This window comes from Marinobacterium sedimentorum, assembly GCF_024267675.1.
GTDB lineage: Bacteria > Pseudomonadota > Gammaproteobacteria > Pseudomonadales > Balneatricaceae > Marinobacterium_A > Marinobacterium_A sedimentorum.
In genome coordinates this window covers 1-57,515 of record NZ_JALDYX010000012.1, presented here as the reverse complement: position 1 = coordinate 57,515, position 57,515 = coordinate 1, and the positions used below count along the sequence as shown (strand labels likewise).

Here is a 57,515-nt window from a genome sequence, read left to right as displayed (position 1 = left end):
CTGCGGGAGATTGATACGGACATCAGAGAAGATTATCAGAACCTGCTGCGTCATCTCACGGCGTAGTTATCGGATCGGAACAAGGTAGATCGCCATGAGATTCGTCATATCGCGCGAAGCGTTAATTAAACCCCTGCAGCTGGTCGCCGGTGTCGTTGAGCGTCGTCAGACCTTGCCGGTGCTGTCCAACATTCTGCTGGTTGCCGAGGGTGACCAGCTGTCCATGACCGGGACCGACCTTGAAGTCGAGCTCGTGGGCCGTGTGACCCTGGATGAACCCGCCGATGCGGGCTCCGTTACGGTGCCTGCGCGCAAGCTGATGGATATCTGCAAGTCGCTGCCGGACGACGCTCGCATCGAGCTGGCCCTCAGCGGCCAGAAGATGGTGATCAAGGCGGGGCGCAGCCGCTTCAGCCTGTCGACGCTGCCGGCGGCCGAGTTTCCCAATGTGGAAGACAGCCCCCAGGCGCTGGATCTGAACCTGACCCAGGGGCATCTGCGCCACCTGATCGATCAGACCGGCTTCTCCATGGCGCAGCAGGATGTACGCTACTACCTCAACGGCATGTTGCTGGAAGTCGCCAACGGCCAGCTGCGAGCCGTCTCCACCGATGGCCACCGTCTGGCGACCTGTGTTGCCGATGTCGTCGCTGATACCGACAGCAGCCATCAGATCATTGTGCCGCGCAAGGGTATCCTTGAGCTGGCGCGTTTGCTGCAAAACGGTGAAGACGGTGTACGCCTGCTGATCGGCGCCAACCACATCCGCGCCCAGGTGGGTGACTTTATCTTCACCTCCAAACTGGTTGACGGCAAATTTCCGGATTATCAGCGCGTTATTCCGCGCAATGGCAACAAGTACATGCTCGGTGACCGCCAGGTGCTGCGCCAGGTACTGAGCCGTATCGCCATTCTCTCCAACGAGAAGTACCGCGGTGTGCGTCTGTTGCTGACCAGCGGTTTCCTCCAGGTCATGGCCAATAACCCGGAGCAGGAAGAAGCCGAAGAAACCGTGGCGGTGGACTACGATGGCGAGTCGCTGGAGATCGGCTTCAACGTCAACTATCTGCTCGACAGCCTGTCGATCCTGAATTCGGAAACGGTGCGCTTTACCCTGTCCGATGCCAACAGCAGTGCGCTGATTGAGGGTGTCGACGAAGCGGACAGCCTCTATGTCGTGATGCCGATGCGCATGTGATCAGTCTTCACCGCAGGGCCGGGTTGATAGGCCTGGCCGTTCCTCTATGCCGATAAAAAGTCTTCATGTTCAGCACGTTCGCAACCTGTCGGATGTGCGAATCACGCCGTCGCCGCGGATCAATATTATCAGCGGCGACAATGGCAGTGGCAAAACCAGCCTGCTGGAAGCCCTGCACTTTCTGGGTATGACCCGCTCCTTTCGTACCAGCCAGTTCCGTCATCTGCTGCAAAGCGGCGCCGACAACTGCCTGGTATTCGCCCAGATTGATCCTGTCGGCAAGGGTGAACAGCATCCGCTTGGCGTGGAGCGGCGACCCGACGGTGACGTGCGTATTCGCCATGCCGGCCAGACGCTGGGGCTGTCGGAGCTCGCCCAGCTGTTGCCGCTGCAGGTCATCGACTCCGACACCTTTCAATTACTCGAGGGCAGCCCCGGTGTGCGGCGCCAGTATATCGACTGGGGCGTGTTTCATGCCGACCCGAGCTTTATCCAGCTGTGGCGCGGCTTCAGGCGCATATTGAAACAGCGAAACTCACTGCTTAAATGTGGTAAAATCGACCCTCGGCTGCGGCGTGTGTGGGACAGGGAATTTGTCACCTATGCCGAGCGGATGACGGCGCTGCGCGCGCGCTATATCGAACTGCTAAAACCCGATTTTGAAACCACTCTCAGTCGTTTGCTGGGGGGGGTACCGGTAGAGCTCAAATTCAGCCAGGGCTGGGATCGCAAAACCCCGCTCGATCAATTGCTGGAAGAAGGCCTGGCGCGGGATCTGAAGCAGGGCTTTACCGGCAGCGGCCCGCAGCGGGCCGATCTGCGGGTCCGTACGGATGGACAAAGTGCCGCTGAGCGACTGTCTCGCGGCCAGAAAAAACTGGTGGTCAGCGCGCTGAAGCTGGCCCAGGGTGCCCTGTTCTATCGCTTGAATAACCGCCCCTGTATTTATCTGATCGACGATTTGCCGTCGGAGCTGGACGAACAGCATTGCCGTTTGTTTTGCCAGTTCCTGGAGGAAACCTCCAATCAGTGTTTTATCACCTGCGTTGATCCCGGAGCCCTTGGCGGCTTCTGGTTGCCCCAGACGGATGTCAGCCGTTTTCGGGTTGAGGCAGGGACGCTGACACATATTGATTAAGCGCCCCGCCCGGCACCTTTTCTGGCGCCGGGCCGGGACTGTGATGCCCATAAGGCATCACCACGGGCCTTGGGCCCTGCGAACCCTTCACCGGGGAGCGCGCAATATTCCACCCGCTTTTGTGGGTGACGTTAGGCAGGTCGGGACGGTCTGCCTGATTGCCAGGTTAACAGGAGATAATTGATGAGCGACGAAAACCAGAGCTATAACTCCTCGAGCATCAAGGTCCTCAAGGGTCTTGATGCCGTGCGCAAGCGCCCTGGTATGTATATCGGCGATACCGACGACGGTACCGGTCTGCATCACATGGTGTTCGAGCTGGTCGACAACTCGATCGACGAAGCCCTTGCCGGTCACTGCTCCGAGATTCGAGTGGTTATTCATCCGGATGAAAGCGTCAGCGTTGGCGATAACGGTCGTGGCATCCCGACCGAGCTGCATGAAGAAGAAGGTGTATCGGCGGCCGAGGTCATCATGACCGTGCTGCACGCCGGCGGCAAGTTCGATGACAACAGCTACAAGGTATCCGGCGGCCTGCACGGCGTGGGTGTCTCGGTGGTGAATGCGCTGTCCAGCGATCTGAAGCTCACCATCCGCCGCGCCGGCGAAGTATTCGAGCAGACCTACCACGATGGCGTACCGGAAGAGCCACTCAAGGTTGTGGGTGAAACCAGCAGCACCGGCACCAGCGTGCGCTTCAAGCCCTCGCCCGCGACCTTCACCCATATCCTGTTCCAGTACGATATTCTGGCCAAGCGCCTGCGCGAGCTGTCGTTCCTGAACTCGGGTGTGCGCATCGTGCTGCGTGACGAGCGCAGCGCCCGTGAAGATATCTACGAATACGATGGCGGTCTTGGGGCCTTTGTTGCCTACCTGAACCAGAACAAGAGCGCGGTCAACAAGGTCTTCCACTTCAACTCCATGCACGAAAACGGCGTGGGCGTGGAAGTGGCACTGCAGTGGAACGATACCTTCCAGGAAAACATCTACTGCTTTACCAACAACATTCCCCAGCGCGACGGCGGCACCCATCTGTCGGGATTCCGTACTGCCCTGACCCGCTGTCTGAATACCTACATTGAAGCCGAAGGCCTCAACAAGGGCAGCAAGGTCGCCACCACCGGTGACGATAGCCGCGAAGGCCTGACAGCCATAGTGTCGGTGAAAGTGCCGGACCCCAAGTTTTCCTCCCAGACCAAGGACAAGCTGGTGTCCTCCGAGGTCAAGACTTCGGTTGAGCAGATGATGGGGCAGGAATTCAGCGCCTACCTGCAGGAAAGCCCGCAGGAAGCCAAACTGATAGTCGCCAAGATGATCGATGCGGCCCGCGCCCGTGAAGCGGCCCGCAAGGCCCGCGACATGACCCGCCGCAAGGGCGTACTGGATGTCGCCGGCCTGCCGGGCAAGCTGGCGGACTGCCAGCAGAAGGACCCTGCGCTGTCTGAACTCTACCTGGTGGAGGGTGATTCCGCCGGCGGTTCTGCCAAGCAGGGCCGCGATCGCCGCAACCAGGCGATTCTGCCCCTCAAGGGCAAGATCCTCAACGTTGAAAAGGCCCGTTTCGACAAGATGCTGTCGTCGGTTGAAGTCGGCACCCTGATCACGGCCCTGGGCTGTGGTATCGGCCGCGAGGAGTTCAATCCGGACAAGCTGCGCTACCACCACATCATCATCATGACCGACGCCGATGTCGACGGTTCGCACATCCGTACCCTGCTGCTGACCTTCTTCTTCCGGCAGATGCCGATCCTGTTCGAGCGCGGCCATATCTACATCGCCCAGCCGCCGCTGTACAAGATCAAGAAAGGCAAGCAGGAACAGTACCTCAAGGACGACGATGCGCTGGACAACTACCTGTTGCAGGGCGCGCTTGATGGCACCAGCTTCCATGTCAACGAAGACGCACCACCGCTGAGCGGCGCCTCGCTGGAAACCCTGGTCAACGAGTACCGCACCGTCGACAAGCTAATCAATCGTCTGGGCATGTTGTATCCGACCCAGCTGCTCAAGCAGATGCTCTATATGCCGAGCCTCGGCAAGGAGCAGCTGAAGGACCGGGAAGTCGTACTGCAGTGGACGCAACTGCTGTGTGACAAGCTGTCGGTACAGGCGGTGGGCAATGAACGCTTCCTGGCCGAGATCATTGAAGACCGCGAGCACAGCCAGTTCCTGCCTGAAGTGAATCACCTGCTGCACGGGGTGGAAAACTACTACCGCTTTGGCGACGACTTCTTTGGTTCCCGCGATTATCTGGCGATCACCACCCTGGGCGACAAGCTCGGCACCCTGCTGGAAGATGGCGCCTATATCAAGCGTGGCGAACGGGTACGCCCGGTGACCCACTTCGAGGAAGCCCTCAACTGGCTGCTCGATCAGTCGCGCCGCGGCCACTACATCCAGCGCTACAAGGGTCTGGGCGAGATGAACCCGAGCCAGCTGTGGGAAACCACCATGGATCCGGAGTCGCGCCGCATGCTGCAGGTGACCGTCGACGACGCCATCGCCGCCGATCAGCTCTTCACCACCCTAATGGGTGATGATGTCGAGCCGCGTCGCGCCTTTATCGAGGCCAACGCCCTGCGGGTGTCCAACCTCGACGTTTGATGCCAGCCGCTGGATCACACCAGGTGTGATCCAGCGACTTGTAAAAATGCTCTTGCGTCCCACTTCGGTGTGACGCAAGAGCATTTTTTTTTGCATCTCGATTGCGTCGAGTACGGCGACCCGTGTGCAAGGTTGGTCGTTTAAAGGTGCACCACTACGTATAGATGAACTGAATTAGCAGCCCATGTAGGTCGTAGGTTGGGATGAGGAACGAATCCCAACACGTCCGACTATAACTGGCGTCCTCATTATTCACCAAAACTGGTGCCCGAGTCGGCTGTAAAGTCACGCCCCCAGTCAGGCGACAGCGCACCTATGCGTACATATCGGTGGAAGCTTGAGTACAACCATTCATTACAGCTATCAACATATCCATGCTTCACCGGATTGAAATGAATGTAATCGAGATGATTCTGATAATCTATTTCATCCTGGATTAAATGTTCCCAATTCCGGCGCTGCCAAATACCGCGTTCCCTCTGCCTGTTACGGCTCGCGGAAATTCGTTCATTCTTTGGTAATCCACGGAAAAAATATGTTTTGATCAACCGCCAGCGCATTGGATAACCGGTATCGCCTTCCGGCAAAGCCCAAACTGCATGAATATGATCCGGCAACACAACAATGGCATCAATATGATAGGGATGTTGCCGTTTCACACGGCGAAAGGCAGCGCGCAGCTGTTCAATGTTCTCGGTCAGCAGGCTCTGCCGGCGATCTGCAAGATTAACTGTAAAGAAGAACGTACCACCTATATGGCGAGAGCGTCGATAGTACATATCATTTCCCTATGATGTGACTGTAATTTTACCGATCTATTTAATGTTGGGATTCGTTCCTCATCCCAACCTACGGGCTATCGCTCACCTTCCAGGCCATGCCATACCCGGAGAATAATAATGGCACTGGTATGAACCGAATATCGAACGACGTATTTTCCGTAAACCATATCGCGGACGGAATCGGGAACCGGAGCCATTTCAACCGGCGTGCCTATTTTTGGGAATTCAGGTAGCAGCTCGATTTTACTTACCAGTTCTGCGGCAATTCTGGCTGCCGCAGAAGGATTGTGGACCGCAATGAACGCCCTTAGGCGTTTCAAATCTTCAATGGCTGCATCCGTGTAAACCAATTTCACTTGGCTGACCCAGGCGCATCCTGTTCGTTTTCCGTTCCCCAACTTTTAAGCCAGTCATGAACCTCGCTGGCATCAACTACCTTGCCTTGTGCAGCAGACTCCATTGCCTCCAGCGTTTGCTTCCAGCGCTCTTGCTCAAGCTGCTGTTTTTCGATGTATTCCGACAATGCCTGGTTGATCACCCAACCCTTGCTCCGATGGAGCCTGCTGGCGATGGCTTCCAGATGCTGCTCAACGTCTGCCTGGAGACGAACTGTTGTGACACTCATGGCGGTACCTTCGAACTGGATGACTACAATGTATTACAGCATAGTCGACGGGGGTTCGCCAAAAAATTAGAGCCCGCCTAACCTGTCGAACTGAAGATGTTATTGGCCTGCAGCAGCTCGCGGACCGGGCGGATCTCGACGCTGCCGTAGCGGGCCGGGGGGATTTTTTCCGCCAGCCGGATCGCTTCGTTCAGGTCTCTGGCGTCCAGCATGTAAAAGCCGGCCAGCTGCTCCTTGGTTTCGGCGAAGGGGCCATCGGTGGTGACGGCCCTGCCGTCGCGTACGCGCAGGGTGGTGGCACTGTCGGTGGTCTGCAGCGGCGCGCCGTCGAGGAAGTGGCCGCTTGCGGTCAGATCCTCGACACAGGCGATGCATTCAAGGTTCAGGCTGTCCCACTCCGCCTGGGTCATGCTTTTCATGATCTGTTCGTTGTAATACACCAGGCACAGGTATTTCATGGTCCCACCTCCTCCTCGGCTTGCTTTCCCGTCATGGATTCCGTCAGTGCGGCCAGTTGGGCGGCGACCGCCGTCCAGCCTTCGGTAAAGCCCATCGCCTCGTGCTTTTCCAGGTCCTCCTGGCTCCAGTGCCGGGCGCTGGCCCTGTAGCGGGTGCCCTCACCTTCGGCCTCGATCTGGAATGTGCCCACCATAAAGGCATGCTGCGGATTCCAGTGGCTGTCAAAGGCGTCGGTGAAGACAAAGCGCCGGCCGGGCGTGACTTCAAGAAATACGCCTCGGCAGGGAATCTGCTCAGCGCCGACACTCTGGTGTTCTCGACTGGTTAAGCCAGACAGGTACGGCCTTGCGCCGTTGAACGAACTGAGGTCACCGGTTGCCGGCTGGGCTTTCGGCGCCTGTGCCATCCCGTCAGAAAGCCTTCGCCGCGCGGCGCGGCTCCTGCGGTTGCGACGAACCGACAGGTGGCTGCCGTGTGGGTAACAGCCCTCTGTATAACTTTTGTTATGCACAACCATTAAACTATGCACAGTATCTGTTGGCAGACCTGTGAACAAGCTTGTAGCAAGTACCTTGAAGTTGCGTACAGGCCCCGCAATTACTGGCTTTGTGAAAACTGCTCAATCGAGCAGCCTGCGTCGTTGAAAAGGGCTGCCGGTAACGCAAACGAGCGGGCGATATCGAAGCATCCCCAGCTTATGCACAGCGGTGTTCACACGCTAGAAGACCCGGCGCGAAGCGCTCGGGCCAAAACTTATTCACTGCGTAGCAACAGCACCTAGCGGGACGCAGCAAGCCGCCATCACTCTCCGCCCGGCTCCAGCACCGCCAGCAGGCGCGCCAGGCTCATTTCCAGGGCCGTCAGATCGGTGGGGTTTAGCGGCGCCAGTATCCGGTGTTCATTCTGTACATGGGCCTCTACAGCACGGTCGATCAGTTCCAGCCCGGCCGGGGTGAGCTTGACCAGCTTGCTGCGGGCATCCTCGGGATTGACCAGCCGTTCCACCCAGCCACTGGCCTCCAGGCGCTGCATGCGGTGGGTCATGGTGCCGGAGGTAACCATCAGGGTGGAGAACAGTGCTGTGGGGGCCAGGCAGTAGGGCGCGCCTGTGCGACGCAGGGTCGCCAGCATGTCGAACTCCCAGATGCTGAGGCCAAAGGCCGAGAAGGCTTCGTCCAGACGGCGCTGCATCAGGGCCGAACAGCGCGTGAGCCGGCCGATGGTGCCCATGGGGCTTGCGTCCAGATCCGGGCGCTCACGCCGCCATTGGGCCAGGATGGCATCCACTGCATCGGGCTGTCGTTCTGTATTCATGCTGCGCTTCCCCAAGTGCCATTTCCATAGTGCTACTTCCGTCACGGAAGTTGTCTTGATATCAAGATAAGTCTGTGCGAGACTCGCTTTTTATCTTGAATTGAAGATAATATCATGAGCAGCCGCACACAACATACCGTCTGGATCGATGTACTGATCACCGCCCTGGCGCCCGCCATCTGGGGCTCTACCTATATAGTTACCACCGAATTGCTGCCGCCGGACCGGCCCTTTACGGCGGCAGTGCTGCGCACGCTACCGGCCGGCATAGTGCTGGTTTTGCTTGGGCGGCACTTGTTGCGTCGGTCCCAGTGGGGACGCCTGGTCATATTGGCCGCGCTCAATATAGGCGTTTTTCAGGCGCTGCTGTTTGTCGCCGCCTACCGTTTGCCCGGTGGCCTGGCCGCCGTTGTGGGGGCCATTCAGCCGCTGCTGGTTATGGGTCTGGCCTGGTCTGTCGACAGCCGTCAGCCGGCCTGGCTGGCGGTGGTGGCAAGCCTGATCAGTGTGGCGGGCATGGCTGCGTTGCTGCTGGCGCCCGGTACGCACTGGGATCTTGTCGGTATCGCGGCGGCGCTGGTGGGGGCGGCCTGCATGGCCGGTGGCACCTTTCTGGCGCGGCGCTGGCGGCCCGATGTTCCCCTGCTGGCCTTTACCGGCTGGCAGCTGCTGGTGGGTGGTCTGATGCTGCTGCCGGTGGCCTGGTTTGCTGACCCGGCCCTGCCAGCGCTGAGTACCAGTGCAGTGCTGGGCTATGTCTATCTGTCGCTGTTTGGCGCCCTGCTGGCCTATGTGCTCTGGTTTCGCGGCATCGCCCGCTTGTCACCGGTGGCGGTGTCGTCCCTGGGGTTGCTCAGTCCGCTGACGGCCGTGGTGCTGGGCTGGGCGCTGCTCGGGCAAAGCATGACGGCTGTCGCCCTGCTGGGCTTTGTTGCCGTGCTCGGCAGTATTCTCGCGGTGCAGTGGGCCTCTGGTGCCCAGCGCCCTGCACTGTCGCCTGGCTCTGTTCGCTGATTTAGCCTGTGGGTGTCCATCGCAGATTAGAGGGAAGCCAAGGGGCCAAACCCGTATGCCAGCAGGTTTTCTGCAGCAGGGTCAGTGCCCTGCCTGGCCACAGCCTGAGGGTATATGCAGCAGGCGGTGGACATTCCTGGCCCAGTCGTCGGGCACGGCCTGGGTGCGGCAGTAGTCATCGAGCTGACGTTCCAGCACCCCGGCTTCCTGCCATTCGAGTGAAGCCTTGCGGCGCAACGAGGTTAGCAAAGGCGTGCGCAAATGTACCCAGTCGATCGAGGCCAGCCCGAGTGCGTTGATCGGTACCACCGGGATGGCGTCGCCCAGGCGTGGAACCATGGGTTGCCGGATAAACAGCAGCGGACCCTGCGGCGCAACCCGATCCAGCGCCAGGGCTTGGGTCAGTGCCGTACCCATGACCGGGCTGGTGGTCATCAGGCCCATGTGCAGTGAATAGGTGTGGTCCTCGACGAAGCAGTCACGCACTTCCTGGGGAAAACTGCCCTGTATATTGGCGAGCTCACCCTCGGTAATGGCGCCACGCGACCAGCGCCCGCCGCTGGCGATATGCTGCATGATGGCCCCCGCAATGGTGGCGCAGCGTTCCAGGGACTGCTCGTGAAATTCACTGGCGACCAGGAATCCGTCCCCGCATTGCAGTACGAATAGCTGGTCAGGGTGTTGCGGATAGCAGTAGCGCCCCATCCTGAAGATGGCTTGCATCAACTGATTAAGGCCTTCGAGTACCTTTTCTATGGGGTCGCCAAAGGTACTGTGCCCTTCAATGGCAAGGTAAAACGACCAACGCCCCGACACGGCTGTCTCTCCCGTATCTGCGGTTTATAACGGATTTCAACGGAACTCTTTCTTTGAGCCGTCTCTTACCTTTAGAGACAACAACAACGCGACAAAGTCCCTCCCGGCGGTTGGTCTGGCCAGCATTGCAGGTTGCGGGCAGCGAAATCGGAGCGCCGAAGCGCCAGCATCAGCATCAGCGGCATTAATGGGCGCGCAATTATTCGAATGCGCTCAAAACCAGTGCCAATCCGGCGGGCCCAGGGCGGTGACACTGAGCTACTCAGTAGCCTGCTGTGTTTTTAACATGCAGATATTAAAGGGAAATTTTTAAGGCATCGGGAATTTTCGGACTTGAATGAAGCCTCTGGTCGATGTTGATGCCGCCGCAGAGCCGGGCTGCGCCGGGATCCCTGAAAATTCTCGTATTGCGGTGTGCCGGGTTAGTAATATATATAGGTATATACAAATGCACGGTTACACATAACCTTATAAAAAGACGTAGCGAATAAGGTGCCCCGTCCCGAATGGACAGCGCGCCCAGACCGCGAAGGCTTGAAACACCACCAGACTGCAGGAATCACAGATGCACACACTCACCATTCAGCCCGGCCAGATGACACTTGCCCAACTTCGTGCCGTGGCACTATCGCCCGTCGAGCTGGCCCTGGATCCATCCAGCCACGAAGCGATCCATGCAAGCGCGGCAGCCGTGTCGCGGGTTATCCAGCAGGGACGTGTGGTCTACGGTATCAACACCGGCTTTGGTCTGCTGGCCAATACCCGTATCGCACCTGAAGATCTCGAGCTGCTGCAGCGCAGTATCGTGCTGTCCCACGCGGCGGGCATTGGTGCCCTGATGTCCGAAGCCACTGTGCGTCTGATGATGACCTTGAAGATCAACTCTCTGGCCCGCGGTTATTCCGGTATCCGGCTGGAAGTTATCGAAGCGCTGATCCAGCTGGTCAACGCCCAGGTGTATCCCTGCGTGCCACAGAAGGGTTCGGTGGGTGCGTCCGGCGATCTGGCGCCACTGGCCCACATGAGCACGGTACTGCTGGGTGAAGGCGAAGTGCTCTATCGCGGCGAGCGCATGTCGGGTGCCGAAGGCCTGCGCATTGCCGGCCTCGAACCTATTACCCTGGCGCCCAAGGAAGGTCTTGCGCTGCTCAATGGCACCCAGGCGTCCACCGCCTTTGCCCTTGAAGGCCTGTTTGCCGCCGAGGATCTTTTCGCCGCGGGCGTGGTGGCTGGTGCGTCCTCGGTTGAGGCTGCCCTTGGCAGCCGTCGTCCGTTTGATGCCCGCGTGCACCAAGTGCGGGGTCAGCAAGGCCAGATTGAAGCGGCCCGGGCCTATCGGCATTTGCTGGGCGAGGCATCACAGCTGGGTGACTCCCACCAGGGGTGTGAAAAGGTGCAAGACCCCTATTCCCTGCGCTGTCAGCCCCAGGTCATGGGCGCCTGTCTGCAGCAGATCCGTCAGGCGGCCGAGGTGCTGCTGGTGGAGTCTAATGCCGTGTCGGATAACCCGCTGGTATTTACCGAAACCGATGAGTTTATCTCCGCCGGCAACTTCCACGCTGAGCCTGTCGCCATGGCGGCCGATAATCTGGCGCTGGCACTGGCCGAAATTGGCTCACTGTCGGAGCGACGCATGGCGCTGCTGATCGATTCGAGCCTGAGCAAGCTGCCGCCCTTCCTGGTGGACAACGGCGGCGTCAATTCGGGCTTCATGATCGCTCAGGTCACCGGTGCCGCCCTGGCCTCGGAGAACAAGTCACTGGCACATCCTGCCAGCGTCGACAGCCTGCCGACGTCTGCCAATCAGGAGGACCATGTGTCCATGGCAACCTTTGCGGCACGGCGCTTGCGCTACATGGCAGAAAACACCTCCGGTATCCTGGCGGTAGAGTTTCTCGCGGCCTGTCAGGGGCTGGATTTCCGGGCGCCGCTTAAGGCGGCCGAGCTGATTGAAGCGGCCAAGGCGGAGCTGCGTACCCTAGTGCCTTTCTATGACAAGGATCGCTACTTCGCACCCGACATAGAAAATGCACAACAGCTTATCCGCAGCGGCAGCCTGAACGCCTACATGCCGCCGGCGCTGTTACCGAGCGTCTGATATTCGGACGCAGTTACCTTCGATTTTTACGGTTTCAGGCATTGCATGGGGTGCGCTGTCCCGGCATCCTTGCGCGCTTTGGATGGGTGCCGACTGGGCACCTGTCCCTGAGTAGGAGGCTGTCCGACAACACTCAACCTACTGCGAACCATCTGAGTTTGGCTGTTTTTTGTGCTGTTTTGCGTTAAATAGAACCACTATTCGCCTTAAAACACCGCAAAAACCAGCTCAAACCATTCGGCTCTCGCTACGGTCAGCATTCTCGGACAGTCTCCTCGGCACAATCGAAGGCAGAGGCATCCCATGTTCTTTTACCAAACCCCCGTGACACCATAACAATAATGAGGATTCTACCTTGAACCATGAGCTTTCCTGCGTTGCGGCATCCGACCGTGGCGTATCGCGGCTGGTCGTCGCGCTCTTTGCAACGATTGCGGCCTTTCTGGTTTACCGCACTTTTGACCCTGTCGGCTTTGGCATGAACGCGGTACTGGTCAGCGTATTCTCGATGTTGCTGCTGAGCCTGGCGCGCATCAATGTGGTTATTTCCCTGATTACCGCCTCCCTGCTGGGTGGGGTGATCGGTGGTCTGTCGATCGAGCAGACGGTGAGCTCGTTCAATGGCGGCCTTGGCGGTGGTGCCCAGATCGCACTGAGTTATGCCCTGCTCGGAGCCTTCGCGGTGGCTATCTCCAAATCGGGCATTCCCCATATGCTGGCCCAGTGCATTGCGACTTTGCTTGGCCAAAGTGGCAGCGCGCGCCGTATCGGTCAGATCCGTTACGGTCTGATCGGCGTGATTATGCTGGTTTCGGTTTCGTCGCAGAATCTCATTCCGATTCATATTGCCTTTATTCCGCTGCTGATTCCGCCGCTGCTGTTCGTTATGTCACGGCTGCGCATGGATAGGCGCCTGGTGGCCTGCGTGCTGACCTTTGGTCTGGTCACGCCCTATATGCTGTTACCGGTTGGATTTGGCTCGATCTTTCTCAACGATATCCTGTTGGCAAACATCAGCAAGAGTGGCCTCGATGTCTCCGGCATAGACCCATTCCGAGCGATGCTGATTCCGGCTCTTGGCATGATTACCGGTCTGCTGATTGCGGTCTTTATCAGCTACCGCGGCAAACGCGATTATGATGAGGCGCTGATTGCGCGGGTTGAAAGCCGCACCGTGAGCTATTGCGGCCGTACCCTGCTGGTGGCGCTGGGCGCTATCCTGGGGGCCTTTGTTGTCCAGCTCTGGACCGACTCGATGATACTCGGCGGCCTGATCGGCTTCCTGATTTTCTCGCTCTCGGGCGTCTTGAAATGGAGCGAAGGTGACGATGCCTTTACCGAGGGCATGAAGATGCTGGCCATGGTGGGCTTTATCATGATCGCTGCCAGCGGCTTTGCTCAGGTGCTGCGAGACACCGGACATATCGCCTCCCTGGTGAGCGCCTCTGCTGATCTGGTGGGTGATAACCGTGGGCTGGCGGCGCTGGCGATGCTGCTGGTTGGGCTGGTGATTACGCTGGGTATCGGTTCGTCATTCTCGACCATCCCGATTATAGCGGCTATCTATGTTCCCCTGGCGATGGAGCTGGGCTTCTCTGCCATGGCCATTGTTGCCCTGGTGGGGACTGCGGCGGCGCTGGGTGATGCGGGTTCGCCGGCATCGGATTCGACACTCGGCCCAACGGCCGGCTTGAATGTGGATGGTCAGCATAACCATATCTGGGACACGGTGGTGCCTACCTTTCTACATTACAACCTGCCGCTGCTGCTGTTCGGATGGGCGGCCGCCAGTATTCTCTAGTCTCAATGTCTTGTGAATCTAACTGTGCAATGGATCACCCCCGGTTCCCCTATGGGCTCTCGGGGGCGGTCTCGGTATCGGCGGTGTTTCACGTGAAACACTCTGTGGGGCCAGGCGGCGGGCTCAGCCAGAGGGAGTGGTCGGGCGCAGTTTTTGCCACAGTCGCTGCACTGGGGGTATGGCCAGAACGGCGATGGCGCCTGCCAGTATTCCAACGAGCCCGTTGATCAGCGGCTCAGTGATAAACTCCCAGAACGCGCCTGCCGGCAATGCGGCGGCGGCTTCAACTAACGGGTGAACCAGCTCGCCTGCCCCCGGCAATCCATGCAGCAGAATGCCGCCGCCGACCAGGAACATGGCGGCCGTTCCGACGATAGACAGTGTTTTCATCAGTATCGGTGCAAAGCGCAACAGTGCGGAACCGAACGCGCGGCTCAGGCTTCGTGCCGGGTCTTCCCGGTGGCGTTGCAGCAGGTAAAGGCCGGCGTCATCCAGCTTGACGATAGCGCCAACCAGGCTGTACACCACTATGGTCATGCCGAAGGCGATCAGGCTGACGACGACGACCTGGGTGATAAAGCTTGCATCACTGACGATGCCCAGCGCAATAACGATAATCTCGGCGGACATCACAAAGTCGGTGCGGATTGCACCCTGTATCTTATCCTTCTCATAGGCCACCAGGTCGACCTTGGGATCACTCAGTGCCTTGATCTTTTCAAGGTGCTGGCTGGCCTTCTCCTCCTTGCTATGCAAAAAAACCTGGGCAATTTTTTCAAAGCCCTCGAAACACAGATAGGTGCCGCCGATCATCAGCATGGGGATTATGAGCCAGGGGGCGATGACGCTGATAAGCAGAGCACCGGGCACCAGGATCAGCTTGTTCTTGAATGAGCCTTTGGCCACAGCCCAGACCACCGGCAGCTCCCGTTCCGCCCGTACGCCTGTCACCTGCTCTGCGTTGAGGGCGAGGTCGTCGCCCAGTACGCCAGCGGTTTTCTTTGCCGCCACCTTGGACAGAATGGTGATGTCATCGAGTACGGTGGCGATATCGTCTAGCAAGGCGAGAAGGCTGGTGCCGGCCATAATCTGAGTGTTCCTGTGGGTGAATGCCTGAGGTCTGGCAGGCGTTGCAGACTTTACGACGCCATCCTGTTTGGCTCGTCCAAGCTTATACCATTAAGCGCACGACGACTGTGGCTGCAGCCTCAACTATGCTGGCGTGACGTCGTCTTTTCTATTGTCGCTAGCGGTGGCCTTGAGGTGCCGGTCTATGGTGTCCCTGAAGGCGCTGATGCTGGGCAGCGTCGAATCCTTGCGCCAGATCAGCCAGGTGGTCGCCCGGCTGATGTCAGCCCCCGGATCCTCGGTGGCCAGCTCCTCGAACTGGGGATGCAGCGCCAGTACCGCACGGGGTACGAGCGCGATGCCCATGCCCGCCAGGACACAGGCGAGCATGGTGTGATGGCTGGGTATTTCGATGGTTCGATCGGGCCTGCGGTTGCCGCCATCGAGCCAGCGCTGAATCCGGTTGCGGTATGAGCAGCCCTGGGTAAAGGTGACAACCGACAGTGGTGCTGGCAGCTCGGCAACACCGCAGCTTTGGCTGAGTGCCGCAGGCTTGACGATCAGCAGCTGCTCCTCAAAACAGGGATTCATGCAGAGGCGATCATCCCGCACCGGGTCGGCTGCCAGTGCGACATCCAGTTCCCCTTCCAGTACCAGCTCGACCAGTGTGCCTGAGGCGCCGGTTCTGAGTTCTATATCGACCTCGGAAAACTCGCGGTGATAGGCGCTCAGTATGGGCGGCAGGTGGGCGGCGGAGGTGCTTTCCATTGAGCCGATGCGCAGGGTGCCGCTGGGCGCGGGGTCGGTCAGATCGTCTATGGCCTGCTGCCTGAGCCGAAGCATTTGCTCGGCATAGACCAGCAGGCGTTTGCCGGCCGGCGTAATCTTGAGGCGATTTTTCTCGCGCAGAAACAGCGGTTGCTGCAGCGCCTGTTCCAGTTTCTGGATGCGGGCTGTCACATTGGAGGGCACGCGGTGGAGTTGTTCCGCCGCTCGGGAGATACCTCCGCTATCGACAACAGTCTTGAAGACCTGCAGGTCTGAAATATCCATCATCAGTGTCTTCTCCGTATGTTGTCATTAAATATGATAGTAGCGTTCTTTATTATTCAGTATTTGTGAAAATCATCAAGGCGTAGACTCACCTCTATTGAATACGAGTTACAGGGGTTTGAAGTGATGGCGCACAGGATAGACAGTACCAACAGCAACGCCGGAACCACTCGGGGGCTGCTTTATGCGCTGGGCGCCGTGCTGATCTGGAGTGGCTTTATTCTGGTATCCAGGGCTGGTGCGCTGGCATCGCTGGCGATGACCGACATGCTGGCTGTGCGCTTTGGAACCGCGCTGGTGTTGCTGGCGCCGCTGGTCTGGATAAAGCGCAGGGCTCTGTTCAATGGGCGCATTCTGGTGCTGGGACTGATCGGTGGTCTGGGCTACGGCGCATTCGTCTATGCAGGCTTTGAGCGGGCGCCGGCCACCCATGCCGCCCTGCTGTTGCCGGGGCTGATGCCGGTCATGATTGCCCTGATGGCGTATCTGTTTGCGGCCGAGAGAAAGCCTGGGATGGTCTGGCTGGGTATTGCTGTCAGCAGTCTGGGCATCGGAGTCTTGCTGCTCAACACCCTGCTGGAGTCGACACGCTTCTGGTTGGGCGATCTGTGCTTTGTGCTGGCCTGCTTTTTCTGGGCGATCTATACGGTGCTGCTGCGAGCCTGGAAGGTGCCGGCCTGGACCGCAACGGTTGGCGTGGTGATGGTGGCGGGCGGGCTCTATCTGCCCCTTTACCTTGGCCTGTTCTACCAGGGCTTCAGTGAGCAAAGTTGGGCGCTGATTCTCGGTCAGGGTTTCTATCAGGGCGTGCTGGCGACCATCGTGCAGATGCTGCTGTATGTGCGTGCCGTGCAATTGCTCGGTGCCACCCGCATGGGGGCACTGATGGCGCTGGTACCGGTGCTGGCGGGCGGGCTTGCCGTGCCGCTGTTCGGCGAAGCGCTCTCGCCGATACTGATGCTCAGTATTGGGCTGGTGATACTGGGGTCGGTGGTTGGCAACCTGCCACAGGGCTGGGTGACCTTGCCAGGGTGGTGCCGGTTGCTAAGGTTTGGTGTCCAGGCTGGATAGGTGTTACGCAAGCCAGCTTCCCGTTCCCCAAGCCGAGGCCTTGGGTAGCGGGAGAATAAAGCCGGCACTCTGTGCGCAAGTGATGATCAGGCCTCGATGTTCCACGTGGAACCTTTGTGCTGGCGGACATGTTTTCCAGTGTTCCTGTCCTATGCTCCCTGCCCTTGCACCCCCGTCTGAAGTGGACTCAAGTTACGGCTCCAAAAAGAAAAACCCGCCGAATGGCGGGTTTTGTCTGACCGGTACGGCCGCTGTATTTAGCTGCCGATGACCGAGATATCCGCTACGCCGAGGAAGAGCCCGCGCAGTTGCGACAGCAAGGCCAGACGGTTGTTGCGCACGGCCTCGTCGTCGGCGTTGACCATCACCTCTTCAAAGAAGCGATCGACAACGCCACGCAGATCAGCCAGTTGCTCCAGCGCCGTCTGATAGTCGCCGCTGTCAAATGCCGGCTGCAGTTCTACCTGCATGACCTGCACGCGAGCGAATAGCTCTTTCTCGGCCGCTTCCTGCAGCAGAGACTCAGAGACAACAGCGTTGCCCTGTGACCCCTGCTTGCTGAGGATGTTGCTGACGCGTTTGTTGCCCGCCGCCAGCGCATCGGCTTCGGGCAGCGTGCGGAAGTGGGCAACGGCGCGTACGCGGCGATCGAAGTCCAGCGGACGGGTCGGCCTGAGCGCGAGCACGGCCAGGAAGGTCTCAACAGCGATATCACGATCTTCGTACCAGGCGCGCAGGCGATCCAGCATGAAGTCCAGTACCCGCTCCTCGAGTCCGTCACGGGCCGGCAGGCTGGCGTGACCGTCTGCGGCGACCTTGAGCAACTCGCTCAGGTCCAGATCCAGCTCCTTCTCTACAATGATGCGCAGTACGCCGACCGTGGCGCGGCGCAGGGCAAAGGGATCCTTGGAGCCGGTTGGCGGCTGATTGATACCGAACAGACCCGTCAGGGTGTCCAGCCGATCGGCGATGGCCACCGCCGCACCTGTAAGGGTTTCTGGCAGCTCGTCGCCGGCGAACCTGGGCATGTACTGTTCGTTCTGCGCCAGCGCTACGTCCACTGGCTCACCGTCGTTGAGCGCATAGTGATAGCCCATAAGCCCCTGCAGTTCCGGGAATTCCAGCACCATCTCGGAGACCAGGTCACACTTGGACAGCAGGGCCGCGCGCTCTGCCCACTCGGGGTTGCTGCCGATACGGCTGGCGATAAAGCCGGCCAGATGTGCGACACGCTTTGTCTTCGCAAGGAGGCTGCCAAGATCCTTCTGAAAGACGATGGACTCGAGCTTGTCGCAACGGGCTGCCAGGGTGGTCTTCTTGTCGGTCTCAAAGAAGAAGGCGGCATCGGCCAGGCGTGGTCGAATGACCTTCTCGTTGCCCTGGATGATCTGCTGCGGCTCTGTCGATTCGATATTGGCCACGGTAATGAAGTACGGCATCAGCTGCCCGTCAGCGTCCAGCAGATGGAAGTACTTCTGGTTGTCCGCCATGCTCGAAATCAGCGCCTGGGACGGCACCGCCAGAAAGCGCTCCTCAAAGCGGCCGGTCAGCGCCACGGGCCACTCGTTGAGGGCCGTGACTTCATCCAGCAGCGCAGGGTCTATCACGACCTGGCCACCGATCTTGGCGGCTTCGCTCAGCAGCTGGGTGCTGATCAGTTCGCGGCGCTTGGCAAAGTCGGCGACAACGTAACCCTGCTCCTGCAGAACCTGCTCGTAATCCGCCGGGGCAATCAGCTCGATATCGTGGTTGTAGTGGAAGCGATGACCACGGGTCTTGCGGCCGGCCTGCAGACCTATGATGCTGCAGTCCAGCACCTCATTACCAAACAGCATGACGACCCATTTCACCGGACGCACAAACTCGGTACGGGACGCACCCCAGCGCATGCGCTTGGGGATCGGCAGCTTGTCGAGCGCCTGCTGGATAATAGCCGGCAGCGCCTCGGTCAGTGGCGTCGCAGCGGATAGCTGGCGAAAGCACATTTTGCCGTCCATCTCGGTCAGCTGATCAACGCTGGTGCCGCACTTGCGGGCAAAGCCTTCCAGTGCCTTGCTGGGGGCGCCGCTGGCGTCGAAGGCGATTCGGGCCGGTGGGCCCTGCACGAAAAATTCGCTGGCCGGTACTTCGGTGCACAGCTGTTCAATCAGCAGCGCGAGGCGACGCGGGGCGGCGAAGGAGCGAAAAACGGTGGGCTTGAGCAGCTCGGCGGCACCCTGCCCCAGTACCGCTTCGAGGCCCTTGCGGATCTCGCTTTCCAGCGCTTCGGAGAGCTTCAGCAGCGCCTTGGGGGGCAGCTCTTCGGTACCCAGTTCAAACAGGAAATCTTGTGTCATCATTTCGACTCCTCGCAGGCGGCGAGTACTTCTGCACGAATATCAGGCGCTGCCAGCGGGAAACCCAGCGCCTTGCGGGTGTTGAAATAGGCCGCGGCTACGTCACGGGCCAGGGTCCGCACACGCAGGATGTAGCGCTGACGTTCGGTAACAGACACCGCGTGGCGGGCATCCAGCAGGTTGAACGTATGGGATGCCTTGAGTACCTGCTCGTAGGCCGGCAGTGGCAGCGGTGTTTCCAGCGCCAGCAACTTGTTGCATTCGCGTTCGTGGAAATCGAAGTTGCCGAACAGGGTATCAACGTCGGCGTGTTCGAAGTTGTAGGTCGACTGCTCGACTTCGTTCTGGTGGTAGACGTCGCCGTAGGTCACAACGCTGCCGTCGGGATGACGCGCCCAGATCAGGTCGTAGACGCTGTCGACCTCCTGCAGGTACATGGCGATGCGCTCGAGACCGTAGGTGATCTCGCCGGTGACCGGATAGCACTCCAGACCGCCGGCCTGCTGGAAGTAGGTGAACTGTGTCACTTCCATGCCGTTAAGCCAGACTTCCCAGCCCAGACCCCAGGCGCCGAGGGTGGGTGATTCCCAGTTGTCTTCAACAAAGCGCACGTCGTGCACATTGAGATCCAGCCCCATGCGTTTCAGCGAGCCCAGGTACAGCTCCTGCAGATTGTCCGGTGACGGCTTGATGACGACCTGGAACTGGTAGTAATGCTGCAGGCGGTTGGGGTTTTCGCCATAGCGGCCGTCAGTTGGACGACGGCTGGGCTGCACGTAAGCGGAGCGCCAGGACTCAGGGCCGATGGCGCGCAGGAAGGTCGCCGGATGGAAGGTGCCTGCACCAACTTCCATATCCAGCGGCTGAATAATTACGCAGCCCTGCTCTGCCCAGTATTGCTGCAGAGCCAGGATCAAACCCTGGAAGGTGCTGACGTCTGAGGTCACCTTTTCGGTCACGGAGATCACCATCTTTAATAGTCGGTTGGCCAAAATTAGAGCGAAATTATACACGAAAAGCGCCGCGTCCGAGGGCTGCGGTCTCAGAGTGATTGGGAAAATGCCAGGCTGCAGCCAAAACCGATGAACACCGTCGTCGCTGCCGCAGGCTGCGTGATATTCGATATACTGTGCGACTCCGGAAACAACGCTTGGGATGGGCATTGCATTGGACAAAGCAAGAGCTGTTTTAGCCATACTGGTGCTGGGCGTGCTGGCACTGCTGCCGCTTAAATGGGCCCAGTCTCTGGGGGCCTGGTTTGGTCGCCGGCAACTGCACAAGCCGAACAGCAAGCTGGCCGGCAATACGCGGCGCAACATTGAACTTTGCTTCCCTGAACTCGATGCCCAGGCCCAGGAAAAACTGATCGCTGCCAGCCTGGCCGAAACCGGTCGATCCCTGGCCGAGATGGGCATGTCCTGGCTCTGGTCGCCGCAACGCAGCCTGAAGAATATTCGTTCGGTTGAAGGCGAAGAACTGATTACCGAGACCCTGGCCGCGGGCCGCGGCATCATTCTGATTGCACCGCACCTGGGTAACTGGGAAGTACTGAACCTGTACCTGTCCAAGCGCTACCCATTCACGGCGATGTACAAGCCGCCGCGCCTGAAACTGATGGATGATCTGGTCAAGCGCATGCGCGCGCGCTTGGGCACGCGCATGGCGCCGGCCAATGCCTCAGGCGTACGTATGGTGATGAAGGCGCTCAAGCGGACCGAAATGGTGGGCATTTTGCCGGATCAGGAGCCGGACGAGCAGAGCGGAGTCTTTGCACCTTTCTTCGGTATTGACGCGCTCACCATGAAATTACTGCCGCAGCTGGCACGGCAGACGAAAGCCAGGGTTATCTGTGGCTACGCCGAGCGACTGCCCAATGGCGAGGGGTTCAGGGTGTATTTTCGCGAAGCCGAGGCCGGGCTGGACAATCCGGATCTGGAGCAGGCTGCCGCTGCGATGAACCGCTCGGTGGAGGCCTGTGTGCGGGCCCTGCCGAGCCAGTATCAGTGGGAATACCGTCGCTTCAGTCGCCGCCCTGAAGGGCAGCCGCGACGTTACGGATAGGGGCTTAGGGGTTGCCGTATTGCGCTGCGGCTCTGACTCGCATGTGTTTGGAATAACAGGGGCCTGGCGGCCCCTGTGGTGTTTTAGCGGCGCCAGAAGATGGGGGTAAAGAGTACCAGCAGTGTGAAGACCTCAAGGCGCCCGAGCAGCATGGCAAAGCAGAGTATCCACTTGGCGGTGTCGTTGAGGCTGCCAAAGTGTACCGATACATCCCCCAGGCCCGGGCCCAGGTTGTTCAGCGTGGCCCCCACCGCCGACCAGGCCGTGACCTGGTCAAGCCCGGTGCCCAGCAGCGCCAGAAGCATCAGTACAAATACCAGCATATAGACCGAAAAGAATCCCCAGACCGCTTCCAGCACCCGGTCAGAAATGGGCCTGTTGCCCACCTTGACCGAGATGATAGCGCTGGGGTGTACCAGGCGCTGGATCTCGCGGTAGCCCTGTTTGAGAATCAGCAGGATGCGGATGACCTTCATGCCGCCGCCGGTAGACGCCGCGCAGCCGCCGGCGAAGGCGGTAACGAACAGCATGAACGGCAGCATGACCGGCCAGTTGGCGAAGTCTGCGGTGGAGAAACCGGTGGTCGTGGCGATGGACACAACCATGAAGACCGCCCGGCGCAGGGCTTCGTTAACCGCGTAGGTTTGCGTCAGCGCCAGCACCATAAAGGTGATCAGGGCGGTACCGCCAAGCAGCGTCAGGTAAAAGCGAAATTCCGGATCCTGGAAGTAGTGACTGATCGAGCGCTGGCGCCAGGCGAAATAGTGCAGGCCGAAATTGACCCCGGACACGAGCATGAAAAAGATCGCGATGCCTTCGATCACCGGGCTGTCGAAGTAGCCAATGCTGGCGTCATGGGTCGAGAAGCCGCCGATGGCGACAGTCGAGAAACTGTGGGCAATGGCATCGAAGGGGGTCATGCCGGCTAGCCAGTAACCCAGTGCGCAGGCTATCGTCAGCGACAGATAGATGTACCAGAGTGCCTTGGCGGTTTCGGTGATACGCGGGGTGAGTTTCGAGTCTTTCACAGGCCCGGGCGTTTCCGCCCGGTATAGCTGCATGCCACCGATACCCAGCATCGGCAGTATCGCCACGGCCAGCACTATGATCCCCATGCCGCCCAGCCATTGCAGCTGCTGGCGATAAAACAGGATGGACGGCGGCAGCCAGTCGATGCCCGTCATCACGGTGGCGCCAGTGGTGGTAAGCCCCGAGACGGACTCGAATACCGCATCCACAACGCGTAAGTGCGGATAGTCCGCCAGCATCAGCGGCACGGCCCCGAACAGCCCCAGTACGGTCCAGAACAGCACCGTAATCAGGAAGCCGTCGCGGGTACGCAAATCCTCCCGCACGCGGTACACCGGCAGCCAGAGAAAGAAACCGGTGAGCAGCGTAATGGCAAAGCCTGCAACGAAGGACTGGTGTGCCCCATCCTCGTAGATAAAGGACACCAGTAGCGCAGGCAGCATGGTAATGCTGAATATCATCAGCAGGATGCCGAGAATTTTTAGAATGACTCTATAGCGCATGGGGTGCTTGCCGCTCAGAAAAAGGCGAGACCAACCTGGAACAAACGCTCGACGTCGCGGATGCGGCGCTTGTCTACCAGGAACAGGATGACGTGGTCGCCATTCTCGATCACGACATCATCGTGGGCGATCAGTACCTCGTCGTTACGGATGATGGCGCCGATGGTGGTGCCGGGTGGCAGATCGATGTCCTCGATCGCCCGCCCCACCACCTTGGAGCTGCGTCTGTCGCCGTGGGCAACCGCTTCCAGGGCTTCAGCGGCGCCACGGCGCAGCGAGTGCACGGCGGCCACATCGCCACGACGCACGTGGGTCAGTAGCGCGCTGATGGTGGTCTGCTGGGGCGAAATGGCGATGTCGATCACGCCGCCCTGCACCAGGTCGACATAGGCGGGGTTGTTGATCAGCGTCATCACGGTGCGGGCTCCGAGCCGCTTGGCCAGCATTGAGGCCATGATATTGGCTTCGTCATCGTTGGTCAGTGCCAGGAAAACATCGGTGTCTTCTATGTTTTCCTCAATCAGCAGATCGCGATCCGAGGCGCTGCCGTGCAGGACGATGGTGTTCTCGAGGGTCTTTGCCAGGGTGTTGCAGCGCTGGATGCCCCGCTCGATGATTTTGACCTGGAACTGGTTTTCGATATTGGCGGCCAGGCGGGCGCCTATATTGCCGCCGCCGGCGATTATCAGTCGCTTGTAGGGATTGTCGAGCCGGCGCAGTTCGCTCATTACGGCGCGGATGTCACGCCTGGCGGCGATGAAGAATACCTCGTCGTCGGCCTCGATCACCGTATTGCCCTGGGGGATGATCGGCCTGTCCTGGCGGAAAATCGCGGCCACGCGGGTGTCCACGGCGGGCATGTGAGTACGCAGATAGGATATTTCGCGCCCGACCAGTGGGCCGCCGTAATAGGCCTTTACTGCCACCAGCTGGGCCTGCCCTTCGGCAAAGTCCAGTACCTGCAGTGCGCCCGGCTGCTGAATAAGGCGCTGGATATGCTGGGTTACCAGCTGTTCCGGGCTGATCAGAACATCCACCGGGATGGCCTGATTCTTGAAAATCTCCCCTTCCTTGCGCAGGTAGTCGTGTTCACGCACGCGGGCAATCTTGGTCGGGGTATTGAACAGGGTGTGTGCCAGCTGGCAGGCGATCATGTTGACTTCGTCACTGTTGGTGACGGCAATCAGCATGTCCGCATCCCGGGCCCCGGCGCGCTCCAGCACGCTGGGGTAGGAGGCCTTGCCTTCGATGGTACGAATATCAAGCCGATCCTGCAGTTCGCGCAGGCGCGCGCTGTCGGTATCGACAATGGTGATATCGTTGGCTTCAATGGCAAGGTTTTCTGCCAGGGTGCCGCCGACCTGGCCGGCTCCCAGTAGGATGATTTTCATAGGTCAGCGGGGCCTGCCCTGATCAGTTGGCGGGTTTTTCAAGTACAGCGTAGTAAAAACCATCGTGCCCATCCTGTTGCGGGAACAGCTGTCGTCCCAGTGGCCGTGCATGGCCCCAGTCCGCTTCGATGGGCAGGTGGAGGGCATCCGGCTGCGCCTTGATGAAGCGGGCGAGCAGACGCTCGTTTTCCTGCGGGAACACAGAACAGGTGGCGTACAGCAGTTTGCCGCCCGGGCTAAGCATGTGCCAGCAGTTGCGCAGAATGCTCAGCTGCAGATCCGCAAGGCGCTTCAGGTCTTCGTTGCGGCGCAGGTACTTGATGTCCGGGTGGCGCCGGATTACACCGGTGGCACTGCAGGGAGCATCAATCAGGATGCGGTCATAGCTCTGCCCGTCCCACCATTTTTCGCTGGACGCATCGCCCAGAGTGACGGTGCAGTTCAGCTTGAGACGCTGCAGGTTCTGCTGAATGCGCTCGGCACGGCGTGAGTCGAGCTCGACGGCTTCCACGCTACCCAGGCCGGGTTCATGCTCCAGCAGGTGGCACAGTTTGCCGCCGGGTGCGGCGCAGGCATCCAGTACCCGCTGGCCGGGCTTGAGGTCGAGCAAGGGGGCTGACAGCTGGGCTGCTTCGTCCTGCACGCTGACCAGGCCTTCAGCAAAGCCCGGCAGTTCGGTGACATCACAGGCCTGGTTGAGATATATGGCGGTTTCGGCAAAGGCGCCTGGGGTGGCCTCGATGCCGGCGATGTAGAGCTGTTCGAGATAGGCTTCGCGCGTACTGAGCCTGGTATTGAGGCGCAATGTCATGGGTGCGGGCTGGTCGTTGGCCAGCATGATCTGGGGCCAGTGGTCAGGCCAGTTCTGCTGCAGCTTGCCAATCATCCAGTCAGGATGGTTGTACTGCAGGCGCGGGTTGTCGCCGAGGGTTTCCATAATGCTGTCACGCTCGCGCTGGAAGCGACGCAACACGGCGTTGACCAGCCCGCGAGCCCAGTTCTTGTTCAGATCTTCGGTCGCATCGACGGTTTCGCTGATAGCGGCGTGGTCGGCAATGCGGGTCTGATCGAGCTGGTAAAGCCCCAGCAGAACCAGTGCCTGCAGATCTGCGTCCTTGTCGCGAAACGGCTTTTGCAGCAAGTGTTCGGCGATCAGGGCGAGTCTGGGCTCGAAACGCATGGTGCCGTAGCAGAGTTGTTGCAGCAGCGCGCGATCCCGCGGCACGCAGGTATAGAGTGAGGTCGGAAGCGTTGCACTGAGGGAGCCGCGGTGCTGCAGCAGGGGGGCCAGTGTCTGGGCGGCCAGTGTTCTAAGGTTCATGCGGCTCCAAGCCTCGTGCCCAGGCGGAAGGTCTCACGCCTGGAATTCATAATGTCTGCGCTGCTGAGCGGGGTTCCGCCGGGCAATTGCAGTCGTGTAATGCGAAGGGTTCCCTGTCCGCAGGCGATGCAAATGCCGTCCTTGTCTGCCGCGATCACAGTGCCGGGCAAGGCGTCACTGATGCCGCTCTGGGTATTGTTCTGCACGCTGGCGGCCCAGATGCGCAGGGTCGTGCCCTCAAGCTGGGTGAAAGCGACCGGCCAGGGCGACAGACCGCGAACCTGGCGTTCGAGATAGTCGGCGCTTTGCTGCCAGTCGATGTTGCCTTCCTGCTTTTCGAGCTTGTGGGCATAGCAGGCCAGATCGTTGTCCTGCACATCCCTGCTGATACTGCCATCCTCTATTGCCGCGAGGCTTTGCGTCAGGGTGCTGGCGCCCAGCGCCGCCAGGCGATCATGCAGTGCGCCGCTGTTGTCGTCGGGCAGGATCGGACACTGTGTCTTGAGCAACATATCGCCGGTATCGAGGCCCACATCCATCTGCATGATGGTGATGCCGGTCTCGCTGTCACCGGCCAGCAGTGCCCGGTGTATGGGGGCGGCACCGCGCCAGCGCGGCAGCAGCGAAGCGTGCACGTTGATGCAGCCAAGCCGCGGTATCTCCAGCACTACTTTGGGCAACAGCAGACCATAAGCGGCCACAACCATCAGGTCGGGCTTGAGCGCGGCCAGTTCCTGCTGCGCGTCGGCATTCTTGAGCGAAAGCGGCTGGTAAACCTCTATACCCTGCTCCAGCGCCAGCTTCTTGACCGGACTCGGGGTCAGCTTGCGTCCACGTCCCGCAGGACGGTCGGGCTGGGTATAGACGGCGATAACCTTATGGTGGGTTTCAAACAGGGCCTGCAGGCTGGCTGCGGCAAAGTCGGGTGTGCCGGCGAAGACAATTCTCAGCGGCTCGGGCATCAGGGGGCTCCCTTGTGAAAACGATTTGCAGCGGGCCGGGGCCCGCCTGCAAGTCTTGCAAACGCCAGGGTCGGATTAGACGGGCTGGCCTTCTTCCAGGCGGTGTTTCTTTTCCAGCTTGCCGCGAATCCGGGTGCGCTTGAGGGGCGACAGGTAATCGACAAACAGCTTGCCATCAAGGTGATCGATTTCATGCTGGATGCACACGGCCAACAGGTCGCGGGCTTCGAAATCGAGGGCGTTACCATCGCGATCCAGTGCCTTTACGCGGATATGATTGGGCCTTTCGACATTTTCATAGAAACCGGGCACCGACAGGCAGCCTTCCTGCATGCGCTCAAGTTCCTTGTCCAGCACTTCAAAGGTGGGATTGATCAGCACCAGGGGCTCATCGCTCTCTTCGGAAATATCAAGGGTAATGATGCGCTGGTGCACATTGACCTGTGTTGCGGCCAGGCCAATACCCGGTGCGTCGTACATAGTTTCGAACATATCGTCGATCAACTGACGAGTATTCTCAGTAACCGTTTCGACGGATTCTGCTATGGTACGCAGACGCGGGTCCGGAAATTCGAGGATCGGTAGTTTTGCCATGAGGTCCGATAATTACTAGGGTTCAAAGTGAGCCGTGAATGGCGAAATTCAGCTATCAGCCTATTATACTGATATCGCTGCTCATTGCATTGCGCCTTATATTATCGGCCACGCTGGAAAAGCGACGCTTCTGGGGTAGTTCTAACAAGGGATTTGGGTATGAAGAAACTGCTGTGCGGACTGCTCACCTGTCTGCTGCTTCTCACCGTATCGGTGGCTAATGCCGAAGTACGAAAAGACAGAATTCAGCTGCGTGAGGATTATCCAACTGAATATATCGTCGTAAAGGGCGACACACTTTGGGACATTTCCGGTCGCTTTCTGCAACATCCCTGGCAATGGCCAGATGTTTGGGACGTTAACCCGCAGATCTATAACCCGCATCTGATTTATCCCGGCGATATTATCTATCTGAGCTGGGTAAACGGCCAGCCGCGCCTGTCGTTGCGCCAGGGTGGTAACCGACTGAGTCCAAAGGCGCGGGTTTCGCCGCTGGATGATGCGATTCCGGCCATACCCCTGAAAGACATTATCGCCTTCCTGTCTGACCATCTGGTGGCCGACGAGAATCTGCTGAACAATGCGCCCTATGTGGTCGGTGGCCGCAATGATCGGATTCTTGCCGGTGCCGGCGATCGCGTTTATGCCCGCGGTGAGTTGAAGTCCGACGAGAAGCTGCAGGCGCTGTATCGTCCGGCTACCGAATACCGTGATCCGCTGACCGGCGAATTCCTGGGCTATGAAATGCTCAAAATTGCCGATACCGCGATTCCGGCCCAGGAGAAGGACATCATCACGCTGGATCTGCGCAAGACCCGTGAGGAAGTTCGCTTGCTGGACCGTGTGCTGCCCATTGAGGAAAGCCGCATCCAGTCGCTGTTTCAGCCCTCGGCTGTACCTGAAGGCACCGAAGGTCTGATCCTCTCGGTACTGGGGGGGGTGGCCAAGATTGGCCAGTACAATGCCGTTGCCGTCAATGTTGGCGCAAGGGACTCGGTGGAACCGGGTAACGTCATGTCGATCTACCGTACCGGCGAGAATGTACGGGACCCGGTCACCGGTGAGCGCATAGCCCTGCCGGACGAGCGTGCAGGTCTGCTAATGCTGTTCAAGGTCTTTGACAAGGTCAGCTACGGCCTGGTGCTAAATGCCAGCAATGTGATGTCGGTGGGCGACAAGGTCTTCGAACCCTGATCCTGGAATAATCTATGGGCAGCAATCCAAGGGACTGGATTGCTGCAAGCCTCCTGCCCGCCGTTGGTGCCATAGGGCTCAAAAGGCTTGCGGTAGCCGGTATCTCTCCTTCCCAACTCTTCCTGCATGACCCCGAGGCGCTACGTCTTGTCGGAGCCCGCACAGCTACGCTGCGGGCGATGGATTCCCTCGATCACAGCAGCGGCCCCCTGTTCGATCGCCTGGAAAATTGCCTGGCATGGCTCGAAGACGGCGATGCCTGCTGCCTTACACCCGATCATGTTCAATACCCTGCCCTGTTGCTGGAAATTCCGGACCCGCCGCCATTGCTGTTTGTACGCGGTGATGCCGATTGCCTGGCGATGCCGCAGCTGGCACTGGTGGGCAGCCGCCATGCCAGCCGCTCCGGTGTTGCCAATGCCTACAAGTTCAGCGCCGCACTGAGCGAGGCTGGCATGGTTGTAACCAGCGGTCTGGCGCTGGGTATCGATGGCGCCGCACACCAGGGTGCGGTTGATCGCCAGGGCGCCAGTATCGCCGTGTTCGGTACCGGGCTTGATGAGGTCTATCCGCGGCGCCACGCATCCCTTGCGCAGCGCATTCTGGATACCGGGGGCGCCTGGGTGTCCGAATTCCTGCCGGGCAGCCGGCCGCTACCCGGCAACTTCCCCAAACGTAATCGCATTATCAGCGGCCTCTGTGCCGGTGTGCTGGTGATTGAGGCGGCGCCACGCAGTGGCTCCCTGATCACGGCCCGCATGGCGCTGGAACAGGGGCGCGAGGTGTTCGCAATTCCCGGCAGTATTCAGAACCCGGCCGCCCATGGTTGCCATCAGCTCATCCGTGAAGGTGCGGTGCTGGTTGAAACCGTGGCCCATGTACTGGAACCGCTGGCTGCATTGCTGGGCTTCTACGCCGCCCAGAGCAGCAGCCCTGTTCCCGCCCCGGTGCTGCCCGCGGCCGAGGCGCAATTGCTGGAAAAAATGGGGTATGATATCGCCGACATTGACCAGCTGGTGGCCTTGACGGGCCTGCCAACACCGGAATTAATGCCGTTACTGGTTTCTTTGGAATTGAAAGGCGTTATCGAGCCCGTACCGGGGGGTTATCTCCGCTGCTCGGCCGATACCTAAATCGCTCAGGTAAGACTCATGAACAACTGGCACCTGAATCAGGCGCTGCGTGCATTGCGTGGCGGCGGTGTTATCGCCTACCCGACTGAGGCGGTCTGGGGACTGGGATGCGATCCCTTCAACGCCGCCGCCATTGAACGACTGCTCGAACTCAAGCGACGCCCCATGCACAAGGGGCTGATACTGGTGGCCGCCGATATGGGCCAGATAAAACCCTTATTGCAGGGTCTTTCGAATGCCCAGCTGGAGCAGCTAAAGGCCAGCTGGCCGGGGCCCGTGACCTGGCTTATTCCCGACCCCAAAGGCTGGGCGCCCGAGGGCGTTCGCGGGTGCCATGCCAGCGTTGCTGTGCGGGTAAGTGCCCATCCTGTCGTGCGTGCGCTCTGCGCCTCCTATGGCGGGCCCATCGTTTCAACGTCGGCCAACCGCAGTGCGGCGGCGCCTGCACGCTCAAAGCTGAAAGTGAATACCTACTTCGGTGCTGGCCTCGATTACGTGGTGCCTGGATCGCTGGGTGATCTTGGGCGGCCCACACAAATTTGTGACCTCAGCAGTAATCAACTAATCAGAAGGTAAGTATTTACTTACATGGTGACCGGATGAATCAACCCGATATTATGGCGGTAAAGGCTTATTTGCTGGAGCTGCAGGACCTGATCTGCTCAACCCTGGAAATAGCCGACGGGCAGCAGCGCTTTCAGACCGACAAATGGGTGCGCGAAGCCGGCGGTGGCGGCCGTACCCGCGTGCTGGATAACGGCGCGCTGTTTGAAAAGGGGGGTGTCAATTTCTCCCATGTGCATGGTGATCAGCTACCCGCCTCGGCCACGGCCCACCGGCCGGAACTGGCCGGGCGAACCTTTCAGGCGTTGGGCGTGTCGCTGGTGCTGCACCCGCACAACCCCCATGTACCTACATCCCATGCCAATGTGCGCTTCTTCCTGGCCGAAAAGGAAGGTGAAGAACCGGTGTGGTGGTTTGGCGGCGGTTTCGACCTGACGCCCTACTACGGCTATGACGAAGATTGTCAGCACTGGCATCAGGTGGCCAAGAAGGCCTGTGATCCCTTTGGACCCGAGATCTATCCACGCTTCAAGACCTGGTGTGACGACTACTTCTATATCAAGCACCGCAATGAACCGCGGGGCATCGGCGGCCTGTTTTTCGATGATCTGAACGAGCTGGGATTTGACCAGAGCTTTGCGCTGATGCGTTCCATTGGTGATGCCTTCCTGCCAGCCTATGTGCCGATCATTGAGAAACGTCGTGATATCGACTATGGCGAGCAGGAGCGGGATTTCCAGCTGCATCGCCGTGGTCGTTATGTGGAATTCAACCTGGTGTATGACCGTGGCACCTTGTTTGGTCTGCAGTCGGGCGGGCGCACCGAGTCTATCCTGATGTCGCTGCCGCCGGAGGTGCGCTGGGGTTACGACTGGAAGCCGGAGCCCGGCAGTGCCGAAGCCCGCTTGTACGAGCGTTACCTCAAGCCGCACAACTGGCTGGAGATGGCGTGATGGACAGGTACGCGGTTTTTGGCAATCCGATCGCGCACAGCAAGTCGCCGCAGATCCATCGCCGCTTTGCCAGTGAGAACGGTCAGGAGCTGACCTATGATGCTGTGCTCGTACCCGAAGACGGTTTTGCCGTGGCGGTGGAGGATTTCTTCAGCCGCGGCGGCAAGGGCCTGAACATTACGGTGCCGTTCAAGCAGCAGGCCTGGGCGGCGGCGCAATGGCGCAGTCCGGCGGCGGAGCTGGCCGGCGCGGTCAACACGCTGTACCGCGATGCAGAGGGGCGTCTCTGCGGTGACAATACAGACGGTATCGGCATGGTACGCGATATTGTGCAGAACCACGGTGGCAGCGTGCGCAATGCGCGGGTGCTGCTGCTCGGTGCCGGCGGTGCCGTGCGTGGGGTTATACAGCCGCTGCTTGAACAGCAGCCGCAACAGCTGGTGATCGCCAATCGCACGCCGGCCAAGGCGACCGAGCTGGCAGCGCTCTTTGCCGACCTGGGCCCCGTACAGGGCTGTGGCTTTGGCGATCTTGCGGGCCAGTCCTTCGATCTGATCATCAATGGCACCGCCGCCAGCCTGCAGGGTGAAGTCCCCCCCTTGCCCGCGGGCGTTCTGGCGTCGGCGGGCTGGTGCTATGACATGATGTACAGTGCTGACGTCACGGTTTTTGGTCGCTGGGCGCAACAGCAGGGTGCCGCCAAGGTGCTTGATGGCCTGGGCATGCTGGTGGAGCAGGCGGCGGAGTCCTTTCGCATCTGGCGCGGAGTAAAGCCTGAGACCCGGTGTCTGGTCGATACCCTGCGTGATTCCTTAACTGATTGATTAAAAAACGATAAGCAAGGCACGGATGCAGGCCCGCTGCCTTGCAAGCCGACCCCGCCGGAAGGTATAACAACTAGAAATGCCCCGGTGGAGTTGTTGCATGGAAAAGCTGAAGCCGTTAGCCCCAGAAGCGCTTTATCGTACCTGCGAAGCGGACCTGCTGCCGTTTCGAACCACCGAAACCCTGGAGCCCTTTAGCGGCTTTTTCGGTCAGGAACGTGCCATTGAGGCGATGGAGTTTGGAGTCGGCATGCGCCGTCCCGGCTACAACCTGTTTGTGATGGGCAACCCCCATACCGGTCGTTTTTCCTTTGCCATGGAAAGCCTGCGCAACGTGGCGAAAAAGGAGCGCAACCGCCTCAAGGACTGGTGCTACCTCAACAACCTCTCCGATTCGCGTTACCCCCAGGTGATGGAGTTTCCCGCCGGCAAGGCCGGCCAGTTCCGCAAGGATATCGGGCGCATGATCGAGGCGACCCTGACCGAGCTGCCTGCCGCATTTGAAAACCCAGGTTATCAGCGCCAGAAAAGCCGTATCGAACGGGATTTCAACCGCCGTTACGATCAGGCAATCGAAGGTGTTGAGCGTCAGGCTCGTGAGCACAGCATTGCGCTGTTTCGGGAATCCGGCACCATCGGCTTTATGCCCGTGGCCGAAGGCCAGGCGATGGACGAGGCGGCATTTTCGCTGCTGCCGGAAGACGTACGCGAGACATTTTCCCGCGCCATTTCACAGCTGGAAGACTGCCTCAACGACAGCCTGACCGAACTGCCGAAATGGCGCCGCGAAGCCGCCGAGCAGCTGCGCCGGCTGGACCGGGAAACCGCCCTGCACGCTGTGGCACCACTGATTCAGCCGCTGAAGGAAAAATACGCCAATGTCTCGGGCGTGCCCGAGTACCTGACCCGACTGGAAGTCAGCCTGGTGCGCAACAGCGGCGAAATTGCCGGTGACGACAAGGTGCTCGAAGCGCCTGATGCCGCACGCAAGGCTTATATGGAAGACACCTATGGCGTGAATCTGCTGGTGGATAACGGCAAGACCAAGGGCGCGCCTGTTATCCATGAAAGTCATCCCAACTATGAAAACCTGTTCGGGCGTATCGAGTACAACTCGGACATGGGTGCCATGGTCACCAACTTTAGCCTTATTCGCCCGGGCGCTCTGCACCGCGCCAACGGCGGCTATCTGGTGCTGGAAGCGGAGAAACTGCTGGAGCAGCCCTATGTCTATGGTGCGCTCAAGCGGGCCCTCAAGGCCCATGAAATACGTATCGAGAATCCGGTGAGCGAGTACACCGGCATCAGCACCATTACCCTGAGCCCGCAGCCCATACCGCTGAAAGTGAAGGTGGTGCTGATCGGTGGCCGCGACATGTACTACCTGCTGCAGGAACTGGATCATGACTTTGAAAAGATGTTCCGCGTGGTGGTCGACTTTGACGAGGACGTCGAGCGCAAGCCCTCCAGTATTCGCAACTACGCCCGCCTGCTCAAGACCCTGGCCGATGAAGAAGGCCTGGCGCCGCTGACCCGGCGCGCCGTGGCGCGTCTGGTGGAACACAGCTCGCGTTTGGCAGCGGATCAGGAGCTCTTGTCGGCCCATATCGGTGAGCTGGTGGATCTTCTGTGCGAGGCGGATTACAAGCGCGTCAAGACGGGCGATGAGCTGATCAGTGACCGGCACGTCGAAATGGCGCTGGCGGCGAAGGAGAAACGCACCGGTCGCCTGTCGCAGAAAATTCTGGACAGCATTATGAATCAGACGGTGCTGATCGATACCCAGGGTGAGGCCGTGGGCAAGTCCAACGGCCTCACCGTGCTGCAGGTAGGCGATGTTTCCTTTGGTACGCCGGCGCGCATTACCGCCACTGTGCACCCGGGTAATCGCGGCATCGTCGATATCGAGCGTGAAGTGGCGCTCGGTCAGCCAATCCATTCGAAGGGGGTGCTGATCCTGTCGGGTTACCTGGGGCACAAATACGCCCAGGACTTTCCGCTTACCCTGTCGGCCAGCATCGCCCTGGAGCAGTCCTACGGTTATGTAGACGGTGACAGCGCCTCCCTGGCCGAGATCTGCACCCTGATATCGGCACTGACCCACATACCCATCTTGCAGCAATATGCCATTACCGGTTCCATTAACCAGTACGGCGAGGTGCAGGCCATTGGCGGTGTGAACGAGAAGATTGAGGGTTTCTTCAAGCTCTGTGAAACCCGCGGCCTCACCGGCCAGCATGGCGCCGTCATCCCCCGTGCCAATGTGCGCAATCTGATGCTGAAAAAGGAAGTGACCGACGCGGTGGCCGACGGCAGGTTTCATATCTATGCCGTCGACACCGTGGACCAGTGCCTCGAGGTGCTGATGGGCCGCTCTGCCGGCAAGAGCAAACCCGACCGCAGTTTCACGCAGCGCAGTGTCAACCATGCGGTGACCAAGCGGTTGCGGGAGATCGCCGCGGCCAAGGCGTCCTCCTCGAACTCCAATTCCAATTCGTCCTCGTCCTGAGGCGCTCCTGCTCTGTGCCTCTCAGACCCTCTGAAAGGCACAGAGGTGATTGTCCCAGGCCAGGCGGTCCAGCCGCATGTCCTGGATCAGCCGCTCGCGCAGCCCGTCGCGCGGGTACAGCTGGTACAGCGCACCGCTGCCGCTGCTGGCGATAAAGGTTTCAGGTTCCTCCGTGGCGGCAATGCCGCAGCCATCGCGTACCTCGATACTGCTCAGGTAGCGGCTCTGGGCGATATCCCAGAACGTAATCAGGTTTCCGCGTGGCGCACTGACCGCCGCGACCCTGCCGCTGCTGTCGATCCGCACACTGCCGCAATACTGGCTCATTCGGCGATTGACCGATGCCGGGGCATGCAGCAGTTGCAGCGCCTCGCCGCGCCGGTGCATGGCCACCAGTGGCTGATCGTCTGCGGGGTTGCCTTGATATTGCATCGCGATGACAACCGTACCGTCGGGGCTTCGATCCAGATGGCGAATACTGAGCTGGTGCCTCTGGGGCGGCAGAAACACCTGTTCGCTGAGGGTGCCGCTGCCGAGCCGGATATAGGCCAGAGACGGCTGCATGCTGTCGATATTGAGCTTACGCCGGCCCTCGGTAAGGATGCCGCCATTGGCGACGATAAGGCCGGTACCAGCGGTATCCAGCAGCAGCTCATGCGGGCCAATGCCGCCGCTGCTTAAGTCGGCGACGGTACGAAAGTCATCCCGGACATCGCGAATACTGACGCGCCCGCTGCCATCGCGCACCGCGTTTTCGGTAGCGATCAGCCAGCGACCATCGGGGCTGAACAGCGCATGGCCATAAAAGTGCCGGTCGCTGGCGGGCTCGATGCGTCGAACCAGTGCCTGGCTGCGGTAATCCACCACGTCGATATAGCGGCCGGGGCGCCTGCCCACCACCGCAACCCAGGGCTCGGTGGGGTGGGCTGCCACATGATGTGCCCGCGCCGGCAGTCTGTGGCGCAGGCGCAGCTGACCCTGCACATCGCTGACCACCAGCCAGTGCTGCTGAGCATCGGTGGCGGCGCTGGCCAGCAGCCAGCCCTGCTCGTCAGGGGTGGCTGGGCGTACCGGCTGGGCCAGCAAATGAGGGGCGCCGAGAAGCCCCGTCAGCAGCAGGCTGAACTGGCGTCGATTAATCCCCGTCACGGCTGTTGAATCCCAGTTGTGCATCGATGGCAGGCATGGCGTCATACAGCGCCTCATCCAGTGATTTCAGCGTGGCTGACAGGGCACGCAGCTGGCCATAGCTGTCGGCGTTTTCCAGCGCAACGGCGAGAGGCCCTGCTACGGCAGCCAGCTGGGCTCGGGCCTGGGTGAAGAGTGCGCCGATCTGATCGGCCTGCGCAGTGGCGCCCTGAGTGCGTAGTATACGGTCCAGGCTCGGCTCGCCCCCGGCATAGAGATCCTGCAGTGCTTCGAGGTTGCTGGCGATGCTGGCCAGCGACTGGCCGCTGCGCCAGTTTTCGGCCCGTTGCAGCCGGGCACCGGTCTGATCCTCACCCAGCACCGCTTCGAGCTTGCTGTCGCGGATGACTTCGACGGGCTGGACCAGGGCGCGCAGCAGATTCAGGCTGAGATCGGGTACGCTAGCGGTCGTGCCATCATCGTTCTCCGAGCGCTGGTCATCTAATGCCAGCGTCTGCCACTCGGTTGCCAGTTCCTGGCCGGTCTGCGCCAGTCGCGTACTGATCGCGGTGGCGAGGGCGCAGGCATGGGGGTGCCGCTGCAACTGGCTCAGGGCATCGGTGCTGTAGAGCAGCCGCTCCAGGGCCGGAAAGCCCTTGATCGATATGCTGGCCTGGTGGAAGAAAGCGTCGTCGTATTGTCCGGCGTCAGGCCCGTTCAGCGCCGCTTGCAGCTGGCGCCCGGTGATGCCCTTGCGATCAGGCCAGAACTGGATGCCGTAGTTGCGCATCAGCAGCTGGACCGGGCCGAACTGCACGTGCTGAATGCCCTGCCAGGCCTGCAGGCTGTTCTCGAAGGCCTGCTGCACCTGGTTAAAGTCGTCACTGCTGCGGGCATTGCACCAGTGCGCGGTCGTCTCGGCCAGCGTTTGGCTCTGATGCGCCAGTTGCTGGTAACGGGGCTGAATATGGCCGCTAATGGTACTGGCATTGAAGGCTTCCCAGTCGATGGGTGCTGCCGCCTGGCTCAGGCCTGCCAGCAACAGGCCTGAGCCTGCCAGCAGCTGGGCGAGTCGAGTGAAACTGTGCATTTAGAGTGACTCCAGAAAACGTATCAATTGAGTTCGTTGAGAGGCCGGCATGGTGGCGACCTGTTCGCGGGCAGCGCGGGCTTCGCCGCCGTGCCAAAGCACGGCTTCAAGCAGACTGCGGGCGCGGCCGTCGTGCAGAAAATAAGGGTGTCCGCTGGCCGCTGCGGTCTGGCCTATGCCCCAGAGCGGCGCGGTGCGCCACTCGCGGCCGTTCGCGGCGAATTCGGCGCGCTCATCCGCCAGACCCGCCCCCATATCGTGCAGCAGCAGGTCAGTGTAAGGCCAGATGGACTGGCGGCTCAGCGCCGGCAGTTGCGGATTCTCGGCGGTCACGAAGTGCGGCTGGTGACAGGCGGCGCAGCCGGCGTCATTAAACAGCTTCTGGCCGGCCTGAACTTCGGGGTCGGCGGCAGCCGGGCGTGGCGTTACGGCTATATGCTGGCTGTAGAACAGCAGCCAGTCGAGCATCTGTTGCGAGGCTTCGAGGCCATCCTGTTCAGGCGTATTGCCGTTGGGGGCATTCAGACAGCTGATCTGCCCTGGGCTGCAATCGCCGCTGGCAAGGGGGAACCGCGGGTTGCCGATGCCGATATCGCCCTGCAGCGCGCTGCTGTTCTGTTGCGCAAGACTCGGGTTGCCGGCTTTCCAGCCAAAGCGCCCCAGGCGCGTGGTCTGGCGGGCCTGATCCCAGACACGGTTGGGGCGCCCGGAGATGCCATCTCCGTTGCCATCATCGGGATCAGCCAGGCCGAGAATATCGGCGTCGCTGATCTGCTCCAGCAGGCCGAGTCCCGCCATGGCGGGCGCGATGCGCGGGGATATCTGCAGCTCGGGGTGCAGTGGGCCATAGGCCGGCGTCAGTATTCGGTAGCTTGGCGTGCGCAACCAGGCTTCTTCACCGCCGGACAGCGCCACAGGCTTTTCCTCGTAGCTGACCTGCAGCTGCCCCTCAGCCGCCATGCCCGGCACGGCGAAGGTTTGCAGCTGGGTGCCGTAGACGGGCTCCGGTATAACGCCACGGCGACGCAGCACTTCAGGGTCGGCGTCCTTGTGCGCAGGGATACTCAGGCGCAGAAACAGTGAAACGGTACTGTCATGCGGACCTTCGGGGGGGCGTCCGCGGCCGTTGTTTAGATGGCAGCGCTGGCACGAGCGGGCGTTATACAGCGGGCCCAGACCATCGCTGGCGGTGGTCGAGGATGGGGACGAAACCCAGAGTTTGCGGAAAATGGCCCGCCCGAGGACAAAGGTCATGCTGTCGTCAAAGGCGAGATTGGCCGCGCTGTCGTCAAAGGCGCCCGAGGACGCCGACCGCCTTTTGGTGGTTGCGTCGCCGGGGGGCTTTTCTGTCAGGATCTGAACTTGTGTCGCGAAAGCCAACCCGGTTTGTGGCTGCGCAGGTTCAGACTGCGGGCGAGCGACATCCGCCGCAGCAATCATGGCCGGGCCGAGCAGCAGTGCAGCACTCAACAGGCTAGCAGCCTGTCGGGCTTGGCCGGTCGTAGCGAGGGAAAGACCGATTTGAGTTAGTTTTTGAGTTCTTTTGAGGCAAATAGTGGTTCTATTTAACAAAAAAGAGTACATAAAATAACCAAAGTCGGCTTTTCCGCCGTAGATCAGTGGTAAGTCCAACAGGCTGCAAGGTTTCATGGGGTCAGGACAGTGCCCGGCATTGGCCGCCGGGCACTTGTCATGCAGTCTCCTGGGCAGATGTATTACTGGGCCGGTACGGCGGCCGGGTTGTCCAGGCTGTCGGAGCCTTCAACATTGACCTGCCCCAGCTCAAGGCGGGAAATCACTTCTTCGGTGGTGCGCGTCTGGGCGATCAGGGCATCGACGAAGGCCTGGATGCGGGCGCCGCCGGCGCTATTGCCGGGCGCAATCATCACATCATAGGGCTCGCCGGCTGCGGCGGAATCCACCATCAGCTGGGCGGCCAGCTGAGTCTGATCCAGCTGCAGGCGCAGGCGCTTGTCCAGTTCCGGGTCGACGCTGGCCACCAGTGCCGCCAGCGAGGGGCCTTGCATCAGGCTGCCGTCGATACGGCTGTATTGGCCCAGGTAAACATTCTGGATGCCCTTGGCATCATAGAAGTGCGACCAGTGGGTGTTGTCGGAGAAGCAGTCGTGCTCTTCTTCCGGGTCATGCAGCATCAGCCCCAGCTTGGTGCGCTCACCGGCCAGTTCGCCGTAGGCCAGGCTGCCCATGCCAGTGGTGATGGTGGCCAGGCCCTCGGTCACCGGCTTGGCGGTCAGTTCGCTACGGGCGGCGCCTTCGGCCTGCCAGTTGGCCACCATTTCTTCCAGATCCTGTACCAGCAATGCGCTGGCGGCGCGCAGATAGTCGCCGCGACGGTCGCAGTTGCCGCCGGTGCAGTTGCCGGTGTCGTAATCGGTGGCGGGTCTTTCGCCGGCACCCAGTGTCATGCCGTGCAGATCCTGACCCCAGAGCAGAAATTCGATGGCGTGATAGCCGGTGGCGACATTGGATTCAACGCCGTCAATTTCATGCAGTGACGCGGACAGCAGCTTAGGAGTGATTGTGCTGGCATCCAGGGTGCGACCGCCGATTTTCAGGCTGGGGTTGGCGATGATGTTGGCGCTGTAGAAGGGGTTTTCATCCGATTCTTCGCCATAGCTGTCCGAGGCGACGTAATCGATCAGACCCTCGTCCAGTGGCCAGGCATTTACGCGGCCTTCCCAGTCATCGACAAGGCTGTTGCCAAAGCGGAAGGCTTCGGATTGCTGGTAGGGCACGCGGGCCGCGATCCAGGCCATGCGGGCTGACTGCAATGTCTGCTCGCTTGGCGTGCTGATCAGCTGTTCAATGGCACTGTGCAGGGCACGGGCACTTGTCAGGGCGTCGCTGTAGGTTGCCAGGGCCAGATCCGCATAGTGCGTCACTATGGCCTGTGAATCCATGGGCGTATCGGTTCCGGCGGCCATGGCCGGCGTTGAGCCCAGCATGCAGGCCAGTGAAAGGGACATCAGGGTGCGATTGAATGGCATTGTGCGTGTTCCCGGGCTCAGCGAATATTGGCGCAAATGCTAAACGGAATGCGAACTGTTATCAATAGTGGTATCCGGTTGGCGCGAATCAATACCGGGAATCCACGTCTTTTCAGGCGCTCTATTGTAACTAACCAATTGTATTGCTGTAGAAAATCAAAATTTCCACGGCCAGGCTGGTGGCGGCCGCCCCCAGGGGAGCCGAAGCCCTCCCGCCCATCCTGCAGATTCTGGCGGTGCAGCGGCTTCCGAGATTGGTGCGATACGCCCGCACGGGGCGCTTCAAGTGGCAGCGGCGGTCACGAAAAGATTGAAGGCATCCACAAGCTCTGCGAGACTCTGGGTCTGGCCGGCCGGTATGGCGCGGTATTCCCCGCTCCAGGCTGCTAGCCCGTCGATGCCATAGACCCGCTGCTGGGGCTTCTGACCGAACGCAGCGCTTTACCCCGCGCTGCATTAATCACGCGGGGAGCCGGAGCCTGCGGAATATCGCCAAAACCAACGCCTGACGCTAGGCCACCAGGGACGGAGCATGAAAAAGACAACCACCGCGATTCTGGCCGCTGCACTCAGTCTCCCCGCAGCCCTGGCCTGCAGTCTCGCCATGGCTGCCGCAGCGCCTGTGCAGCTCGATCAGGGCTGGGATGCGGCGGCGCGCGACGAGGTGCATCACCTGAGCTTCGGCTCCCGCATTCTTCCCTACGCCTGGTTGCTGCACCTGGAGCGCGCCGACAGCACCGAGTTGCTGCGCAGCGACGGCTACCTGGACAGCCTGGGCTTCATCCCGACCGGGGTCAGTGCCGCCAACCCCGATGCGTTGCCGATCGGCTTCAGCCGCACCACAGACGACAATGGCGAGGTCTGGGCGGGCCTCACCTGCGCCGCCTGTCATACCGGCGAGCTGAGTTACCAGGGACAGCAGGTGCTGATCGAGGGTGGCGCGGCGCTGATCGACTACAGCGGCCTGGAGCAGGCACTGGTCGATGCCATTATGGCGACGCTCGGCGACGCGCAGAAATTTTCTCGCTTCGCAGGCGGCGTACAGCCGGCCGACACAGCTGTGCTGCGGGGGCAACTGGAGCAGCGTCTGGGCTACCTGCAGCAGCGCCAGCGTACCAATGCGTCCGATACGCCTTATGGCCCGGGCCGGCTCGATGCCTTCGGGCAGATCTTCAATACGGTTGCGGTCGAGCTGCTTGGTCTGCCCGCCAACGCACGGCCGGCCAATGCGCCGGTCAGCTTCCCCTTCCTCTGGGATGCCCCGCACCTGGACCTGGTGCAGTGGAACGGTTCGGCGCCGAACCAGGCCCCGGGGCCCCTGGTGCAGAACGTCACCACCGCACTGGCCGTCTATGGCACCGCCGATCTGAAGGACTATTCGGGGACCGCCGGCTATCCGAGTTCGGTCGAGCTGCTCAACCTCGGCACCCTGCAGGATCACTTCTACCATCTGCAGGCACCCCGCTGGCCGGTCGCCGTGTTCGGCGCGCTGGACGAGACCCTGCGCCAGCGTGGCGAGACCCTGTACCGCGACAACTGCCTGCGCTGTCATGCGCTCAGTGATCGCCAGCAGCCGGACCGTGAGCTGCGCGCCACCCTGGTGCCGCTGACCGAGATTGGCACCGACGTCACCATGGCACGCAACTTCATTGACGCCACCGCCGCCACCGGGGTGCTAGAGGGGCGCGACCAGATGGTGCTGGCCGGCACGGCTTTCGGCGCCGAGGCCCGCACCGTCGACCTGGTGGTTCACGCAGCCATAGGCGCTACGCTGCGCCATCCGCTGGATGCCGTCAGGGCGTCGCTCGAGGGCTATCACGCGGTCTACAGCACCCAGGTCAGCAGCAACCCCGAATTCTACAAGGCCCGGCCGCTGAGCGGCATCTGGGCCTCGGCGCCCTACCTGCACAACGGTTCGGTGCCGAACCTGCACGCCCTGCTGCTGCCGCCTGAACAGCGACCTGCGAGCTTCGGGCTGGGCAGCCGCGAACTGGATCCGGTGGCGGTGGGTTATGTGGATGATGCCGGCGGTGACCGCTTCGATACCCGCCTTGCGGGTAACGACAATGGCGGCCATGTCTATGGCACCAGCCTGAGTGAAGAAGAGCGTATGGCCCTGATCGAGTACCTGAAAAGCCTCTGATCGCGGCCCCTGGAACAACTGACGTAGCTGGTAAGGATAATGACAAGAAGAAATACCCCTGGGTCGCTGAGTCTCATGGCCCGTCTCTGGCTGCTGATCGGCAGGCTACTGAAACGGCTGCTGCTGCTTGCCCTGGTGCTGGTGCTGGTGGCGCTGGGTGGCTTTGCCTGGTTTGTGCTCTGGCCGGTACAGGGGATGGCGCCGCTGGAGCCGGTTGATGAGCTGGTCTACCTCGACCAGGGCTGGAACAGCGACGATCGCCAGACCTATTACTACACGCCCCAGGGCACGTCCATGCCCCAGGGCGCGAGCCTTGGCGCGGTGCGCTACGACTGGTTTGTGCACCTGCGTCTGCCCTTTTCCGAGCAGCGCTTGGCCGATCCCGAGCACCTGCGCCGCTATCGCTTCCTGGTGGACCCGGCGCCGACGCCGCAAAACCCCGACCGGCTGCCGGTCGGCTTCACCCGGCACTTCGATGCGCAGATCGGCGAGGAGGTGCTCGATATCACCTGCGCGGCCTGCCACAGTGGTCAGCTGCACTACAACCACGGCGGCAAAAGCTACGCGCTGCGCGTCGATGGCGGCCAGGCAATGCATGCCCTGACCGACAGCGCCCGGGGGCAGTTTGCACCGATGCTGCTGGCGTCCCTGGCCTATACAGCGGTTAATCCGCTCAAGTTCGACCAGTTCGCCCAGGATGTTCTGGGCAGCCGCTATCCGGCCGGCAAGGCGCAGTTGCGCACTAATCTCTGGACCTCGCTGCAGCATTTTCTCAGTGACCCGCAGAACAATCCGCTCAAGCACCTGTATCCGGTAGAAGAGGGCTATGGCCGCACCGATGCGCTGGGGCGGATCGGCAATACGGTGTTCGGCGACCACCTGGTCGAGCAGAACCTGCAGGTCGGCTCGGCGCCGGTCAGCTACCCCTACCTCTGGAATATCTGGAAGTTCGACTGGGTACAGTACAACGGTTCAGTGGCGCAGCCGCTGGCGCGCAACATCGGTGAGGCGTTGGGCGTCGGCGCCCGGCTACCGCTGCTGAGCGATACCGGTGCGCCCTTGCCGGCCAGCGAACGCTTTCGCAGCTCCGTCCGGGTGCCGGATCTGGTGCGGATCGAGGGTCGGCTGCAGGAACTGCGCCCGCCGGTCTGGCCGGAATCGGTTTTCGGGCCTGTGGACCAGGGTCTGGCGACCACCGGGCGTGAGCTGTTCGTCGAGAACTGTCAGGGCTGCCACGGTCCCCATGAGGTGAGCCGTGCCCGTCAGCAGGCAAATGCGCCGCTCAAACCATCGTCAGCACTGGAATGGCGCATCGAGGTGGTCCCGCTTGAGCATGTAGGCACCGATCCGGCCGCCGCCCAGGGCTTCCTCGAGCGCCACTATGATCTCAGCCCCACCGGTCTGACCGACGCCGATCTGGAAAAGACGTTGCGGCCGCTGCTGTACCGCCAGCTGGTGCGTGAAGTCCGCTATCGCCTGCACGAGGTAATCCGGCTGCGTGAACAGCAGGAGCAGCCGGTGGACGACCTGCCGCTCATCCTTGCAGCTTATCCGTCTGAAACTGCCGAGGCGACGATTCCACAGCCGACCTTCGACGCCATCGGTCAGGCCCTGGCTGCACTGCCGGGCTCGCTGCCGCGGGTGCCTGACGCCGCGGCCGGCGCGCCGGATCCCCTTGACTGCGACCTCGACTGCCAGACAGTGGCGCTGTTGTGGCACCTGGCCCATGGCCAGGCCCAGGCCGACGCCTCACTCGAGGCGCTGGACGTGCACCGCCTCAGCGAAGGCGAGGCGCTGGGCGTCACAGGTGTGATGATCAAGAACCGTTACTATCAGGACCATGGCATCGGCTACGCGCAGCAGCAGTGCCTCGAAGGCTTCGGCACCCTCGACCTGCCGCAGCAGGTCGCGGGCTACAAGCCACGGCCGCTGGCTGGCGTCTGGGCCACGCCGCCCTTCCTGCACAACGGTTCGGTGCCGTCGATCGACCAGTTGCTGTCGCCGCCGGAATCCCGCGACACACGCTTCCTGCTGGGGTCACGTCAGTACGACCCCGAACATCTGGGGTACCTGGTGGTTCGCGCCGATGACGCCAGCGGCGAGGAACGCGGTTTCTGGTTCGACACCTCGCGTGAGGGCAACGGCAATGGCGGCCATGCCTTTAGCGCCGATCCCGAGCTCTGGGCGCGTCACCAGGCGGCACCGGACGAATATCCGCTGCCGTCCGGTGTCATCGGGCCCCTGCTCAGCCAGCATCAGAGGATGGCTCTGCTGGAGTACCTGAAGATCCACCGCGACAGCCCGACCACGCCGACAGGCTACCAGGCGACCGACTGCGGCCTGGTGAGTGGCGTGCTATGAACGATCTTGGCAGCGGCGATCCCGGCGCCCTGGCGTCACCCGAGGCGCCCCGCTACACCCGGGACTTCGACGCGGTGCAGCGTGAAGAGCGGCAATGGATCAGCCACCGGCGCCGGGCCACCGGCACAGTGCCGGACGATGCGCCTGTGGTCGGGCTGGCGCTGTCGGGCGGCGGCATCCGTTCGGCGACCTTTAACCTCGGCATCCTGCAGGCGCTGTCCCGCCGTGGGCTGCTGCCCCAGGTCGACTATCTGTCGTCGGTGTCCGGCGGCGGCTATATCGCCTCCAGCCTGAGCTGGCTGCGCAGCCACTTTCCGCTACGACAGCATCGCGACGTCGGCGCTGCACCGCTGGCCGAGGGCGGGGGTACGGTGCTGGACTGGCTACGTGCCCAGGGCAATTACCTGATCAACGGCCGCGGCTTTTCCGGCTGGACTCTGGGCGCGGCCATCCTCGCCGGTTCCTTGCTGAACCTGATCGTGCTGCTGCCGCTGCTGCTCGGGCTTATCGCCCTGGCCAGCGCCAACTGGACCGAACGCCAGTGGCCGATCTGGCTGCACCTGCCGGGCGCCAAGGTTATCGCGGGGCACGACGGTTTCATGCTGCTGCTCTGGGCAGGACCTCTGTGCCTGGGGCTCTACCTGGCGGCGACCCTGCTGTTTGCGCTCAGCTCGGCGCCGGTGCTCGAACGGCGCTTGCCGATGGATCGGCTTCGTACCCTTATGGGGGCACTGCTGGCCGCGGCCGTTATCACTACCGGCATCGGCCTGCTGCCGGTGTTCACCGGGCTGGAAGAATCAGTGCTGCACTACTTCGACCACCAGGGACTTGCCGGGCTGAGCCGCCACCTGACCTACCTTGGACCCCTGCTGATCGGGGCGCTGGCGGTGCGGGCTGCGCGCGCGAACCGGGCGGGCTCCCTCGCGGTCGTCGGCGTCTCGCTGCTCTGCTATGGCCTGCTGACGCTGCTCTATCACCTCAGTGCGCACACTGCACTGGTCGGCTCCGCTGCATTTTACGGCTGGCTCGGCCTGTCGCTGACGCTGGCGCTGGTCTGCAATATCAACTCGCTGTCACTGCACAGCTATTATCGTGGCCGGCTCGCCCACGCCTACCTGCCGGAGGTCGCGGCAGCGGGCTCCGGGGAGGATCCGCTGCACTTTCGTCTTGCCGCTATCCGGCCCGACAGTGGTGCTGCATTGCACCTGATCAACTGCACGCTCAATACCAGCAGTTCGCGCCGCGAAAAACAGCGCAGCCGGCGCGGTGAGTCGCTGGTGCTGAGCCCGCTCTATTGTGGCTCGGCCGCGACCGGCTTTCGTCACTGCGATGATTATCTGGGTGGCAACCTGAGCCTGTCGACGGCCTTCTCGATTTCGGGCGCGGCTGTGGACCCCAACACCTACGTCACCAGCTCCCGGGCGCTGAGCTTCCTGATGACGCTGCTGAACCTGCGCCTCGGCTACTGGGCCCGGAACCCGGCTGTCGAGGGGCGCCGGGGCTGGCTGCCGGGCTGGTACCGTTACATGTTCCGAGAAATGACCGGCCGCGGCCTGGCGGAAACCGAGGCGGAGATCCACCTGTCCGACGGCGGCCACTTCGAAAACCTGGGGCTCTACGAACTGGTGCGTCGCCGCTGTCGCTATATCGTCGTCTGCGATGCCGGCGCGGATCCGGACGGCACCCTGTTCGATCTGGGCCGGGCGATCCAGCGGGTGCGGGCGGACTTCGGTGTCGAAGTCGAACTGGGCACCGAGGCGTTGCGCCACGGCGATCCAGCGCCGGGCCCGGCCTTTCTCCCCGGCCGTATCCGCTACGCCGACGGCTCGCACGGCGAGATCCTGTATATCAAGACCGCGCTGTGCGCGAACCTGAGTGCCGATATCTACGCCTACTGGCGGGCCAACCCGAGTTTTCCGAACCAGGCCACGGCCGACCAGTTCTTCGACGAAATGCAGTTCGACAGCTACCGTCAGCTCGGACTGGAACTGATGTCCGGCCTGCTGGCCGACGGCGACGATACCTTCGAGGCGCTGTTTGCCCGGCTGCAAGGTACTGATATTTCTGATATTGCCGACAAATCGGTAGCATCGGTGCCGGCAAGCCGCTAGATTAGACTTTCGGATAATATTTTCGGTCGCAGGGAGCCGACCGTACGCTTTTGATTAACCGTTGCGCAGGGCGGGAGCTGCCGCCGCGCCTTGGCAAGGAGCGCCGTCGCTACGGCTGCGTAATCAGGTCCCATGATACTCGCCCAGATACCCAGAACACTGGCTCCTGCGAATCTGTACAGTCTGCTGTTACTGTTGTGCGCGCTCGGCGCAGGCCTGATAACGGGGCTGGCACATGCCCAGGCTGGTGACGCGACGCCCGCCCTGCTCGTGCAGGATCTGACGCGGGCCAAGCTCACGCCCTATCTTGAGCTGCTCGAAGATCCCGCTGCCAAGCTGACCTTTGACGATATCCGCGGCCCGGATCACGCCCAGGGGTTCGCAAACCTGGGGCCGCAGTCGCCCAATTTCGGTTTCACCGACTCCGCCTGGTGGGTGCGATTGCGTCTGGACAACCCCGGCGACAAGACGGTACCGGTGATCCTCCGGCAGGACTATCCGCTGATCGACCGTCTCGACTTCTGGTCGCAGGACGCGGACGGACACTGGCAGCAACTCGCCACCGGGGACCGCCTTCCTTTCGATACCCGCCCCATCAACAACCGTACCTTTCTGTTCCCCGTCGAGCTGCCGCCACAGACCGAACGCACCTACTACCTGCGCTTCGAGACCCAGGGCGCGATGAATATCGGGCTCTTCGCCCATGGCCCCAACGATCTGATTGATCTGATCTCCCACGAATATCTGGCGCTGGGGGTCTACTACGGTGGCTTTATCGTGCTGCTGATCTACAACCTGATCATGTTCGTGACGGTGCGCGAGCGCACTTTTGCCCACTATCTGCTGTACGTGCTCAGCTACGGTCTCTACATGTCGGTGCACAATGGGCTGAGCTTCCAGTACCTGTGGCCCAACAACACCTGGCTGGCGAATCAGAGCCTGTTGCTGCTGCTGGCGCTATCCCTGCTCGGTTGTATCCGCTTTACCCGGACCATACTGTCATCCGCTTCGCTGGCGCCGACCGCGGACCGTATCGCGGCCTTGCTGGAACTCTGCATGGTGGGCGCCTTTCTGGTGACGCCTTTCCTGAGTTATCGTGCCCTGATCGTGCCGATGGCGCTGATGACAGCGCTGATCTGCCTGCACATGCTGCTGATGGGGACTGTCACGCTGTGGCGGGGATCGAGGCCGGCGCGTTATTACATGATGGCCTTCACGGCGCTGCTGGGCGGCGTGCTGGCCTACATGCTCAAGACCTTTGGCCTGCTGCCGCACAATGACATTACCCAGAATGCCTTCCAGATCGGCTCCCTGGTGGAGATGGTGCTGCTGAGCCTGGCCGTGGGCAGTCGGATCAGCGAACTGCGCCAGCGCGGTTACGTCGACGCCCTGACGCAGTTGCACAACCGGCGCTATTTCAACGACCAGGTGGCATCGGAATTCTACCGTGCGCGCCGCCGCAAGCAGCCGTTGTCGCTGGTGGTGCTCGATATCGATCATTTCAAAACCTTCAATGACAGCTTCGGTCATGCTCAGGGTGACCTGGCACTGAAGGCCGTGGCGCGCACTTTGGGGAGCTGTCTGCGCAAGCCCAACTGCCCCTGCCGTTATGGCGGCGAGGAGTTCGTGGTGATCCTGCCGAATACCTCCGAGGCTCAGGTGGCGGTGCTCGCCGAACGCATTCGCCGTGAGGTCGAGCGAGCGACCGCCGCCAGCTTCGGGCTGACCGTCAGCGTCGGCCATGCCACCCAGGAGGGCTCAAATTTCGGCAACCCCCTGGAGCTGTTCGTGGCCGCGGATTTCGCCCTCTATGCCGCCAAGGAGGGCGGGCGTAACCGGGTGGTCGACTACCGCAGCTGCGAGTCCAAACGCAAGGGCGACGCGCTGGACGCCACCAAGCCGGCGCCAGGCCCGTTCGCGCAGCCGCGATAGGCCAGGCCCCGCTGAACCTGAATCAGGAATCCTGGCTGTAGGCTTCCTGCAGGTGCTCATCCTTGAGACGGACATAGTTGCCGGCCGTGTAGCTGAAGTAGGCCAGTTCCTTTTCAGTGAGCGGGCGCACCTGTTTTGCCGGACGGCCGACGTAGAGGTAACCGCTGTGCAGCGTCTTGCCAGGCGGTACCAGGCTGCCGGCGCCCAGTACGACTTCGTCCTCAATCACGGCGCCGTCCATGACCATGGCACCCATGCCGATCAGGATGCGGCTGCCGATGGTGCAGCCATGCAGCATGGCCTGGTGGCCGACGGTGACTTCGTCGCCAATCAGCAGCGGGAAACCGTCGGGGTTGAAAGGCCCCGCATGGGTGATGTGCAGCACCGAACCGTCCTGAATGCTGCTGCGCGCGCCTATGCGAATGCGGTGCATGTCGCCACGTATAACCACCAGGGGCCAGATGGAGGCATCGTCACCGATCTTCACGTCGCCAAGCACCACGGCGCTGGGATCGACGAATACGCGCTCGCCCAGTACCGGGGTCATGCCCTTGAAACTGCGAATCTTCATGCTGCCTACCTGTCGAAAGCCTGTTGAAATCCTATACGCGCCCCCCATTGTATAATGACAGCCATGTTTTGGCCCCCGTCACGCCCTGGAGATTCGATCGAATGAGCAACCCGCTGCTGCAGCAACCCGAACTGCCGACTTTCAGTGCCATCAAGCCCGAAAACGTGGAGCCGGCGATTGACGAGCTGCTTGGCCGCAACCGGGCGGGCATCCAAGCCCTGTGCCAGGCGACGGCGACGCCGGACTGGAACAGCCTGGTGGCGCCACTGGAACAGCTCAATGACGACCTGTCCCGGGCCTGGTCGCCGGTGTCGCATATGAATTCGGTGGTTAATGGTGATGCCCTGCGCCAGGCCTACAATGCCTGCCTGCCCAAGTTGTCGCAGTACTGGACAGAGCTGGGGCAGAACCAGCAGCTGTTCGAGGCCTTCAGCCATCTGGCAGAGAATGACCAGACGCTGGATGGCCCGCAGCGCAAGGTGGTGTCCAACACCCTGCGGGATTTCCGTCTGTCGGGCATAGCCCTGCCGGCAGAAGCTCAGCAGCGTTACGCCGAGCTGCAGCAAAAGCTGTCCTTGCTGACCACCCGTTTCTCCGAGAATGTACTGGATGCGACCAACGCCTGGAGCCTGCTGATTAGCGACGAGGCCGAGCTTGCCGGCTTGCCTGACATGGCACTGGCCGGAGCCAGGCAGGCTGCCGAGGCCCGCGAGCAGCAGGGCTGGCTGCTGACGCTGGATTTCCCGTCCTATTTCGCCGTGGTCACGCACGCCGACAATCGCGATCTGCGCCACCAGCTTTACAGCGCCTATGCCACCCGTGCCTCGGAGCTCGGCGCCGATGCGAAGTGGGACAATACCCAGCTGATCGACGATATTCTGGCGTTGCGCCATGAGCTGGCCCTGCTGCTGGGCTTTGCCAACTATGCCGAGTATTCGCTGGCGACCAAAATGGCGGAGTCGACCGACCAGGTGGTGGGCTTCCTGGAAGACCTGGCCGGCCGCGCCCGCACGGCGGGGCAACAGGAATACCGCGAACTGTGCGACTTTGCCCGCGAGCACTATGGTCTGGAAACCCTAGAGGCCTGGGATATCGCCTATTGCAGCGAAAAGCTCAAGCAGGCCCGTTACGATGTTTCCCAGGAAGCGCTGCGGCCTTACTTCCCGATGCCCAGGGTGCTCGACGGTCTGTTCCAGGTAGCCGGGCGCCTGTTTGATATCCAGATCGAAGAGGTGACGGAGTTTGATCGCTGGCACAAGGATGCGCGCCTGTTCAATGTCATGCGCAAGGGCGAGCGCCTGGCCAGTTTCTACCTGGACCCTTACGCCCGCGACAACAAGCGCGGCGGTGCCTGGATGGATACCTGCCGTATTCGCCGCCGTCTGCCCGATGGGCGGCTGCAGTTGCCCGTAGCTTACCTGGTGTGCAACTTCACACCGGCGGTGGGCACGAATCCGGCACTGCTGACCCACACCGAAGTCACCACCCTGTTCCATGAGTTCGGTCACGGTCTGCATCACATGCTGACGCAGATAGAATGCGCCGATGTCAGCGGCATCAATGGCGTTGCCTGGGATGCGGTGGAACTGCCGAGCCAGTTTATGGAAAACTGGTGCTGGGAGCCCGAAGCCCTGGCGCTGATATCCGGCCATTACCAGACCGGTGAAGTGCTGCCCAAGGCGCTGCTCGACAAGATGCTGGCGGCGAAAAACTTCCAGTCCGCCATGTTCATGGTGCGTCAGCTCGAGTTTTCCCTGTTTGATTTCCAGTTGCACCGTGACTTCCAGCCTGGCGTAACCAATGTGCAGCAGCTGCTGGATGGCGTGCGCGAGCGGGTGTCGGTGGTGCCTGTGCCGGACTTCAACCGCTTCCAGAACAGCTTCAGCCATATCTTTGCCGGTGGCTACGCCGCTGGCTACTATAGCTACAAGTGGGCCGAAGTCCTGTCGGCGGACGCCTTTTCCCGCTTCGAGGAAGAAGGTATTTTCAGCCCCCGGGCCGGTGCGGATTTTCGCAGCAATGTCCTCGAGATGGGTGGCTCCCGTGAACCGATGGAGCTGTTCGTCGCCTTCCGGGGCCGCGAACCCAGCGTCGATGCGCTGCTGCGTCACGCAGGCATAATCTGAGTCTACATTAACGTGCTACAAGCTGTGCAGGTTGTCCGTGACGGCCTGCCACAGGGCAGGAACCTATGACAGTGATCAAACGTTTTATCGCCGGTGCGGTCTGTCCGCGCTGTGGCCAGATGGATTGCCTGCGAATGTATCGGGACGACGAGCGCGAGTATCGCGAATGCGTGCGTTGCGACTTCGAGGATACCCAGCGTCTGGATGGTACGCCTGAAGTGAAAGAGCTCGAAACTCGCGTCAATCAGGCCAAGCCGGTGCTTGATGACGGTGAGCGGCCGATTCGCTTTGTGCCCAACCCCGTCAAAGACAGCAGCAAATGAGCGCTGAAGGCACAGTAACTCGCTGTGCCTGGGCGCTGAACAGTGCGCTGGAAATTGACTACCACGATAACGAATGGGGCCGGCCCCAGACGAGTGATAGCGTGCTATTCGAGTTTCTTGTGCTGGAGGGCGCCCAGGCGGGCCTCAGCTGGCGCACTGTGCTGGAAAAGCGCGAAGGTTACCGGCGGCATTTCCAGGGTTTCGATCCGGCACGGGTGGCCGCCCTGGGCGGCGATGCTATCGAGGCCATGCTGGCGGACCCCGGTGTGATCCGCCACCGCGGCAAGCTCGAAAGCGCCATTGGCAATGCCCGCATCTTTCTGGAACTGCAGGCAATGCATGGCAGTTTCGCCCAGTATCTGTGGCAGTTCACCGATGGCAAGCCGTTGCAGGGGCGGCGTGAACTCATGGCGCAGATTCCTGCCCAGACGGCAGAATCCCGGCAGCTTTCCAAAGAGCTCAAGCGCCAGGGCATGCGGTTTGTCGGCCCCACCATCTGCTACGCCTACATGCAGGCCGTGGGCCTGGTGAACGATCACCTGCTGAGCTGCCCGTGCCATGCGGACTGTGTTGCCGCGGGCGAACGCTTCAGTCTCTGATCAGGTCCTGCGGGGGTTTCAGCCTCTCCGCCGGCGGGATCAGTGCTCGGCACTGACCCGGTAAATGGCGCCGGCCTGATCGTCGGAAATCAGCAGGCTGCCATCCCTGTCGACCAGCACATCCACCGGGCGTCCCCAGGCGCTCTGCCCCTGCAGCCAGCCGGTGACGAAGGGCTTGTGGCTGAGGATCCTGTCCTCCTCGGTTTGCAGCTTCATGACCCGGTAGCCGGATTTCTGGCTGCGGTTCCATGAACCGTGCTCGGCGATAAACAAGGTATTGCCGCCGGCCTTGGGCAGCTGCTCGCCGCGATAGAAAGTCATGCCCAGTGCCGCCACATGGGCACCGAGCCCCAGCACCGGAGAGACAAAGTCAGTGGTTTCGGCGGTGGCCGCATAGACCGGGTCCGGTACGGGCCTGGCCTTGTGATTGCTGTGAAAAAACGGAAAACCGAAATGCTGACCGGGTTCGGTGAGGCGGTTCAGTTCGTCGTCCGGCAGGTTATCCCCCAGCTGGTCGCGGCCGTTGTCGGTGAACCAGAGCTGGCTGCTCACCGGGTGCCAGTCCATGCCCACGCTGTTGCGCACGCCCTGGGCGACCACCTCGATACGGCCCGAGCGCGGGTTGATCCGGCTGATGGTGGCAAACAGCGGGTTGTCCGGCAGGCAGACATTGCAGGGCGCACCTATATTGAAATAGAGCCAGCCATCGGGCCCGACGGACAGGTATTTGGCGCCGTGATGCTTGTTGCGCGGCAGCTGGTCGGTGATGAGCTGGCGGGCCGGAATCTCCGGCAGGCGCTGCTCGATGGCCGGATAGCGCCAGATGCGATTCACCTCCGCCACATAGAGATCACCCTGGTATACCGCCACGCCGTTGGGCATGCTGAGCCCCGAGCCGATGCGGATCGACTGCTCGTAGCGGCCATCACCATCCTGGTCCCGCAGCGCCGTAATGCCATCGCCGTTGCGACTGCCGACAAACAGGGTGCCTGAGTCCCCCAGCGCCAGTTGCCGGGCCCCCGGTACCTCGGCCACCAGGGCAATGTCGTGCCCGCTGGGCACCTTGAGCAGGTGAATTGGAAGTTCGGCCCGGGCACTCAGGGCCGGCAGAAGGCAGGCGAGCAGCAGCAATTTACGCATCAGGATAACCAGAGCTCCTTTTTGCACAGTGTGCGGTAAACATAGCCGCCGGTCAGCGCGCGGGCCACAAAGAGCCCCATGAAGGCGAGCCAGAGACCCTGATTCCCCAGACCCTGAAGCAGCCACCAGAGCGGCAGATAGACGCAGAATACCGAAACGATCATGGTGTTCTGCATGGCGCGTACCTGGGTGGTGCCGATGAATATGCCGTCCAGCAGATAGCTCCAGACGCCCACCAGCGGCAACAGGATGATCCAGGGCAGGAAATCGATGGCCAGGGCGCGCACTGGTTCAATGTCCGTCAGGATGCCGATAATCTGTGCACCTGCCAGCCAGAACAGCAGACTGAAGGCCAGGGCGGTGAACAGCGACCAGATCAGTGCCGTGAGCACCGTATCGTAGAAGTGATCCAGCCGGCGCTGGCCGATGGCGCGCCCGGCGAGGGCCTCGGTGGCGTGGGCGAAACCATCCAGACCGTGGGAAATCAGCAGCAGGAAGTTCAGCAGCACGGCATTGGCCGACAGCGTCAGGGTGCCCATGCGTGCGCCCTGGCTGGTGAAAAAGGCAAAGGACAACAACAACAGCAGGGTGCGAACAAAGAGGTAGCGATTGACTATCAGCAGCTCTATGTAATCCGGCAGGTGCCACAGGCTCTGCCGGTCGAGAGTGCCGGAGGTGTTGCGCAGCACGCGCTTTGTCAGGTAAAGCCCCAGCCCCAGCGACAGGTACTCTGAGCACACTGTGGCCAGGGCCACGCCGTCGGCATGCATACCAAGACCGTAGACCGCCAGCAGATCCAGCAGCATGTTGGCGACGTTGGTCACCAGCAGTAACAGCAGTGGAATGCGGGTGTTCTGGTTACCCAGAAACCAGCCCAGCAGGGCGTAATTGCACAGCACCGCGGGGGCACCAAAGATGCGGATCCAGGCATAGCGCTCGGCTTCGGCAGTAACCAGATCGCCGGCATCCACCAGTGACAGGGCTATGGCGACCAGGGGCCGGTGTACCAGCAACAGCAGCAGGCCGAGCGCCGCCCCCAGCACCAGGGCGCGGGCCAGCAGCAGGCGTATCTGGGCGCCGTCCTCGCGGCCCTGGGCCTGGGCTGTAAGGCCGGTGGTGCCCATGCGCAGAAAGCCGAAGGCCCAGTAAAGGGTGGTGAAAATCATCCCGCCCACGGCCACGGCACCCAGGTAGTGGCTCTCGGGAAGATGGCCGATCACCGCGGTATCCACCAGCCCCAGCAGGGGTACGGTGATATTGCTCAGGATCATCGGCCAGGCCAGTTGCCAGATGCGCTGGTGGCACTCGCGGCTGGGCCAGCGCAGGCGGTACTGGCTCACCCGGCGCGGGCTCCGGTCTGGCGCAGCGGCAGGCTGTACAGCAGCAGGAATTCAGCGAGCGCTGCGACCACGACCGAGGGACCGGCCGGGGTATCCCAGCGCCAGGAGGCGGCGAGTCCTGCGGTGACCGCCAGGCAGCCCAGCACTGCGGCCAGACAGGCCATTTGCTCCGGCGTGCGGGACAGGCGCCTGGCGGCGGCGGCCGGGATAATCAGCAGCGATGTGATCAGCAGAATGCCGACGATCTTCATGGCCGCGGCAATCACCACGGCGATCAGCAGCATCAGCGTCAGGCGCAGTCGGGCCACAGCTACGCCTTCGACCTGGGCCAGTTCCTCATTGATGGTGATGGCCAGAAGGCCGTCCCACAGGCGCCACAGCAACAGCAGTACCAGGGCGCCACCGCCGTAAATCCAGAAAATGTCCTGCACCGTGATGGCCAGCAGGTCACCGAAGAGGTAGGCCAGCAGGTCGACGCGCACGTTGTCCAGCAGGGCAATGGCCACGAGCCCGAGGGACAGGGTGCTGTGGGCCATGATGCCGAGCAGTGTATCGGTAGCCACAAAGCGCTGGCGCTGCAATGTCACCAGTAGCAGCGCCAGCAGCACGCAGCTGGTCACGACCGCCAGGTTGACGTTGATTTCCAGCATAAAGCCCAGCGCTACGCCCAGCAGGGCCGAGTGCGCCAGGGTATCGCCGAAATAGGCCATGCGGCGCCAGACCACGAAGGAGCCCAGCGGGCCGGCAATAATGGCAACGCCCAGGCCGCCGATCAGGGCATACAGCAGAAAGTCATCCATGGGGCTCGTTACTCTTTACCGCGGCGCCTGCCGGCTTGATGACATCGCCGTGAACATTGTGGACATGGTTGTGGTGGTGGCTGTAGAGCGCCAGGTTTTCGGCGCCGGGCACGCCGAACATCTCGATAAAGGTCGGATCATTGCTGACCTGCTCGGGGTGTCCGGAGCAGCAGACGTGGCGGTTCATGCACACCACATGGTCGGTGGAGGACATCACCAGGTGCAGGTCGTGGGAAATCATCAGTACACCGCAGCCGCGCTGATCACGGATGCGGGCGATCAGCTTGTACAGCTCGATCTGACCGTTGATGTCCACACCCTGCACCGGCTCATCCAGAACCAGCAGGGTCGGCTCCTGCAGCAGCGCCCGCGCCAGCAGCACGCGCTGGGTTTCACCGCCCGAGAGGCTGTGGATCGACTGTTTCAGCAGGCGCAGTGCACCGACATCGGCCAGCGCCTTTTCCAGCGAGGCGTTGTCGCGGCTGCGGGCTGTTTGCAGGAAACGCTCCACGGTCAGCGGAAAAGTATGATCGATATGCAGCTTCTGCGGCATATAGCCGATGCGCAGATCGGGCTTGCGCCAGACCTCGCCGCTGCTGGGCTTGATCAGCCCCAGCACGACCCGCACCAGGGTGGTTTTGCCGGCGCCATTGGGGCCTATCAGGGTGGTGATGCAGTCGCGGTGCAGTTCCATGGATATGTTCTGCAGCACATGGTTGCGCCCAAAGCGCACGTTGATGCCGTCCAGCCTGGCAAGGTGCTGGTGTGCGTGGTTACTCATTCTGCCTCCCGCTGCAGGCTGTTTTGGCAATTCGGACACAGGCCCACGACTTCAACGGTTTCCTGTTCGATGATAAAGCCCAGGTGCGCGGCGCTGCTGTGAATGGCGTTCTGTACCGGCGCCGACTCCAGTTCCACCGTACTGCTGCAGCTGCGGCAGATCAGAAAGCAGCCCTGATGCGCCGGGCCCGGGTGCGGACAGCCGATGAAGGCATTGAGGGAGGCAATGCGGTGCACCAGTCCCTGGGCTTGCAGAAAATCCAGTGCGCGGTAGACCGTTGGCGGGGCCGAGTTGAATCCCGCGTCCGCCAGGGCTGGCAGCAGCTCGTAGGCGCCCAGCGGCTTGTGACTCTGCCAGATGAGCTGCAGTACCAGTTCGCGAATGGGTGTCAGGCGCTGCTTGCGCTCGTTGCAGAGCGTGCGGGCTTTGTGCAGCGCCTGGTGGATGCACCTGTCGTGATTGTGCCCGGGCTGAAATGATAAAGGTTGCTTGCTCATGGTTTCGCGCTGAATATGTTTTGTTATAGTGTAACTTAAATTGTCATTTGATGGACCCTTGAAACCATGTCGTTGCGCAAACTTTTCATCCTGTCTGGTCTTGTTCTGCCCTTGCTGGCGTCGCCCGTACAGGCCCTGCAGGTGGTCGCCAGTGTCAAGCCGCTGCAGCTGCTCAGTGCGGCGCTGCTGGATGGTATCAGTGAGCCTCGCCTGCTGGTGCCGGCCGATGCGTCTGTGCACAACTACGTGCTCAAACCTTCTGACGTACGGGGGCTGGCGGCGGCCGATCTGGTGATCTGGGTCGGACCCGAGCTTGAGCTGTTTCTTGGCAAGGCGCTGAAAAATACCGATGCGCGCATTCTGCAGCTGGGTGGCGCGGATGTGGCGGCATCTGGCTCTGAATCTGACCACGACCACGACCACGACCACGACCACGACCACGACCACGACCACGACCACGACCATGATAGTCATGCCGATGAGTCCGCGCAGGGCGAGGTGCACAAGCACGCGGTGGATGCCCATCTGTGGATGGATCCGGAGCTGATGCTGGCCGCGGCGCAGCGCATGCAGCAGATGCTGACGCAGATCGCGCCCGAGTACGGGCCCAGGCTGGCAGCCAACTATGCCCGCTTTGCCGCTTCGCTGCAGGCGAAGGACGCCGCCCTGCGCCTGCAGCTGGCGCCACTGGCGGATCAGGGCTTCTTTGTGTTCCATGATGCCTACGGCCATTTTGTTGGCCACTACGGCCTGAAGCAGCTGGGCTACTTTACCCTGGACCCCGCCCGGCCACCCGGCGCCCGACGCCTGAGCGATATTCGGCGGCAACTTAAGGCCCGCGAGGCGGTCTGTGTTTTTAGCGAGCCACAGTTTCGCGCCAATGTGGTCAGCAGCGTTACCCAGGATCTCGATGTGCGTCACGGCGAGCTGGACCCGCTGGCACGGGGCTTTGAACCCGGCCCCGATGCCTATGTTGACTACCTGGGCAGCCTTGCCGGGGCCTTTGTGGACTGTTTAACGCCTGATTGATAAATATTTTCATATTGGGGCTTCACAAGGCAAAAAACCGTCTATATAATTCGCCCCACTTTCGTCGCAGATGTGGTGGAATTGGTAGACACGCTAGCTTCAGGTGCTAGTGCTCGAAAGG

The 57,515-nt window shown here is 61.2% G+C and carries 49 protein-coding genes (1 of these 49 running past the window's edge); 23 read left to right on the top strand and 26 right to left on the bottom strand.

All coding sequences use genetic code 11. The features are described 5' to 3' along the window. The 4 genes from dnaA to gyrB all read left to right on the top strand — a co-directional run. A protein-coding gene (gene dnaA, locus MRS74_RS12110; protein ID WP_254580552.1) for a chromosomal replication initiator protein DnaA crosses the window boundary here: on the top strand, window positions 1–66 show its 3' portion. Its footprint begins 1,521 nt before the window's first position; only the last 66 of its 1,587 coding nucleotides appear in the window; its start codon lies off the left edge, out of view; the stop codon is at window positions 64–66. A 28-nt stretch (window positions 67–94) separates the two neighbouring features. Next, window positions 95–1,198 carry a DNA polymerase III subunit beta gene (dnaN, locus tag MRS74_RS12105; protein WP_254580551.1) on the top strand — a complete coding sequence of 368 codons (1,104 nt, stop codon included), beginning with the start codon at window positions 95–97 and terminating at the stop codon, window positions 1,196–1,198. 46 nt (window positions 1,199–1,244) lie between these two features. Beyond that, window positions 1,245–2,336, top strand: coding sequence for a DNA replication/repair protein RecF (recF, locus tag MRS74_RS12100; protein ID WP_254580550.1), 1,092 nt, complete (start codon window positions 1,245–1,247; stop codon window positions 2,334–2,336). 183 nt (window positions 2,337–2,519) lie between these two features. Continuing rightward, window positions 2,520–4,940: a DNA topoisomerase (ATP-hydrolyzing) subunit B gene (gyrB, locus tag MRS74_RS12095; RefSeq protein ID WP_254580549.1), complete on the top strand. Its 2,421-nt coding sequence runs from the start codon at window positions 2,520–2,522 to the stop codon at window positions 4,938–4,940. Between the two features lie 248 nt (window positions 4,941–5,188). Here the strand turns inward: gyrB and MRS74_RS12090 are convergent, their stop codons facing one another. From MRS74_RS12090 to MRS74_RS12065, 6 genes are all read right to left on the bottom strand, one after another. Continuing rightward, entirely contained in the window at window positions 5,189–5,719 is a 531-nt protein-coding gene (locus tag MRS74_RS12090; RefSeq protein WP_254580548.1) for an REP-associated tyrosine transposase, read from the bottom strand. 77 nt (window positions 5,720–5,796) lie between these two features. Then, complete coding sequence (locus MRS74_RS12085; RefSeq protein WP_254580547.1) at window positions 5,797–6,078, bottom strand: type II toxin-antitoxin system RelE/ParE family toxin; 282 nt, start codon at window positions 6,076–6,078, stop codon at window positions 5,797–5,799. Next, complete coding sequence (locus MRS74_RS12080; protein ID WP_254580546.1) at window positions 6,075–6,347, bottom strand: CopG family ribbon-helix-helix protein; 273 nt, start codon at window positions 6,345–6,347, stop codon at window positions 6,075–6,077. Before MRS74_RS12080 ends, MRS74_RS12085 begins: the two co-directional genes overlap by 4 nt. Before the next feature lie 77 nt (window positions 6,348–6,424). Next, window positions 6,425–6,805 (bottom strand): YciI family protein, encoded by a 381-nt coding sequence (locus MRS74_RS12075; RefSeq protein WP_254580545.1) that lies wholly within the window; start codon window positions 6,803–6,805, stop codon window positions 6,425–6,427. Beyond that, window positions 6,802–7,212: an SRPBCC domain-containing protein gene (locus MRS74_RS12070; protein ID WP_254580544.1), complete on the bottom strand. Its 411-nt coding sequence runs from the start codon at window positions 7,210–7,212 to the stop codon at window positions 6,802–6,804. The genes MRS74_RS12075 and MRS74_RS12070 overlap by 4 nt, the downstream gene beginning before the upstream one ends. A 395-nt stretch (window positions 7,213–7,607) precedes the next feature. Further along, window positions 7,608–8,120, bottom strand: a complete 513-nt coding sequence (locus MRS74_RS12065) for a MarR family winged helix-turn-helix transcriptional regulator (protein WP_254580543.1) — start codon at window positions 8,118–8,120, stop codon at window positions 7,608–7,610. 114 nt (window positions 8,121–8,234) lie between these two features. Between MRS74_RS12065 and MRS74_RS12060 the strand changes: the two genes are divergently transcribed. After that, entirely contained in the window at window positions 8,235–9,134 is a 900-nt protein-coding gene (locus MRS74_RS12060) for an EamA family transporter (protein ID WP_254580542.1), read from the top strand. Between the two features lie 81 nt (window positions 9,135–9,215). Here the strand turns inward: MRS74_RS12060 and MRS74_RS12055 are convergent, their stop codons facing one another. Then, the gene (locus MRS74_RS12055) at window positions 9,216–9,950 is read right to left on the bottom strand and encodes a hypothetical protein (protein WP_254580541.1); all 735 of its coding nucleotides are present in this window, start codon (window positions 9,948–9,950) and stop codon (window positions 9,216–9,218) included. 565 nt (window positions 9,951–10,515) lie between these two features. On the opposite strand from MRS74_RS12055, the gene hutH reads away from it, so the two are divergent. Then, window positions 10,516–12,048, top strand: a complete 1,533-nt coding sequence (gene hutH, locus MRS74_RS12050; protein WP_254580540.1) for a histidine ammonia-lyase — start codon at window positions 10,516–10,518, stop codon at window positions 12,046–12,048. 478 nt (window positions 12,049–12,526) lie between these two features. Further along, the gene (locus tag MRS74_RS12045; RefSeq protein WP_254580610.1) at window positions 12,527–13,849 is read left to right on the top strand and encodes a Na+/H+ antiporter family protein; all 1,323 of its coding nucleotides are present in this window, start codon (window positions 12,527–12,529) and stop codon (window positions 13,847–13,849) included. A gap of 123 nt (window positions 13,850–13,972) precedes the next feature. Here MRS74_RS12045 and MRS74_RS12040 read toward each other — a convergent pair whose 3' ends face one another. Then, the gene (locus tag MRS74_RS12040) at window positions 13,973–14,935 is read right to left on the bottom strand and encodes a DUF808 domain-containing protein (RefSeq protein WP_254580539.1); all 963 of its coding nucleotides are present in this window, start codon (window positions 14,933–14,935) and stop codon (window positions 13,973–13,975) included. Between the two features lie 126 nt (window positions 14,936–15,061). Further along, entirely contained in the window at window positions 15,062–15,973 is a 912-nt protein-coding gene (locus tag MRS74_RS12035; protein ID WP_254580538.1) for a LysR substrate-binding domain-containing protein, read from the bottom strand. Between the two features lie 123 nt (window positions 15,974–16,096). Between MRS74_RS12035 and MRS74_RS12030 the strand changes: the two genes are divergently transcribed. Beyond that, window positions 16,097–17,041, top strand: a complete 945-nt coding sequence (locus MRS74_RS12030) for a DMT family transporter (protein WP_254580537.1) — start codon at window positions 16,097–16,099, stop codon at window positions 17,039–17,041. Between the two features lie 257 nt (window positions 17,042–17,298). On the opposite strand, the gene glyS is transcribed toward MRS74_RS12030, so the two are convergent. Both glyS and glyQ read right to left on the bottom strand, forming a co-directional pair. Next, window positions 17,299–19,380, bottom strand: coding sequence for a glycine--tRNA ligase subunit beta (gene glyS / locus MRS74_RS12025; protein WP_254580536.1), 2,082 nt, complete (start codon window positions 19,378–19,380; stop codon window positions 17,299–17,301). After that, window positions 19,377–20,348 (bottom strand): glycine--tRNA ligase subunit alpha, encoded by a 972-nt coding sequence (gene glyQ, locus MRS74_RS12020; protein ID WP_254580535.1) that lies wholly within the window; start codon window positions 20,346–20,348, stop codon window positions 19,377–19,379. Before glyQ ends, glyS begins: the two co-directional genes overlap by 4 nt. Window positions 20,349–20,544: 196 nt before the next feature. On the opposite strand from glyQ, the gene MRS74_RS12015 reads away from it, so the two are divergent. Continuing rightward, a complete protein-coding gene (locus MRS74_RS12015) occupies window positions 20,545–21,438 on the top strand; it encodes a lysophospholipid acyltransferase family protein (RefSeq protein WP_254580534.1) in 894 nt (297 codons plus the stop codon). Window positions 21,439–21,521: 83 nt separating this feature from the next. On the opposite strand, the gene MRS74_RS12010 is transcribed toward MRS74_RS12015, so the two are convergent. The 5 genes from MRS74_RS12010 to def all read right to left on the bottom strand — a co-directional run bounded on the left by MRS74_RS12010 (window position 21,522) and on the right by def (window position 27,238). Next, the gene (locus MRS74_RS12010; RefSeq protein ID WP_254580533.1) at window positions 21,522–22,970 is read right to left on the bottom strand and encodes a TrkH family potassium uptake protein; all 1,449 of its coding nucleotides are present in this window, start codon (window positions 22,968–22,970) and stop codon (window positions 21,522–21,524) included. Between the two features lie 14 nt (window positions 22,971–22,984). Next, complete coding sequence (gene trkA, locus MRS74_RS12005) at window positions 22,985–24,361, bottom strand: Trk system potassium transporter TrkA (RefSeq protein WP_254580532.1); 1,377 nt, start codon at window positions 24,359–24,361, stop codon at window positions 22,985–22,987. 22 nt (window positions 24,362–24,383) lie between these two features. Further along, window positions 24,384–25,682 carry a 16S rRNA (cytosine(967)-C(5))-methyltransferase RsmB gene (gene rsmB / locus MRS74_RS12000; RefSeq protein ID WP_254580531.1) on the bottom strand — a complete coding sequence of 433 codons (1,299 nt, stop codon included), beginning with the start codon at window positions 25,680–25,682 and terminating at the stop codon, window positions 24,384–24,386. Next, window positions 25,679–26,644: a methionyl-tRNA formyltransferase gene (gene fmt, locus MRS74_RS11995; protein ID WP_254580530.1), complete on the bottom strand. Its 966-nt coding sequence runs from the start codon at window positions 26,642–26,644 to the stop codon at window positions 25,679–25,681. The genes rsmB and fmt overlap by 4 nt, the downstream gene beginning before the upstream one ends. 75 nt (window positions 26,645–26,719) lie before the next feature. Then, window positions 26,720–27,238: a peptide deformylase gene (def, locus tag MRS74_RS11990; RefSeq protein WP_254580529.1), complete on the bottom strand. Its 519-nt coding sequence runs from the start codon at window positions 27,236–27,238 to the stop codon at window positions 26,720–26,722. Between the two features lie 159 nt (window positions 27,239–27,397). On the opposite strand from def, the gene MRS74_RS11985 reads away from it, so the two are divergent. The 6 genes from MRS74_RS11985 to MRS74_RS11960 all read left to right on the top strand — a co-directional run bounded on the left by MRS74_RS11985 (window position 27,398) and on the right by MRS74_RS11960 (window position 34,415). Further along, window positions 27,398–28,432, top strand: a complete 1,035-nt coding sequence (locus MRS74_RS11985) for a LysM peptidoglycan-binding domain-containing protein (protein ID WP_254580528.1) — start codon at window positions 27,398–27,400, stop codon at window positions 28,430–28,432. 14 nt (window positions 28,433–28,446) lie between these two features. Continuing rightward, window positions 28,447–29,565, top strand: coding sequence for a DNA-processing protein DprA (gene dprA / locus MRS74_RS11980; protein WP_254580527.1), 1,119 nt, complete (start codon window positions 28,447–28,449; stop codon window positions 29,563–29,565). An 18-nt stretch (window positions 29,566–29,583) separates the two neighbouring features. Beyond that, window positions 29,584–30,141: an L-threonylcarbamoyladenylate synthase type 1 TsaC gene (tsaC, locus tag MRS74_RS11975; protein WP_254580526.1), complete on the top strand. Its 558-nt coding sequence runs from the start codon at window positions 29,584–29,586 to the stop codon at window positions 30,139–30,141. Window positions 30,142–30,164: 23 nt separating this feature from the next. Beyond that, window positions 30,165–31,082 (top strand): oxygen-dependent coproporphyrinogen oxidase, encoded by a 918-nt coding sequence (gene hemF / locus MRS74_RS11970; protein WP_254580525.1) that lies wholly within the window; start codon window positions 30,165–30,167, stop codon window positions 31,080–31,082. Beyond that, window positions 31,082–31,906 (top strand): shikimate dehydrogenase, encoded by an 825-nt coding sequence (aroE, locus tag MRS74_RS11965; protein WP_254580524.1) that lies wholly within the window; start codon window positions 31,082–31,084, stop codon window positions 31,904–31,906. The genes hemF and aroE overlap by 1 nt, the downstream gene beginning before the upstream one ends. A 100-nt stretch (window positions 31,907–32,006) precedes the next feature. Beyond that, window positions 32,007–34,415 carry a Lon protease family protein gene (locus tag MRS74_RS11960; protein ID WP_254580523.1) on the top strand — a complete coding sequence of 803 codons (2,409 nt, stop codon included), beginning with the start codon at window positions 32,007–32,009 and terminating at the stop codon, window positions 34,413–34,415. A 21-nt stretch (window positions 34,416–34,436) separates the two neighbouring features. Here MRS74_RS11960 and MRS74_RS11955 read toward each other — a convergent pair whose 3' ends face one another. The 4 genes from MRS74_RS11955 to MRS74_RS11940 all read right to left on the bottom strand — a co-directional run bounded on the left by MRS74_RS11955 (window position 34,437) and on the right by MRS74_RS11940 (window position 39,641). Further along, complete coding sequence (locus MRS74_RS11955; RefSeq protein ID WP_254580522.1) at window positions 34,437–35,564, bottom strand: DUF1513 domain-containing protein; 1,128 nt, start codon at window positions 35,562–35,564, stop codon at window positions 34,437–34,439. After that, window positions 35,551–36,633: an imelysin family protein gene (locus MRS74_RS11950; protein WP_254580521.1), complete on the bottom strand. Its 1,083-nt coding sequence runs from the start codon at window positions 36,631–36,633 to the stop codon at window positions 35,551–35,553. The genes MRS74_RS11955 and MRS74_RS11950 overlap by 14 nt, the downstream gene beginning before the upstream one ends. Further along, entirely contained in the window at window positions 36,634–38,103 is a 1,470-nt protein-coding gene (locus MRS74_RS11945) for a di-heme oxidoreductase family protein (protein WP_254580520.1), read from the bottom strand. Between the two features lie 245 nt (window positions 38,104–38,348). Then, complete coding sequence (locus MRS74_RS11940; protein ID WP_254580519.1) at window positions 38,349–39,641, bottom strand: imelysin family protein; 1,293 nt, start codon at window positions 39,639–39,641, stop codon at window positions 38,349–38,351. A gap of 532 nt (window positions 39,642–40,173) precedes the next feature. Here MRS74_RS11940 and MRS74_RS11935 point away from each other — a divergent pair. The 4 genes from MRS74_RS11935 (at window position 40,174) to MRS74_RS11920 (ending at window position 48,188) form a co-directional block, all read left to right on the top strand. Next, window positions 40,174–41,784 carry a di-heme-cytochrome C peroxidase gene (locus tag MRS74_RS11935; RefSeq protein ID WP_306421995.1) on the top strand — a complete coding sequence of 537 codons (1,611 nt, stop codon included), beginning with the start codon at window positions 40,174–40,176 and terminating at the stop codon, window positions 41,782–41,784. A gap of 39 nt (window positions 41,785–41,823) precedes the next feature. Further along, a complete protein-coding gene (locus MRS74_RS11930) occupies window positions 41,824–44,145 on the top strand; it encodes a di-heme-cytochrome C peroxidase (protein WP_254580518.1) in 2,322 nt (773 codons plus the stop codon). Next, window positions 44,142–46,256, top strand: a complete 2,115-nt coding sequence (locus MRS74_RS11925; protein WP_254580517.1) for a patatin-like phospholipase family protein — start codon at window positions 44,142–44,144, stop codon at window positions 46,254–46,256. Before MRS74_RS11930 ends, MRS74_RS11925 begins: the two co-directional genes overlap by 4 nt. A gap of 132 nt (window positions 46,257–46,388) precedes the next feature. Beyond that, window positions 46,389–48,188: a diguanylate cyclase gene (locus MRS74_RS11920; protein WP_254580516.1), complete on the top strand. Its 1,800-nt coding sequence runs from the start codon at window positions 46,389–46,391 to the stop codon at window positions 48,186–48,188. Between the two features lie 22 nt (window positions 48,189–48,210). On the opposite strand, the gene MRS74_RS11915 is transcribed toward MRS74_RS11920, so the two are convergent. After that, a complete protein-coding gene (locus MRS74_RS11915; RefSeq protein WP_254580515.1) occupies window positions 48,211–48,759 on the bottom strand; it encodes a gamma carbonic anhydrase family protein in 549 nt (182 codons plus the stop codon). A gap of 101 nt (window positions 48,760–48,860) precedes the next feature. Between MRS74_RS11915 and prlC the strand changes: the two genes are divergently transcribed. From prlC to MRS74_RS11900, 3 genes are all read left to right on the top strand, one after another. After that, entirely contained in the window at window positions 48,861–50,885 is a 2,025-nt protein-coding gene (gene prlC / locus MRS74_RS11910; protein WP_254580514.1) for an oligopeptidase A, read from the top strand. 65 nt (window positions 50,886–50,950) lie between these two features. Beyond that, window positions 50,951–51,208, top strand: coding sequence for a YheV family putative zinc ribbon protein (locus tag MRS74_RS11905; protein WP_254580513.1), 258 nt, complete (start codon window positions 50,951–50,953; stop codon window positions 51,206–51,208). After that, the gene (locus tag MRS74_RS11900) at window positions 51,205–51,807 is read left to right on the top strand and encodes a DNA-3-methyladenine glycosylase I (protein ID WP_254580512.1); all 603 of its coding nucleotides are present in this window, start codon (window positions 51,205–51,207) and stop codon (window positions 51,805–51,807) included. The genes MRS74_RS11905 and MRS74_RS11900 overlap by 4 nt, the downstream gene beginning before the upstream one ends. A 39-nt stretch (window positions 51,808–51,846) precedes the next feature. Here MRS74_RS11900 and MRS74_RS11895 read toward each other — a convergent pair whose 3' ends face one another. The 5 genes from MRS74_RS11895 to MRS74_RS11875 are packed head-to-tail and all read right to left on the bottom strand — an operon-like array spanning window position 51,847 to window position 56,365. After that, a complete protein-coding gene (locus MRS74_RS11895; RefSeq protein WP_254580511.1) occupies window positions 51,847–52,947 on the bottom strand; it encodes a PQQ-dependent sugar dehydrogenase in 1,101 nt (366 codons plus the stop codon). Next, window positions 52,947–54,287, bottom strand: a complete 1,341-nt coding sequence (locus MRS74_RS11890) for an MATE family efflux transporter (protein WP_254580510.1) — start codon at window positions 54,285–54,287, stop codon at window positions 52,947–52,949. Before MRS74_RS11890 ends, MRS74_RS11895 begins: the two co-directional genes overlap by 1 nt. Then, window positions 54,284–55,087 carry a zinc ABC transporter permease subunit ZnuB gene (znuB, locus tag MRS74_RS11885; RefSeq protein WP_254580509.1) on the bottom strand — a complete coding sequence of 268 codons (804 nt, stop codon included), beginning with the start codon at window positions 55,085–55,087 and terminating at the stop codon, window positions 54,284–54,286. Before znuB ends, MRS74_RS11890 begins: the two co-directional genes overlap by 4 nt. Then, window positions 55,080–55,868, bottom strand: coding sequence for a zinc ABC transporter ATP-binding protein ZnuC (gene znuC, locus MRS74_RS11880; RefSeq protein ID WP_254580508.1), 789 nt, complete (start codon window positions 55,866–55,868; stop codon window positions 55,080–55,082). Before znuC ends, znuB begins: the two co-directional genes overlap by 8 nt. Then, complete coding sequence (locus tag MRS74_RS11875) at window positions 55,865–56,365, bottom strand: Fur family transcriptional regulator (protein ID WP_254580507.1); 501 nt, start codon at window positions 56,363–56,365, stop codon at window positions 55,865–55,867. Before MRS74_RS11875 ends, znuC begins: the two co-directional genes overlap by 4 nt. 66 nt (window positions 56,366–56,431) lie before the next feature. On the opposite strand from MRS74_RS11875, the gene znuA reads away from it, so the two are divergent. Next, the gene (gene znuA, locus MRS74_RS11870; RefSeq protein ID WP_254580506.1) at window positions 56,432–57,394 is read left to right on the top strand and encodes a zinc ABC transporter substrate-binding protein ZnuA; all 963 of its coding nucleotides are present in this window, start codon (window positions 56,432–56,434) and stop codon (window positions 57,392–57,394) included. Window positions 57,395–57,515: the final 121 nt, after the last annotated feature.

Coding starts and splice junctions, on each gene's coding strand:
- MRS74_RS11985 (WP_254580528.1), top strand. CDS start 27,398: ATGAAGAAACTGCTGTGCGGACTGCTCACCTGTCTGCTGCTTCTCACC.
- MRS74_RS12040 (WP_254580539.1), bottom strand. CDS start 14,935: ATGGCCGGCACCAGCCTTCTCGCCTTGCTAGACGATATCGCCACCGTA.
- MRS74_RS11960 (WP_254580523.1), top strand. CDS start 32,007: ATGGAAAAGCTGAAGCCGTTAGCCCCAGAAGCGCTTTATCGTACCTGC.
- MRS74_RS11930 (WP_254580518.1), top strand. CDS start 41,824: ATGACAAGAAGAAATACCCCTGGGTCGCTGAGTCTCATGGCCCGTCTC.
- tsaC (WP_254580526.1), top strand. CDS start 29,584: ATGAACAACTGGCACCTGAATCAGGCGCTGCGTGCATTGCGTGGCGGC.
- dprA (WP_254580527.1), top strand. CDS start 28,447: ATGGGCAGCAATCCAAGGGACTGGATTGCTGCAAGCCTCCTGCCCGCC.
- recF (WP_254580550.1), top strand. CDS start 1,245: ATGCCGATAAAAAGTCTTCATGTTCAGCACGTTCGCAACCTGTCGGAT.
- trkA (WP_254580532.1), bottom strand. CDS start 24,361: ATGAAAATCATCCTACTGGGAGCCGGCCAGGTCGGCGGCACCCTGGCA.
- MRS74_RS12060 (WP_254580542.1), top strand. CDS start 8,235: ATGAGCAGCCGCACACAACATACCGTCTGGATCGATGTACTGATCACC.
- MRS74_RS11905 (WP_254580513.1), top strand. CDS start 50,951: ATGACAGTGATCAAACGTTTTATCGCCGGTGCGGTCTGTCCGCGCTGT.
- hemF (WP_254580525.1), top strand. CDS start 30,165: ATGAATCAACCCGATATTATGGCGGTAAAGGCTTATTTGCTGGAGCTG.
- aroE (WP_254580524.1), top strand. CDS start 31,082: ATGGACAGGTACGCGGTTTTTGGCAATCCGATCGCGCACAGCAAGTCG.
- gyrB (WP_254580549.1), top strand. CDS start 2,520: ATGAGCGACGAAAACCAGAGCTATAACTCCTCGAGCATCAAGGTCCTC.
- znuB (WP_254580509.1), bottom strand. CDS start 55,087: ATGGATGACTTTCTGCTGTATGCCCTGATCGGCGGCCTGGGCGTTGCC.
- MRS74_RS12035 (WP_254580538.1), bottom strand. CDS start 15,973: ATGATGGATATTTCAGACCTGCAGGTCTTCAAGACTGTTGTCGATAGC.
- MRS74_RS12090 (WP_254580548.1), bottom strand. CDS start 5,719: ATGTACTATCGACGCTCTCGCCATATAGGTGGTACGTTCTTCTTTACA.
- MRS74_RS12010 (WP_254580533.1), bottom strand. CDS start 22,970: ATGCGCTATAGAGTCATTCTAAAAATTCTCGGCATCCTGCTGATGATA.
- MRS74_RS11950 (WP_254580521.1), bottom strand. CDS start 36,633: ATGCACAGTTTCACTCGACTCGCCCAGCTGCTGGCAGGCTCAGGCCTG.
- rsmB (WP_254580531.1), bottom strand. CDS start 25,682: ATGAACCTTAGAACACTGGCCGCCCAGACACTGGCCCCCCTGCTGCAG.
- MRS74_RS12080 (WP_254580546.1), bottom strand. CDS start 6,347: ATGAGTGTCACAACAGTTCGTCTCCAGGCAGACGTTGAGCAGCATCTG.
- prlC (WP_254580514.1), top strand. CDS start 48,861: ATGAGCAACCCGCTGCTGCAGCAACCCGAACTGCCGACTTTCAGTGCC.
- MRS74_RS12030 (WP_254580537.1), top strand. CDS start 16,097: ATGGCGCACAGGATAGACAGTACCAACAGCAACGCCGGAACCACTCGG.
- MRS74_RS12070 (WP_254580544.1), bottom strand. CDS start 7,212: ATGGCACAGGCGCCGAAAGCCCAGCCGGCAACCGGTGACCTCAGTTCG.
- dnaN (WP_254580551.1), top strand. CDS start 95: ATGAGATTCGTCATATCGCGCGAAGCGTTAATTAAACCCCTGCAGCTG.
- MRS74_RS12075 (WP_254580545.1), bottom strand. CDS start 6,805: ATGAAATACCTGTGCCTGGTGTATTACAACGAACAGATCATGAAAAGC.
- MRS74_RS11875 (WP_254580507.1), bottom strand. CDS start 56,365: ATGAGCAAGCAACCTTTATCATTTCAGCCCGGGCACAATCACGACAGG.
- znuA (WP_254580506.1), top strand. CDS start 56,432: ATGTCGTTGCGCAAACTTTTCATCCTGTCTGGTCTTGTTCTGCCCTTG.
- MRS74_RS11920 (WP_254580516.1), top strand. CDS start 46,389: ATGATACTCGCCCAGATACCCAGAACACTGGCTCCTGCGAATCTGTAC.
- MRS74_RS11900 (WP_254580512.1), top strand. CDS start 51,205: ATGAGCGCTGAAGGCACAGTAACTCGCTGTGCCTGGGCGCTGAACAGT.
- MRS74_RS12065 (WP_254580543.1), bottom strand. CDS start 8,120: ATGAATACAGAACGACAGCCCGATGCAGTGGATGCCATCCTGGCCCAA.
- MRS74_RS11895 (WP_254580511.1), bottom strand. CDS start 52,947: ATGCGTAAATTGCTGCTGCTCGCCTGCCTTCTGCCGGCCCTGAGTGCC.
- def (WP_254580529.1), bottom strand. CDS start 27,238: ATGGCAAAACTACCGATCCTCGAATTTCCGGACCCGCGTCTGCGTACC.
- fmt (WP_254580530.1), bottom strand. CDS start 26,644: ATGCCCGAGCCGCTGAGAATTGTCTTCGCCGGCACACCCGACTTTGCC.
- MRS74_RS11940 (WP_254580519.1), bottom strand. CDS start 39,641: ATGCCATTCAATCGCACCCTGATGTCCCTTTCACTGGCCTGCATGCTG.
- hutH (WP_254580540.1), top strand. CDS start 10,516: ATGCACACACTCACCATTCAGCCCGGCCAGATGACACTTGCCCAACTT.
- MRS74_RS11925 (WP_254580517.1), top strand. CDS start 44,142: ATGAACGATCTTGGCAGCGGCGATCCCGGCGCCCTGGCGTCACCCGAG.
- MRS74_RS11935 (WP_306421995.1), top strand. CDS start 40,174: ATGAAAAAGACAACCACCGCGATTCTGGCCGCTGCACTCAGTCTCCCC.
- MRS74_RS12045 (WP_254580610.1), top strand. CDS start 12,527: ATGAACGCGGTACTGGTCAGCGTATTCTCGATGTTGCTGCTGAGCCTG.
- glyS (WP_254580536.1), bottom strand. CDS start 19,380: ATGATGACACAAGATTTCCTGTTTGAACTGGGTACCGAAGAGCTGCCC.
- znuC (WP_254580508.1), bottom strand. CDS start 55,868: ATGAGTAACCACGCACACCAGCACCTTGCCAGGCTGGACGGCATCAAC.
- glyQ (WP_254580535.1), bottom strand. CDS start 20,348: ATGGTGATCTCCGTGACCGAAAAGGTGACCTCAGACGTCAGCACCTTC.
- MRS74_RS11915 (WP_254580515.1), bottom strand. CDS start 48,759: ATGAAGATTCGCAGTTTCAAGGGCATGACCCCGGTACTGGGCGAGCGC.